Below are 56509 nucleotides of genomic sequence, written 5' to 3' on the forward strand. Positions count from 1 at the left end.
TCAACTAATGTGATATTATATTTTTCACTCAATGACACAAATTTATCTTTGGCATAATCCGAAATCGTATCATCTATTACTTTTCTTCGATACTTCACAACTAACACAAGATGGTAATGCATCAAAAATACTGAATGATTGTTACTGTCTAATTTCATTGTTATCTCAATCCTTATACTTAATAAGACTGATTACACCATAATAAGAAAAAAGACAAAATAAAAAACCTTTGGGCTGTCGCCCAACCGACATTCATCTCCCCCTTATCGTTGGGCTACGCCCTTCACACGCTTGAAGAGGGAGACTTCTTTCGGAAGTGCGTTAAATAACCGTACTATCTATATTTTACTATATTTTTCATTTTATCTATACAACTTTTTTTCATATTTCATTCAACATTGCATCAGATACATGCCATTATCCGTTACAGCAATTCACCCAAGGTTTATTTTAGAACAAGACGGGAAAAGTTAATAAGACAAAATTTAGTAAGCATTGTTGTAAAAACTCACATGAGAGGGAAGAATAAAATGAAAAAGCTATCGATTGTTCTATGTTTTCATGAAGATGCTGGTCAAGTAAATAAAGAGACAATAAGAGAACTAACTCATCTAATACAAAAAAAGGCGCATATGCTCACGTTATTAAACTTAAAAGATAAAACAAAAGAAACTATTATGAATGAACTTAGTCGCGTCGATTTAGTGATTGCTTACGGTGGTGATGGGACGGTCCATCACGTTTTACAATATGTGTTACAATGTGACAAACAACCGATGTATGCGATTATTCCAGGTGGGACGGCCAATGATTTTGCCCGTGCATTACATATGCCACTCCAACCGGTTAAAGCCATCGAATCGATACTTAAGCTTAAGACAACAGTCGTTGATGTCGGGCAATATGATGACCGTTATTTTTTAAACTTTTTTGGTGTGGGACTTGTGACAGATACAAAACAAGCTGTTAGTGTAGCTGATACGAAAGCAACGCTTGGTAGATTCAGTTATTACTTAAGTAGTTTACAGTCACTTCAATCGCCAGAGACGTTTCAATTAACACTGACGTCAGACACAAAAAATTATCAAGGCAACGCAATAATGGTCATGGTCGGAAATGGTCAGTACACCGGCGGTGTGCGCGCCTTTTTTAATCAAGCAAATGTGAATGATGGCAAATTTGACGTCCTCATTATTAAAGAAATCTCTGCACAATCATTACTTGAGATGATCAAAACTAATATCACGCCTAACACCGAAAGCTTAGAAGGGATTGACTATTTTCATGCGACTGAGTTAACTATTGAGACGACACCAAACAAACCGATTGACTGTGATGGAGAAGACGGTGGCGAAACACCCGCAAAGCTCTTTATTCAAAAACACGCGTTAACTATGATTACAGGCGAAAAGTCAGAAGGATAACTTTTAACTCCGCGCATAATAACGAAAAGAGCTACGCATCACGCGTAGCTCCCTTTTTGTTTCTTTAGCTTTTTTTAGCATATAAAGCTAACAGATGTATGTGATCAAATGTATTCAATAAACTTACAGTTCAAAGTGTTTAATGATCTCTTTTAAGTTGTCAACCAACCCTGTCAATTCTTTTGCGCCATCTGAAATGTTTTGCATCGAACCGTTCATCTCTTCAACTGAGGCACTCGTTTCTTCAACACCCGCAGCTGATTCCTCAGAGATCGAGGCCACTTCTTCAACAGCAGATAAAAGGCGGGCTGTTTCAGTTGACACGTGGTTAAGTGATGAGACAATTTGGTTAATGCTCTTAGCTGTACTATCGACCGCTTGGTTGATTTGATTAAAGGTAGCATTGGTTTGATTAATCTGATCTGTCCCTGTTTTAACTACCTTATACCCCTCATTTAAATCCACATTTACTTGACTTGAAGCTGATTGAATGGTATCAACTGTTCCAGTAATCTCTTTAACCGATGACGCGACTTGTTCAGCGAGTTTTCTTACTTCATTGGCAACCACACTAAAGCCTTTACCATGTTCACCGGCACGCGCAGCTTCAATCGATGCATTGAGCGCTAGGAGATTCGTTTGTTCGGCAATGTCTTCGATGACACCGACCATTTTGGTAATGCTTGTCGCATGTGTATTAAGCTCTTCCACACGCGTAACTGAACCCTTGATGACACGATCAATGTCACGCATCGCATCGACAGATGCTTTCATCAGCGCTTGTCCTTCATTTGTTAAAGATAAGACATGACTTGTTTCGTCATTCGCTTTTTGTCCTTGATTTAATGCTTCAGTCATCTCGCTGTTTAAAACATGCATGCCTTCAGACAATTCTGAGGCATGGGTCGCTTGCGACTCAGACCCATCAGCGAGCTCACCCATTGTTAGCGCAATCTGATCAGCGCCGTTACTCACTTCGACTGCTGACTGTGATAATTCATCACTGTGGCGATCGACCGTTGTTGAAACTTCATTTAGCTGATGAATTAAGACCGTCATTTGGAGTGTCAATTCATTGGTTGCTTCCATTAACTGAGCTGATTCATCACGTAGGCGTACTTCAAACGGCTCATGATTGAGCTTTCCTTGACTTAACGCATGCATACGCTTTGTTACTTTTTGAAGTGGCTTGGTAATTGAGTTCGCCACTAGATAAGCAATCACAACAGCTACTGAAATAATCAGTATAATAGCTATACCCGAAGAGATAATCATCATGTCACCCATTGACAAGACATCTTCTCCTATTTGTTCAATGGCCTCTTCCCGTTCTCTTGCGAGTGCTTTAAAGCCATCTACGAGTTGACTTGCGATAGGGTTGACTTGGTTTTGTAAAAATAACTGTGCTTGGGGCACATTACCCGCATCTACCATCTCAAACACTTGATCTGTCCGCATCCCCCACTCAACTTTTAAATCGATGAGTTTCTTTAGCTCTTCTGAATCACTCAGTGCTAACGCGCGTTCTTCTAAAGCAATCGCCTCTTCAAGTCCTTGTTCGAATGCTTCACGATACGTATCGTTTTCGTAAAGTAAGTAAGACTCTAATAAACTCGTCCGCTCTAACATATTAAGTGCCAGTTGTTCATCAACGACTAAAATAGGCAATTCTTTTTCAATCATGTTTTCTACTTGCCGATCACTAAAAACCATCATCATAATCATAAAGCTACTTAAGATGACACTAAGACCTACTACTGTTAGAAAACCAATTAAAATCTTCGCTTTTAAACTTTTTAATCCGCGTTGTTTCAACGTTCACCACTCCTTCAGCTTGATGTATACCCCTTACATCGTCATAATTTAATCAAAAATCCCCCCCGAGTTTTTCAAAATCTACGAGGCGCTTTGTTAATTATATCGACCGCTTTCACATTTTTTCAACCAGTTGTCCAACAACTTATTAAAAACTTCGGTTACTTTTACGCACACACTTTAAACAATCCGTGCCATCGGGACTTATATTTTAAAAACACACCCTTAAAAAAACAAAAATAGAGCACACAACAAGACGTCATGTGCTACACATTATGCTTTTATATCAATCATTTGTCCTAAATCAGGATGAGGGACAACAGCTGTTTCAAGCATGTCTGTCATGGACTCAGAACTCATTTCAGCCATTTCCATTGTCTTTGACATTAATTGAATGGCCATGTCGCTTTTTACTTGTTGTTGTGACATCAGAATAGACATTTTAGCGATATCGATAAAGCAGCGCTCCTTTCTTAAACAAACCTAATTAAATTTACGTGGCTTAAGCATTTGAAATATTTTCTAATATGAGTATATCATAGAATTTCTACTGCGTTAAGAGTTGTAAGATACTTTGAGGCTGTTGCATGCTTTGTGCTAACATCATTTGTGCCGCTTGATTTAAGATATTATGTTTTACAAACAGCATCATCTCTTTTGCCATATCAGCGTCACGAATCCGCGACTCCGCACTGGTTAAATTAAATGCCTGATTATCGAGGTTGCTGATTGTATGACCTAATCGATTTTCCATTGCGCCTAGCCGTGAGCGTTCACGCGAAACAGATTCAATGGCTTTGTCTAGCACCGTCAATGTATCATTTGCGTCATCATGACTTTTCACACTTAAATCATTTACACCTAGCCCTTCACTTGTCATGTCATTGATGGACAAACTTATCGTTTGACCACTATTGGCACCAACTTGTAGCTTTTTATCTTTAAATGTACCGTCAAGTAATGACTGTGTATTAAATCCAGTCCGCTTACCAATGTCATTCAATCCTTTACTGAGTTCGTCGAACTCAGTTTGGATTTTCTCACGATCTGACGTTGTCAACGTATCGTTAGCTGCTTGAACAGTGAGTTCCCGCATGCGCTGCAAAATAGCATGTGTTTCATTTAAGCCACCTTCAGCCGTTTGGATCAGAGAAATACCATCTTGTGCATTACGTGAAGCTTGATTAAGCCCACGGATTTGCGCACGCATACGTTCAGAAATAGCTAAGCCAGCCGCATCATCTTTCGCGCTGTTAATTCGCTTACCTGAAGATAAGCGCATCATCGCATTCATCATCTGGTTCTGATGTAAACCCATTTGTCGATATGAAAATAATGCCATCGTATTTGTGCCTATGCGCATGGTTCCTCTGCCCCTTCCATAGAATATCATCCCGTAATAATTATATCGACTTATTCTTATAGAAAATAAAGAAGAATGTTTGAAATCATACCATGCTAATTAAGAAAATGCCATATTCTTTTACAAATCTGTATTTAACTTAATATTTTGTGTGCGAATTTTTAATAATAGTTCGGCAAAATCAAAGTCCATTTGATCATCTATATCTATTGAGTTCTCTTTGTTTATGACCAATGCAAAACTTTTATTATTATAAATATCATTCGATTTCAAAAGATGATCGATTCTCACTATATATATAGCGCCGTTGATACGATAGTAAGTAGAAATATTTTGCCTTGGTATTCCTACAATATCTGGTCTTATGAAATTTTCCATGGAAAGATCCTCTGGTAAAGTGTTCGCCCATAGCGGAGAATGATCCATTTCACATACACCCACAACAAAATTCGCGCTCTTTTCCTTCATCACTTTATATCCTTCAAAAATATTATTCGAAGTTCTAAGCGGTGACGTTGGTTGTAACAAAGCAACTGTATCAAACTCACTTCCTAAATTCTTATATCCTTCAATGACTTCTTTGACTACATCCCACGAAGAAGCAGTGTCAGTTGATAGTTCATTACTTCTCAAGAAAGGTACACTAGCTCCACATGTTCTCGCAATATTTGCATAATCCCTAGAATCGGTTGAAACCATTATTTCATCGAACATACTTGACTTTACTGCGGCTTCAATGGTATAAGCCAACAAAGGTTTGCCATTTAATAATTTAATATTCTTATCTTTAAGCCCTTTAGATCCTGATCGCGCTGGTATGATTGCAAGATTTCTCATTGCTCTACCACACAATCATAAAACTTTTTTTTAAGGTCTATTTTATTATTAATCACACAATCTTTTATTACTTCAACTACTTTATTGGACGTATCCCCATTTCCATAGGGATTAACCGTTTTCTTGGTTTCGTGTGCAAACTTATCACTTAATGCCAAACCCAAGGCTTGATGTATGCTTAACTGGGTAGGTTCACAGTTAATGACACTACTTGCCTGCATTCTTCCCTTTTGTCGGTCTCCTATGTTTACTGTAGGAATACTAAAGCTTGGGGCTTCTACTAATCCACTTGAGGAATTCCCTATAACCATCCTACAATACTTGAGTGCGCTTAGATAGCGTTTCATGCCAAGTGATGCATATGCGAAAATGTTATCATTATCTTTAGCATATCTATCAATAAATTGGTTTATAATCCGGCCTTCAGCATCTGCATTTGCTTTAGTGAAGATAAAATCTAAATTATTATATTTTTTACAGACTTCGAGAAGCGATTCAATTTGCTTCTCAGAGCTGTTCTCTTCAAGTGTTACTGGATGGAATGTAACCACCGCATATGGCTTTGATAAACTGATATTAAGTTCATTTTCTAATTCTTCTTTTTGTAGCAATTTTTCATTTAAGATATTTTCAATACCAATGGCTCCGACGTTGTATACACGCTCTGGATTCTCACCTAATTGAATAACCCTATTTCGGTATTCATTTGTACTTGTAAAATGAAGGTAACTCAGTTTTGTTATCGCATGACGAATAGACTCATCAATGGCACCTTCTGTGGTTTCTCCACCATAGAGATGAGCTATAGGAATTCTCTGATTCATAGCTGTAGTTGCTACAGCTAGCGTTTCATATCGGTCACCAAGAACTATCAACAAATCGGGATTTAACTTCTCAAAATAATCAGCAAAGCTAATCATCGCAAGACCCATTGATTTAGAAATAGAAGATGGTGTATCTGAGCTTAAAAGAATATCAATTTTCTTATCAATAGCAAAACCATCCCTTTCAATTTCTTGATACGTCAAACCGAATTCAGGTGATAAATGTGCGCCAGTAGCTACAACTCTGACATCGAATTCCTTAACTTTATTTAGTTTTAAGATAATCGGTTTTAACAATCCATATTCAGCCCTTGTAGCTGTCAATATACTGATTAATTTTTTCATAGCTCTATCAACTCGTCTTCTTCAAAATCTCTTAAAGCACACTTCCCTATGACATCAAACCATCTCATAGGACTTATACCAGTACCTGGCCTTTTCACTGTAAGGTTATTTTCTGTAAAAATTTCACTCGCTTTAATGTCTTTACTTGCAATAATACTCTTACGAGCAACTGCCATGTTCTTCTTCTCTGATTCCGCTGGCTGTTTGATTCTATTACCTAATGCAGATTCAATATTCCTAATTGAATCAACCATAGCCTTAAGCTCGTCCGGTTCTAAACTTGCTTTATGATCAGGTCCCTCCATATTTCTATCCAAGGTAAAATGTTTCTCTATAACCCTAGCACCTAATGCAACAGCCGCAATAGGTACTTCAATTCCTTCAGTATGGTCTGAGTAACCCACCTGTAAATCAAATTCATTTTTAATAGTAAGCATCGCATTCAAGTTCACATCATTAAAAGGAGTAGGATATTCAGTTGTGCAATGAAGCACTGTAATTTTATTGGTTCCGTTGTCCTTTAGTGCATTGATTGCATTTCTTATGTCTTCCATTGTGCTCATACCGGTGGAAAGTATCACTGGTTTATTTAGTTTAGCAATCTTGATTAGATAAGGTAAGTTGGTAATATCTCCTGATGGAATTTTCCACGTGCCCATTTCTAAACTATCCAAAAAATCTATGCTATCAAAGTCAAAAGCAGTGGACATAAATTCAATATCTTTGCTTTTACAGTATTCATTCAGTTCTATAAACTCATCAAAGGAGAGTTCCAGCTTCTTAAGCATATCCTGTTGGGATTCTTTAGGCTCAGTTTGCTGCTTTTGATACTCAGCTTTTACTGCATTTTTTGAAACTATATTCTTCGAAACAAAAGTTTGAAACTTTACGCAATCAGCCCCTGCATCTTTAGCAACATTGACTAATTTCTTTGCCAGATCCAAACTTCCATTATGATTTACACCAGCTTCAGCAATAACGAATACACTCATTGTTTCTTCACCCCCCTGCATGGATTTCCGTAAGCTATCGTATTTGAATCAATATTTTGCAAGACGACACTTCCCATACCGATAATTGAATTTGACCCTATGTGAATTTGTTGTTTAACCGTAGCGTTTGATCCGATGTGAGAATGCTCTCCAACTACGACTTCTCCACCTAAAACAGCTCCTGGAGCAATGTGAGAAAAAGCACCTATCTGACAGTCGTGTTCCACAACAGATCCTGAATTTATGATGGCTCCTTTTTGAATTAGGGATCCAGCATTAATAGTACTCTGTTTCCCTATAAACACACCTTGTTTAATTTCTGCATGTGTACTCACTTTAGCTGAATTATCAATGATAACAGGGATCTCGTAACCAATTTCACTAAGAAGATTAAAGAGTTTTATACGGAGCATTGGGTTTCCGATACTTCCAAGTGTGACAAAAGCATACAGGTAACCATCTTTAAATAAAGCTGGTAAATCATCATCACATCCCACTACAGGAACACCCATCACTGAATTACCAACAGTTTCTTCTTTGTCGACAATTCCGATTTCTACATATTTATTTATTTCAAGAAGACTATCCAATACCGATTTGCAATGGCCACCGCCACCAATTAAAAGTATTTTTTTATCCATCCCTCTCTAACCTTCTTCGCATTTCTTCCATTTCATCAATTTGACCCATGTCCATCCAACTTTTCTCGCCTATTGGATAAATACCGATTTTCTCACCCTCAGCTTTATATTGTTCAATGATATCCGGAAAGCCAATAGATTTACCTTCCTCTAGCTCTTCAATAATCTTAGGCTCTACAATATACATTCCTGTATTTGTGAAAAAAGATAGTTCCGGTTTTTCCTTCATGCTTTCTATTTCACCTGTTTCACTAATTTCAATGACTCCATAAGGAATTTTAATATTTTTTAGTGAACAAACCATCGTGATTAGATTATTTTCTTGCTTATGGTAGTTATATATTTTTTCATAATCTTCTTCAATTAAAATATCGCAATTAGATAAAACAAATGTTGAATGCATTTTGCCTTTTAATAAGCTAAGTCCACCTCCTGTTCCTAGTGGTTCTTTTTCATCAGCATAATGAATTTCGTAGTTTCTCTCAATTTCGTTAAAGTAAGCTTTAATCATATTCTTTTTATGATTAACAACTAAATAGAATTCATCACTTCCTTGCCTATAGAAGCGATTAATTATATGTTCTACAATCGGGATTTCACCAATAGGAATAAGTGGCTTAGGAAGTATTTTAGTGTATGGATATAGACGAGTACCGAGTCCACCGGCCATTATGATAACAGGCACCTTTAAATGTTTTTTCATTTCAATATCTTCATCATTCCGAAGGACTATTGAGAGAATTTGTTTTTCTTTAGAAACAATAGGTACGGCTTCAATAGAATGCTTTTTCAAAAACTCTTTTGCTCTAGTTTTATTTTTCTCTGTTAAATATTTCGGGTTATAATTTGCAATTTCTTTTACTTTCACATCTAGATGACCTTTTTTTAATATCCACCGACGAATATCTCCGTCAGTAATTGCTGCAACAAAAAGATTTTCCTTCACAACAAAAAGAACTTTTTTCGCTACTTCATCTAATTGTTGCATCGCTTCTATCATCGTTTTCTCTTCATCGATTAAAAAATCATTAACATCCATACCTCTACACCTCCACTAATACTTCTTTCTATTTTCGGTGTTGTAGACATTCAACAACATATTGTACGTCTTCTTTAGATAGATTTGAACTACAAGGTATATTGATCATGTTTTCTAAATATATTTGTGCTTTCTCAATTTTATATATTTGATTAGCTCTATATGGTGTTTGCTCACTAATTAATCCCCATATCGGTCGAGATTGAATACATTTAGAAGATAGATAAGAAATGAGCTGATCTCTTTTTAACTTATACTCTTTATCTATACTCAAAGCATAAAACCAATAATTTGGTCTGGTATGTTCATTAAAATCTAAGATTCTTAGACCATGAATACTTTCAATTTCTGATTTGTATCGCTCATAATTAGTTTTCTTTGTTTCTATAAATCCTTCTAATTGTTCAAGTTGTGCCAATCCTAGCGCGGCTTGGAGATTTGTCATACGATAATTATAGCCAATGTCGTCATGTATATAATATAAGTCATTACTTTTAGCTTGTGTTGTTAAATGCTTGGCTTTCTTTAGTAGTTCTTCATTGTTCGATACAATCATTCCACCACCGCCAGTGGTCATGATTTTGTTTCCATTAAAGGAATAGACACCAATATCACCAATAGTCCCTGCATGCTTGTCTTTGTATTTCCCTGCGGTATAATAAGTTCCCAAAGCTTCTGTCGCATCTTCAACTACTTTTAGGTTATATTCATCAGCAATCGACATGATTTTTTCCATGTCTGCCATGTTTCCGAAAACATGCACGACAATAATTGCCTTGATATGTTTTTTAGATGTTTTATTGATGAGCTTGCTATTAATATAGTCACATTCTGTTTCGCAAAAAGCTCTTACTTTATCTGCATCTATATTAAGTGTATCATCACAGTCCATGAAAATTGGTTCTGCGCCTATATATTTAACAGGATTAACCGCCGCAATAAAGGTAAGGGTAGGAACAATGATTTCATCTTCGCTAGTCACTTCCAAAACTCTTAAAGCAATGTGCAAGCCTGAAGTTCCATTTTGACAAGAAACAGCACCACGGGCTCCTGTATATTTCGCAACGTTATCTTCAAACTCACTAATATATGGACCGGCTGTTGATACCCACTCCGTTTCAATTGCACGCGTGACATATTCTAGTTCTTTACCTTTGAGATTAGGAACAGATAGAGGTATATATTTTTCAGACATTAACTTTCACCTCTATTTCTTATCCAAATATCTTCTATTAACTCCCTTATTTCACCTTCACTTTTTTGCTTAACAACTAATTTAGGACTCTCTCCAAATACCATACTGTTATTTGGAATATTTTGATCTTTGATAGTTGTTCCAGTTGATATTATCACGTTATCACCAATGTTACAGTTTCCTAATATCGTTGAATTCGAATACATAATTACGTTTCGTCCTAGAGTTGGATATTTCTTTTTATTACCACCAACTGTACAATTTCGGTAAATAAATAGACCATCATTATATTTAGCTCTTCCAAGAATACTCCAAACAGGATGCTCGACTCCCAAATAGTTAGGTAATTCAATTTCATAAAAGCAGTCCACAGAATGCAAAATCTTGTTTAGATAATATATTTTTGAAGCAAGTTCAGTATCATTACTTTTTTTGAAGATGGTATTTGCTAAATAATAAAGATATATTGAATATTGTCCTGAATGAAAAACAGATAGATTTAAGTCTTCTTTGTAATATTTATTGTTATTCTTCTCAAAGCACTTTAATGTTCTATCTAAGGAGTCTTTTACATACGGTGTTACGTCATGATTGCTTATTAGTATGTTTTTTAATTGTTGGTTAGTAAAATATGAAATATCTCTCTCAATCATGCTTTTCACCCTCCTCACGACTATATATTGTAAATACCTGTCTTGTAATGTTCTAAATTATATTTCAAAAAATCGATTGTCTCTGCCAGCCCTTGATCAAATGAATAGCTTGGTTCCCAATTCGTCAGTCTTTTTATTTTCTCGTTTGACCCCAGAAGTCTATTAACTTCACTTTTTTCAGGTCTAAGCCTCCGATCATCACATATAATACTTGCATTTGGATTAATCTTCCTTATCAATTCTTCAGCAAGTTGACCGATGGATATTTCTTGCTGAGTTGCGATATTAATTTCTTCACCAATTGTATTCTGGGCTCTGGCAATTTCAATAAATCCTCTAACGGTATCTTTCACGTAATTAAAGTCTCTTGTTGGTGTTAATGATCCAAGTTTTATTTCTTCTATACCGGCAAGTAGTTGTGTAATAATTGTAGGAATAACCGCCCTCGAAGATTGTCGAGGGCCATAAGTGTTAAATGGACGAACAATTGAAATTGGCATATTATAGCTCCGATAGAATGATTCAGCTAATCGGTCAGCCCCGATTTTTGTTGCTGAATAAGGTGACTGTCCTTGAAACGGATGTTTTTCATCAATAGGAACATACTGTGCTGTGCCATACACTTCTGATGTGGAAGTAATTAATACTCTAGAAGTTTCTAAATCTTTAGCTGCTTGCAGCACATTAAGTGTTCCTTTGATATTGGTATCGACATATGTATCGGGGGAATGATAACTAAACGGTATAGCGATGAGCGCTGCAAGATGAAAAACCTCATCTATACCTTTCATAGATTCCCTCACACCATTAGGATCTCTCACATCTCCAGTAAAAACTTCTACCTCATTCATGATATCTTTAGATATGCTATCTAACCATCCCCATGAATTAAAAGAATTATAATAAGCGAAAGCTTTTACTTTATGGCCTTGATTTACTAATTCTTCAGTTAGATGACTACCAATAAAACCATCTGCTCCTGTAACTAATACCGTGCTCATTTAATCACGCTCCATTCATATTAAATTTAACCTTCAGTTTTTCTAGCATGAAGACATAATTTTACTACCAAAAACTTAACTATTCCATTTTATAAAATCCTCTCCTTGATTTTAAATGAATGGGTTTTTATTCTAAAATTACCAGTATTTGAATATCGGTGGATCAAATATAAATAACTCAACTTTCGCAGTCCAAAAACGACTACAAAACTTAGTGATTCTAAGTGCATTGGCTAGTTAAATACTCATGTTGCTTTTTTAAAAAATATAAAAAACACCACTCCTGTTTGGTATAATTGAGTTAACCAAAACACAATAACATACAGAAGAGGTGTCTCCTATATGATAACTAATAACGACCTAAATAAGCAACTACCAAATGAATTAAATGTAATTTTTAAAGAACTCAAAGTTTTACATCACCTGAGAAATGCCGGCATTACGAAAGCACTTGGTTTTTCTAGCGGGTATTTATTTCAGCTTATTTTTAGTCTCATATTCAGAAATAAGAACTGGTTTAGAACACTTTAAAGCAAGAAATCTCACGATTTCCCCGCAAAGGATGCCGTTTATCGCTTTATGAATCACTCAACATTCAATTGGCGTAAGTTCCTACTTAACCTAAGTAGTTATACCATTGGTAAAGTAACCAAGTTAACCAACGACCAAAGGTTCTCATTCTGGATGACTCATCTTATCATAGAAATCGAAGTAAATCTGTTGAATTACTGGCGCGTTGCTTTGATCATGCTTCTCAGAAGATGAGATACTACAAAGGTTTTCGTTTACTTACGCTTGGTTGGTCCGACGGAGCAACCTTTATCCCTGTAGATTTCTCTCTACTAAGTTCAAAAAAAGCCAAATTAATGGTATCTCATCTAACATTGATAAGAGAAGTTTAGGGTATAAAAGACGCGTGAACGCTTTACAAACAGCACCTGAACAAATTCCTGACATGATTCATCGCGCCTTATCTTCTGGTATTGACGCATCCTATGTTTTGATGGATTCTTGGTTTACAACACCACCGCTAGTTAAGAATATTCAGGAACAAGGGCTTGATGTGATTGGCATGGTCAAAAATCTAAAACAACGCTATCTTCATGGTGACCAGCGCGTGAGTTTAAAAGAACTTTATACTCTAGCTACACCAACTGAAGGTAAAAAGAATATCATCCCTTCCATTCATACAACCCAGTCTAATGGTGTTGATATTAAGGTTGTCTTTGTGCGGAATCGAAATAAGAGAAGCGAATGGCTCGCTATTCTAAGCACAGACTGTTCGCTTAGCGATGAAGAAATCATTCGCATTTACGGTATGCGTTGGGATATAGAAGTCTTCTTTAAAACAACGAAATCTTTACTGAAACTCCAGAAGGAGTTTCAAAGTCGTTCATATGATGCGTTAATCAGTCATACAACCATTGTATTTACTCGATATATCACCCTTTCATGGCAAAATCGCTGCCATAATGATGATCGAACACTAGGTGGTATCTTTTATGAATTAAGTGACGAAATTAATGAACTTGATTGGGCTCATGCATTATATCAGCTCTTCGAGCTTCTTGAAGATACTCTTAAACAAACAAATAATAAAATACAAAATATTATCAAAAGTCAACTCCAACAATGGTTTGATGCCTTACCTAGTTATATCAAGGCCTATCTGCCGATTTTGGGGTGCGAAAGTTGAGTAAATAAAAAAAGAAAAAACTTGAATTATAAAGGCAAATGAGTAAACTTATTTAATATAAAAGTAATTCTCTATATGTGAAAATACAAATATAGGTAAGCCTTTATTATATAATTTTATTTGTAAATTCTTTATTTTAATTTCACACTCGAATATACTTTTAATCATTAACTCTTTTTCTTTCTTGATCGCAAATTTAAACATTTGAATAAAATCCGCATTTAATCCGTGAGTACTAGAGTTAACGATAATATTATCTATATTTTCTTCCGTTATTTTAATTATCTCTGAATTGATAAAACTATTTATAAAGGTTTCTTTCTCACTAAAATCTACCAGAGTATCATTGGTACCTTGAAAACATAAAATTTGTGTGTGTATCTTCGTATCGTGCTTTATATTACGTAAATCTAATATTTCTGCGTCCATCAAAATATTCCTTAATAAATAATTAAATGATAGATTAAAAGTTATATTGTTACGTTGAAATATTAAATATCTAACCTGCTTAATATATTCAGGTTTAATCCAGGATGAATTATCTATAATATAACTGAATAAATTAGGCATCAGCATATTAGATAAATGAAGTAAATAAGCACCGTGAGAATGGCCGTACCCTATTAATCTATTTTGATTAAAAAGATAATTATTATCTCTTAATATTATCTTAACTGATTCAACCGCAGTAATTAAATCTATCGCTTGCAAAAATCCCATATCGTTAAAGTTATCTATGTGTTCATTTAAAACAGCGACCCCAGGTACAGTACCTTTATAATATTGGATGAAAGATTCGAGACTACTTTCACCTCTTAACACTTCATTCTTCTGAGTATCTGTTAGACTCCTTAAAATAACATCTTGATTAATTGTTATCTTATCAGCGTCTTGCATGAATTCACTACCAAAATAATCGCATTGTATAACAACAAGATTATACTCATTAGCAAAGCTATCTCTCATCTTTTTATAGATATTGGAATTAATTGAAGCTCCAAACCCTGGAACTAACAAAAGTAGTCCTGTCTCATCATTCATGTTATTTTCATCTAGAGAAAATGTAATCTTTAATTTTCTACCTAAAGAATTATTATATATGTTTTGATGTGCCGGAACGTCAAATGAATGTGAAGTTATCATAAGTTTCTCCTAAATATATTTTACGTGTTAGAGTATAGAAACGAATATTTACGTTACATACGTTCATCTCTATAATCAATTCATAATCCATAAAAACTAAATTATCGCTTCTTTTTTTGCTACTTCAACTAATTTATTGGAAGCTTTTTGAAGAATGTCGAGGTAGTGCTTAAACATCTGAACAATATCTTTTTTCTTATCCAAGGTATCTTCTTTTTTTGCTGTTTTATTTATTTTCTGTATTAATAAATCATGTTCTACACGTATCACTTGGACAATAAATTGTTTAAAGAAATCGTTCTTTTCAAACCTAGTCAATTCATCGTCAATCTTTGTGAATAACTTCTCTAACTTCTTTTTTCCAGTTTCATTTTTAATTTTATCAAAGGTGTATTCTAATCTACTTTTTCCCTCTATATAACTTTCATACGATAATAAAAGTTCTTTCTTTTTCTCTTCTTGTTTTGATAAATCATATGAAGCTAAATTAGATGGCCAAGTTTTTTTATCAATTGACTTTCGTAAGTGCTCTTTAATAATTTTTTCAATTGTTTTAAACGGAATACCTTTTATATCTGCGCCACCCTTGGTTGTATTATAATACTCGCCCTTAAAGTGTTCCGCAAAAAGCTCCAATGATTTCCTCATCATATTAAAACTCATTGTAGTCTTGATATTATTACCATAAACATCTTTAACGTCTTCTGCCCGACTTACTTCTTGTTCTGTCAATTCCGAATCAATAAAATTATATTCAACACCTTTTGCGTAACGACGATTATATAAATACCCTAGGTTTTGGCCCGCGAAAATCACAGGTGACATACCTAATTTATTGACAATTTGAAAAGTCATAACAGCAATCGATGGAGAATCCAATATTAACTCATCTACATTGACTTGATCACCTAGTAATAAGCGCGACGTATAATCTTGCGAAGTAATAAAATGATATTTGGGTCCCCGATAATTATCTAGCAATTGATAACCCACACTTGATCCAAACACTAAAGGAATGCTATCCATATTGTTGTTAATCATTTTCTCGAAAACTAAGTGGTTCTTTTCTCCTGGGTCAAAGCTAAATACCGCATCAGGTAAAATATTATATTCTACTAACGTATTAATCGCAGAACCAACAGAAAAGATATAACCTAAGCAGTTCTCTTTAATATAGCGCAGTGATTCAATATCATCAGATAGAGATGGGCCGGCAGAAACTATCATAACTGGCTTATCCTTGAAAATTCGCTTAAAATCATCATCTAATATATTAGGTGTGTTTATAACACGCTTGTGGTTCTTTATACTATTTTCTATCCAATTGAATTGAAAACGGTAATTTGTCGCAAGCATAGATCTATGTTGTCTAATTTTGTTTTTTGATTCCGAAAGAAATTCACTCAATAATTTGCTAAATAACTGTTTATATGTAGGTAAAATAACGATTTCTATTTTTGTTGTCGACTCTTTATAAATCTGATTTACCATTTGTGTAATTGAGTACATTTCTCCTACAAAAAGATGTACAACATTTTTATTAAACACATCTTCCAATTGTATCAAATCTGACGTGACATTAAATATCTCTAGAGATGGTTCAATAATAGAATAACTATTTTGTTGATACTGTTTAGTAAATTGGGATACGTGATAACCTAATCCTAAGCCAAAGAATACAACATGAGAATCGGAATTAAAATCTTCTGTTAATTCCTTTTTCAGAATTTGTTGTGCTTCTCTTTCAGGATTATAACTACTATGAATAAATAATTCTCTATCATCTAACTTAACCTTTAATGTATCTTGGTTATTTCTAGTTTCCAAAACTTCCACAATCATAGTCTCTTTATTACTGTTGGTAAGAAGCGTCCGAACTTCCGGGAAATAGCTTTGTAGATAGCGACTATTACTAGTTTTCAATTGAATCACCTTTCTTGCGAGTTACCACATCATTTACTTTTTTCTGAAGAGCTTCAAAAATCGGAACGATTTCAAAACTTAACAAATCAAAAATTAACGTCGCATCTTTTGATTCTAACGCATCTAATAGTTGTGGTAAGATATTTATTAGACATTTTTGTTCCTCTTTAACTGTATGAAAAGCCACACTATCTAAAGCATTAAGCGATTCTGAGAACTGCATGATGGCCTGTATTCCATCAGTTAAGTCCACCATATTAGTCCAGAATGATTCTGACATTTCTCCGTAATTCTCACTCACCATCAACTCAAGGGTCGGAACCGCTCTGTCTAAATATAATTTTAGAGAGTTAAGAATATCATTTGTTAACTCCTCAACTGATGCCATCTCTAATTCAATGAGTTTAATATCATGAAGATACTGATTAATATAGTTTTCATGATCATTATATACTTCATGTCCATCTATAATTAAATGACTGAAAACTAAATCCTCATTTTCACTTAACTGATTCATCTTTTCAACTATAAACTGAAAAACTTTAGTCTCTTCTACATTAATTATTTCTTCACTTACTTTAACAATAATCATTCCAACACCTCTTATAAATATATTATTAACTATTATTTTATCATAGATTACACTTATGTATTGTTCATTTAATTAAATAAAGGCCCTAGCCTATTGGCTAAGACCTTTATTATTTTCTCAATTATTTTATTAATAATTAACCTAATAATTGAAGAACTGATTGCGGTTGTTGATTCGCTTGAGCTAACATACTTTGCGATGCTTGTGATAGAATGTTTGCTTTTGTCATTTCCATCATCTCTTTCGCCATATCAACGTCACGAATACGTGATTCTGCAGCTGATAGGTTTTCAGAAGAGTTATCTAAGTTAGCAATCGTATGCTCTAAACGGTTTTGATTAGCACCTAATTTCGAACGCTCGGCTGATACAGTTTCTATAGCATCATTAATTGTTTTAATTGCTGCTGTTGCTAAATCGTGTGTCATTATACCAGAAGCAGAGGCAGCATCAGGATCAGTAACAACTAATCCACTAATTCCAATTCCTGAAGATGTCATCGATTTTATTTCTAATGCAATACTCTGACCTGAGTTAGCACCAATCTGAAGTTTCACACTACCAGTTCCAGAAAGTGAACCATTAAGTAGTTTTTTCTGGTTGAATTCTGTATTATTCGCAATACGATCAATTTCATCAATCAATTCATTCATTTCTTTTTGTAGCTCTGAACGGTCTACTCCTTCGTTCGTATCATTCGCAGATTGAACAGCTAGTTCACGCATACGTTGTAAAATAGAGTGTGTTTCGTTTAGTGCGCCTTCTGCTGTTTGAATTAATGAAACGCCATCTGCAGCGTTACGACTAGCTTGATCTAAACCACGGATTTGACCACGCATTTTCTCTGAAATTGCAAGACCTGCCGCATCGTCACCTGCACGGTTGATACGAAGACCTGAAGATAATTTCTCCATTGATTTCTGCATGTTACCTTGGTTAATGCCCATTTGACGGTGTGTGTTTAAAGCTGGAATATTATTGTTAATAATCATGTTTGTTTCCTCCTTGAATTTGTTTGTTCCACATCCATGTGGCTTATTATAGCGATAAGGACATTTTGCGGCCGCTTAATCAGACTTTATCACCTACAATATTATTATCGGAGTTACTATTAGATTGTTTAGTCAAAATTTAAAAAAAATGTTTCAATTTAAAAATCTTTTTATATTAATTTTCTTTGATGCAGCATTATTTTCTTTTTTAATCGCCTCATATACTTCATAACGATTCACATCAATATCTTTTGGTGCATTAATTCCTATCTTAACTTGATCACCTTCAATTGAAAGTATCTCTATTTCAATATTGTCACTAATGATTATCTTTTGTTTTGATTTACGTGAAAGGACTAACATTTATTTCTCCCCCTTAACATTAGAGGAGTTAAATATTTTTTCCTTTGTACTGTAATTTGATTGGTGCATAATATATTGTTTTCCTAAACGTGAATGACGATTGACAACGATCGGTGCTTGTAAATTTGCCGTACTATTAGTTAAATGGTCTTTTAATGTCACGATTGATAGAATTAAAACTTCTTCTTCAGACTTAATGCTTAATTGCTCTAAAATCTGATCGTTTAAATCCACTCTATATTCTTTCTTGAAGTCAAATGGAAAGACAACAATAAAGGCTAACGCCTCTGTGTTGATAGACTGCAGTACTTGAAAGGCTAACGGTTCATCAAAACTTAATAAAACAAATTCTTTTTCGTCTAAAAAACCAGGTAAACCTTGTTCAAAAGAAATCACTTCTTTACTATCAATCTCTACTTCTCCAAAATAACTCGTATTTATCTTCATTTTCTCACCTCTTATTTAGTAGATCTTTACATTTATTTTCACAAATATAATTAAACAAATATTTCTGTCCCACCATTTATAAATGGGGTATTGTAAAAATCAATCTCGATGTAGTTTTTTTGTTGAAGGTAGACATCAACGTTACCACGTTGATATGATTGCGAGACCGGTGTTTGTTTAGTATTAATGATGGGTTTATTCGCTTGATTGTTTACTTCTACTTCTGCTGGTTGATAGTCAATTTTAACAGATCCATATGATGGGATAAACCCTATATTAAACGACCTTACTTGCCTTGGTGCATTTTGTTTGGCAATTAGTTTTAGTGGATCGCCACCATTTTCTATTTTCATCATCATGTCACCTTGACGCCGTCGTCTCCTGGAACCTTCTTGCACTTTTTGTAAACCTTCATTCGCCTCTCTTCTTATCGCTTCGCCTATTGGATATTGCCCTAAGTCTGCGAAGGCTTGTGATTGGTCAATGGTTAATTTACCAGGTTTAGTATTAATATTAATGTTTGCGTTCGGTTGTTGAATCTCAATCTCTGCAGGTCCTTGTTTTATATCTACTGTCGCATCATTTGATTCAATACCAATGCGGGCAAACTGTTGATTTATTCGTAATTGTGGAATATTCATCATGTTTCTTCCTTCCGTCCACAAATGTGATAAAAAGCCTTACCATAGGTAAGGCTCTATTTATTATCTTAGAAAGTCAAGTAACGTTGGCTGAATCACGCGTGAACCTGCGCTAAGTGCCGCGCGGTGAATCGCTTCTTGTGACGTTAAATTCATAATCACTTCTGCAATATCGGCGTCTTCATTTTTTGACATCATGTCACGCGCTGAAATGCGTTGACCTTCTAAACGTGATTCTATCAACTCCACCCGGTTCATTCTTGCGCCTAAATCGGCTCGCTCACTGACGGTGTTATCAATATGCTTATCAACAATGGTAATAAACCGGTCAAAGTCACTATCAGGGACGTCTGACTTTAACGCATCTGATAGAGCTTTAATGTCATCAAACAGCTCTTGACTGTATACATTGGTCGGATTAACATTCGCTTGAAGTCTTGTCCCTGAGGTCACTTCAAGTTCAACCGCTTGATAGTCGCCTGGGGCTAAATTAACAACAGGGTTCCCGTCATCATCTAACGTAACTGGTTTGAGTAACTCACCGTCTTTATTGACACCTGTTGTTTGAGTCCCGTTAAAAATATACTTATTGTTGACTTTTGTGTTGGCGGCTTCAACGAGCTGGAGTTGAAGCTGATCAACTTCTTTCGCAATCGCCTCGCGTTGATTTTGTTCATACGTGCCATTCGCCGCTTGTACTGTCAAATCACGTAAACGATTAAGAATTTGCGTCGTTTCGTCTAACGTATCATCAGACGTCTCCATCCACGTATGCATCTCCGTAATATTACGCTGGAACTGTTCCACGTTACCTACTTCTGTACGGTAACGCATCCCCTTCATCGCAATGACCGGATCGTCCGACGGACGATTAATCTTTTTCCCAGTCGTTAATTGATCCATATATTTATTCATTGACGTATAGCTTTTTGATAAGTTACGCAACATGTTGTTTGACAACATACTTTGTGTGACTCGCATTTACCTCACTACCTTCCTACTAGTCCCATACCATTAATGATACGGTCTAATACTTCGTCTACCGCTGTCATCGTTCTCGCGGCAGCATTGTATGCATGTTGGAATTTAATTAAATTCGTCATTTCTTCATCTAAGGACACCGCACTAACTGAATCCCGATTATTAGAGACTTGTTGACGAAGTACGCCGGCGTTAGCTTCCATGCGGTAAGCTTCCTGGGCAATAACCCCGAGCTCTCCAATCATACCTTCAAAGTAACTTTTTACTGATGTTTTATTTCCTAAAGAAGCAATATGTTCTGTGTAACTTCCCGCAAGTTTAACGGCATTTAAACCGTCACCACTCGCATTAGCCGCAGAACTTGCGGCGATTAAGTCTTTATTATTTAAGATTTGTTGATTGACAGATAAACCAAGCGACGGTCTACTTGCGTCAGGATCAATCACAAAGAAATCCTCAATACCCACATTCCCATCAATATCAAATCCTTCAGCATGCGTCGCATTAAATTTCTCCACAAAAGCAATCATCAGCTTATCTACATCCGCCAACATATCAATGTAGACCCCTTTTTCTACCGGATTACCATCTGCATCGACTGCGCCTGTTTCAAATCCCTGCATTTCCATTAAGCCTTTTAGCTGACCAGTTGAGAGGAAGTCCCCTGCGTTGATTGTTTCACTGGCGTTCGCTTCTACTTCTGCCAGGGTCACATCCCCTGTAATGCTTGTTGGGTTATAAAAATGAAAGGCTTTCACATTATTATTATCATTGAGTTCTGTGTACATATGGTTAACTTCGTAGTTATTCCCGTCAACTAACGTCACTGTCTCATCACCTGAGCGTAAAATAACGGTGGCTTTCCCCATCGCAATCGGACTCGGCATCCCCGAACTCTTTTCATACTTCACCTGAATATCAGCAATCGATGATAATTGATCAAGTAACCGGTCGCGTTCATCATATAAATCATTGGCGACGTGACCGTGTGGTTCTATTTCACCAATTTGACGATTCAGTTGATTAATTTGATCAACCAGAGAATTAAACTCTATTTGTTTGACGTTCATCTCATTACGTAAATCCTCCCGGACAGACTCAAGTGAACTTGATGTGTAATGAAACGTATCAGCTAGCGCTTCCGCACGTTGGGCAACGACAGACCGCGCGCCTGAGTCTTCTGGGTTAACCGATAAATCTTGAAGGGCGTTCCAAAATTGATCAAAAATATGCGACAGTCCAACTTCAGATGGTTCATTTAAAATCGCTTCCATTTGTTTTGCGGCTTCTGCTTTTTGACGGTAATACATCGTCTTCCCATTTTCTTTTCGGTACTGCACGTCTAAAAATTGTTCGCGAATCCGCTCGATTGATCCCGCCTGAACACCGCCACCGACGCGGTCATTTAACCCACCTGGTTCACGGCTTGACGTGATGCCACTTAACGCTTCAAAGTTGACCCGCTGACGCGTATAACCGACTGTATTGGCGTTTGATATATTATGAGAGGTAGTATACATAGCTGACTGCTGGGCACTAAGTGCTCGCTTGGCCATTTCTAACCCGTGAAAAGTTGATGACATCTCATTTCCTCCTAAGCTTTTGAATCAAACACTGACCGTTTGGCTTTCGGGTCCTCTGCGATTTTTTTTGTGCCGTAAGTCATCGACTCGACACTTGGCTCCATTAAATCCAATTGGAGCTGGACAAATTGCAAGGATTGTTTCAGTAATTGACGATTCAAATCTTCTTGTTGTTTAATATGAAGCACAGCTTCAAGTAAAGCCGTTGCTTTTTCTTCTAATCGCTGTTGATCTTTTTCTAGGGGTAATCGCGCGATGATGTCTGTCACCGAAGCGTCTTCTTGTAAGTTCAAAAAGACCGCCAGGTCTTTCGCCGCTTTTAACCGCACTTTTTCTAATTGTTCTAACGCTTGGATATGTTTTTGTTCCATCTTGATTAAGTCATTAAACGCTTCTAATTCATTTTGTTTAAGTTTCTCAGACTTTTGAACAGCCATCGACAACAGACTTTCATGTACTGTGATCAAGTCTGACATCGCTTTTAGTAACGGTTGTAATAACAATCTGACAGCCCTCCGCTTCATCTAGCATCTTTATGTATTGATTGTACCAAGTATGCCTAATCTTTGTCACCAAAAACAAGGTCACGACACAAAAAAGCTAAGGTACACGTGTACCTTACACTTTTTTATCATCTAAAGAACTGACGCATTTTTGATGCGACGTGGTCGGTATCGACGTGATACGTCCCTGTTTCTACTTGATGTTTAATCTGGTTCACTTTGTCAATCCGTTCTTTATGGACCGGCTTTGATGCTTGCATTTCTTTGGCGGCCGATGAAATTTCGACTTTATCTTGTCTTATCTGTTTCTCTTGTTTCATTGCCGCTTGTTTTTGTTGTTGGTTCTGATATGGATTATTGTTTATCATACGATTAAGATGAATCTTCACAACAACGTCCCCCTTTCCTTACGATGATTTATCTGTTTGTCTATTGATGTTATTTGTCAGTAGCCCATGTCTTCAGCTGTTTATGACAATTGACGCTCTAAATAAGACGATGCACTACTAGTTGTATCGGTCACATCGGTCACATGTTTAGAAACGACGTCTATTTTTTCCTTTATCTACCGCCACATACGTTTGATTCGCTTTTTCCTTCTCTTTTTCTTGATTTAATTTCTTTACTTGTTCAATGTCGTGTTGATACTTTAACTCACCCGTTAACTCATTCGAACAACTTTGACATAGTTTGCCTTCGACAATCTCACTACCACACCGGTCACACGGATACGCTAAGTTAGGAAATTGCGTAGTCCGTAATCGCTTTTCCTTCACAAATTTAATGATAAGATCCTCTTTAACACCGGTCGCTTCGACAATCTCAGGAATCGTCGCTTGGCGATTGGCTCGTTTTTTCATAAAGTTATACACGATCTCAAATTGTTTTTCTTCTTCCTTATAACACGCCTCACATATTTCACGTGTTGTTTGGACAAATAAGTTACCGCAACGAGAACAGTTTGCTAAGTCAGCCATGCTTTCACCTCATTCATTTCTTTACCTCTACATACTTTTAAACTTATTTCATTTAATTACTGTATATTTAACCTTATCTGTCACAGATTAAACGGATACTACTGTTATATGTTTGACTTAATCTTATTATCGGCAGGTCGCGATCAAAGTTAAATAAGACTATCGTGCCAATGTGAAACTATAAATCGCCTCAATTCCTGCTTCAGCTAGGACATTTGCGGCATGATGAAGGGTCGTGCCAGTCGTATAAACGTCATCAATGAGGACAACCGGACCTGTTGGTAAGGGCAGGTGCGGATCAAGATAAAACGGGTTGGGCGTCTGAAGCCGTTGTTTCCGGTTTTTCTTTGCTTGTTTTTCTTGATGGTGGCGCTTTAGCCCGAAAAACACAGGGCGCGGAATCATCGCAGAGATAATCGTGGCTTGATTAAACAACCGTTCTTCCATTCGCTCATCTGAGACAGGAATCGGGATAAGGGTCAGGTGTTTGACTGTTTTAAACTGGTTGAAAAAAGCTTGGCGGACAGGCTTCGTTAAGGATGACAAGGCATGGTAGTGGTGGCGATATTTACAGATGATAAGCATGTCTTTCATTGCCGCGTCATAACAGTAGACGCTCCGGTTATACAAAAGGGCGGGTTGGTTTCTTTTCGCGCAGTCAGAACACGTCTTAGTTTTGGCCTGTGGCCTGTGGCACCTCTTGCAGTATGCGCCTGTAATTTTTGTTAAGTGAGGCCGACAGGCCGCGCAGTACTGAGCTGTTACCGGTTGGAAAAGTGTGTGCCAACTCACGGCTTGTTCGATTGACTTAAAGCACAAAAGACAGCGCATCACTTCGCTCCTAACTGATTCATTCGTTTGATTGAGCGAATCGCTGATTTTATCGCTTTTGTATAGCCTTCATGAAAGAAGTAAACTGTCCCTGCCGGATCACTCTTACTTCGCCCTGCGCGTCCCGCAATTTGGACAAGCGCCGCTTCATCAAACACATCATGATCTGCCTTTAGCACATAGACATCGACAGAAGGAAAAGTAACACCGCGCTCTAATATCGTGGTAGTCACTAATATATCAATTGCTTTGTGTCTAAAATGCTTTACGCGAAGCGACCGATCGGATTCTGTCGCATGGACAGCTTCAACATTTAATGACTTAAACTTTTCTCTTAAAATAGGTAACAGTTGTTCTGCCTGTTTAATCGTTGCGACAAATAACAACAATTGCCGGCCACTCTGCCGTTGTTCGCTGATTGCCTTATAGACATTAGACGGTAAGGGGGATCTTTTAAATGAGGTAAACTGGGCTTGCGGAACTGGTAACGGCTGACCGTGATAACGCACCGGCACAAAGCACGTCGGTAGTTTTTGTTTTAAGAGTGACTTTCTCGGGGTAGCTGTTAAATAAATCACTGTTCCTGTATCTTTAAGCGCACGTTGGGACTGTTTAATCAAATTCGGATCATTATGATAAGGGAAGGCATCGACTTCGTCAATGATTAAGACATCAAACGCTTCTTTGTAGCGAATCAATTGGTGTGTTGTACAGAGCGTCAAGATAGAAGTCAGCCGGTTATCATCACTTCCGCCATACTGACAAATGAGTGGCACGCGGGTAAATACCGCTTTAAAACGTGGCAATAACTCTTTAATGACGTCCTGACGCGGGGTCGTTAAAGCGACACGCTTCCCTGTTTCTAATGCATGCTGTATGCCGTGAAACAACATTTCTGTCTTACCAGCCCCACAGACCGCATGTACGAGTAATTGACTCTTAGTCGTATCAATCGCTTTTATGATTGCTTGACTCGCCTTTAGTTGATGGGAGGTGAGTGTGGACGTAAAGGTAAACCCCGTAGCTACGGGCTTTGTTTCTCTGTCTGTTACACGTAGATGAAACAGTGACTGGCAACTTGCCAGGCGACCGTATTTCAAGCAGGCGAGGCAATAGATGCACGTTTTCTGACACTTTCCGCAAGGAAAGGATGAAAAAAGTGTTGGGTCTTGATTCAAACAACGCTGACACGTATAAAAACCCCAACGACCGGTGATGGCCGTCATCGTTGTTACTGAAACATGCTCATCTGTCATATCTAACTGTTTTAACCGTTTCGTTAATTGGTTGTGATCCAACAACAAACCGTCAACGTAGCGAAGGGGTTGAGCGAAGGGATGTTTTTGTTTTTTATCTTTACTTTCTGTATTGATTGATCGATGAACGGGTGACATGCTTTAGCCTCACTCCTTTTATAACTGATTTTAACGAAAAAAGCCTCTAGACAACATGAACATTGTCTAAAGACTTTATGTGTTAATGATATTTTTCTTGTTATTAATAGCTGTTTTTTCACTTTTTTAAGTTGGCACGCATAATCACACGTCAGTCGCGCTTCATATTTATTTATGACACACGGACTAAAAACCCTTCTCGTCGTTATAGTTTATACCAACCGAGTCCAATCGACCCTTCTCCTAAGTGTGTACCAATAACCGGTCCAAAGTAACTAAGCGTCAGTTCGACATTTGTGTAACGGTCTTTTAATTCACGCATCAGTTGTTCAGCGACAAGTGGACAATTCGCATGAATGACGGTGGCACGAAGGGGCACACCTGTTGATGCATCTTCATCAATCAATTCAATTAAGCGTTTAAACGCCTTTTTCTGCGTCCTGATTTTTTCAAACGGAACAATTTTCGTTTCCGCAAAATGCAGAATCGGTTTCACTTGTAAAACACTACCGACAAGTGCTTGTGCCCCGTTTAAACGCCCCCCGCGGTGTAAGTGATTTAAATCATCCACCACAAAGTAAGCACGAAGAGATTGTTTTACTGTGTTTAATTTCTCTAAGATTTCTGTAGCTTGTACGCCTTTTTGCGCAAGCTTCGCTGCTTCTAACACATAAAAACCTTGTGCCATACAGCTTACTTCAGAGTCAAAAGCATACGTCTTGATGCCCTCTACCATCGACCCTGCCGCTTGCATCGATTGATACGTTCCACTAATGCCACTTGATAAGTGAATGGAGACGACTTCGTCGTGGTCTTCCTTTAACTGTTCTAATAAGTCGACCATCAATCCAATCGCTGGCTGCGACGTTTTCGGTAACGATTTTTCTTCTCTTACTAAGTCATAAAATTCACTCGCTGTTAGATCCACTTCTTCTTGGTAAGACTGACCGTCAATCGTGACGGTCAGTGGCACCATATGTATGTGATACTCTTCTCTAATTTCTTTAGGGATATAAGCGGTACTATCGGTAATTATTGCTACTGTCATATTATCTAACCTCTCTAATCACTAGCTATGCTATTATTTTTGTTCTTCAATAAGTCATAAGTCAACGGCTGGCCTAACACGTCACATGTCTAAACAAAATGATAAAATCAACACGTCACAACAGACACTTTCTTTATTCTATCATGATACGTCACAGATCACACGTTTAATGACATCTCTCTCTCTATTTTAACGTTTTTTACTATAAATAGAAACCCTAAAACACAGCTTAGCGTTTGAAACCACCAAAAGAAAACCAAAATGAAAACCACAGGTCATCGCCCTAAAGGACATGGTCCTATGTTAGACAATTACCTGTGGTTCATATACGTTGTTTGACAATAAGGCAAGCGCCTCAAGATAAGCAGAAGAAACTACAATACTTTTATAACACTTCTACCCAACCATTTTTGATCGCTGTGACAACGGCTTGTGTTCGGTCATTAACATTCATTTTCTGCAAAATATTGCTGACGTGATTCTTCACTGTTTTTTCACTGATGAAGAGCGCTTCAGAGATCCCACGGTTACTCTTACCGTCCGCTAAGAGTTGTAACACTTCACACTCACGACGTGTGAGTAGGTGAAGTGGCTTACGGTATTCGACTTGTTGGAAGCCTTTATGTTCTTCTTCACTCATTCGTTTAAATTCTTTCACTAAGTTGTGCGTCACTTTCGGGTGTAAATAAGCCCCGCCATCAGAGACAATTTTAATCGCATTGACGAGTGACTCTGAATCCATATCTTTTAATAAGTACCCTTGGGCACCTGATTTTAAGGCATGTGTCACATAGTTTTCATCATCGTGAATGGATAAGATAATCACTTTTAACTCAGGGTATTTTTCTACAAGCTCTTTTGTCGCCTCGACACCGTTCATACGTTCCATATTAATATCCATTAAGACAACATCTGGTTTATACACTGCGACTAAGCTCATCGCATTCTCACCATCGCCACCTTCAGCTACAACTTCAAAATCATCTTCAAAATCTAAAATACGGCGAATGCCTTCTCTAAATAATACGTGATCATCAATTAATACGATTTTTGTACTCATGTTTTTGTCCTCCTAATATTTAACGTACTTCTATACATAGATTGTTCGTTTTTAGTCTTTTATGTGCTATTTCTGTTTAACACAACTTCCGACTTACTTACTGATTTTATTGACAAAGACGTGATGTAAAGGACACATCAACTTATATGTCGAATAAACAGTTGGAAAAGTTTCATCCAATTATACTAACAACACACTTATTATACTAAAAAACTTGGAAAATACCTATACCTAAAGTACGTTTTAATTAAATTTTAATGAAAATGACTTACGATGTTAAAGGAATATTAATAAAAACATGCGTCCCTTTTCCTGGTTTGGACGTTAATTCAAGTTTTCCATCCAACATATCTACCCGTTCTCGCATACCAATCAGTCCGAAGGACTGACTTTTTCGTTCAGTTAATGTAAAGCCCTTTCCGTCATCTCTAACGGAGACATTGACTCGGTTGTTCGAGACAATAAGTTTTACATCAATCTCACTTGCCTGTGCGTGTTTGATCGCATTTTGAACAGCTTCTTGTGTTAGGCGGAAAATCGCGACTTCATACTTTTCCTTTAATCGTTCCTGACTGGACTGTTCCTGAAAATGAATCGCTATGTTATGGTAGTCACTTAACGTTTGTAAATATTTTCTTATTGTTGGCACAAGACCTAAGTCGTCAAGGGCCATTGGACGCAGATCATAAATAATCCGCCTCACTTCATACAACGATTGACGAACCATCTTGCGCATCGACTGAATTTCTACAAGCGCTTCTTCTGGGCTGCGCTCCCGATACGTCCGGTCGACAAGGTCGGCTCGAATTAAGACATTCGCAAGCATTTGTGCCGGTCCGTCATGAATTTCTCTTGAAATACGACGTCGTTCTTCTTCTTGCGCTTCAATAATTTTCAGTCCAAACATTTGCTTTTCTTTCGCATCTTCAAGAATGGAGGAGATTTCTTTGAAATCATCAGTTAAATAATTAAGTACAACAGACACTTTTCCAACGAGTGATTCTGCGCGTTCAATCGTCTCTTCAAGCACCCGAAGTCGGCGCTCTATTTCATCGCGCTCCTTCCTTAATGATTGTTCCCTTTCTTGCTTCATTCGATACTCAACCTGTAAATTATGCGCTTCTTCATAGACGTGTTGAATTTCTTTCTCTGAATACATACTAAAGTTCTCACTCACCGTCGCAAGGCGCTGTCTGGCGACACGCTCTTTTCTTTCAAGTAAGTCACTATCAGTAATAATCCCATCAATTTCCTCGCGTAACTGCGCAATCTTTTCAGTGAGTGTCTCGTATTCATCACGCGCATGTTCTGTTATGTTATAGATTTCGTCTTTACTATGATGAACAGCATCAACCATCTCATCTATAATATCGTCCAATCCTTTTAAATCTGTTGCGTTTTTTTCTTTTATTTGGTTTTTTTTATGTGTATGTTGAATTTCTCTCATGATTAAGCTCCTTGTACTACCTTATATACATTAAATGTTTTTTAATATTATGCGTTGTTCTTTTTCTTGTTCGGACATTAATCCGCTATTGTCATATTGTATCACGTTACCACAACACCAGCTATTGATATCCATTGACACGACAAAAATACTCGTCGTCTATCTAGAATTATCAGACTTTCTACTAACAATGATTGCCTTATAATGTTGCTATTAAACCTATATACTTGAAGTAATTAAATAATAAGGGGGCCCCATATGCACGAGCGTTTAATGCAGAGCGTCGATTGGGTCAGCAAACTTGCCCTGCTCAATCTATTGTGGTTGTTATTTACGACACTCGGACTGTTCGTCTTTGGTTTTTTTCCAGCGACAGTCGCGATGTTTGCGACCATACGCTCGTTTTTTAGAGAAGACATTTCACTGCCACTCATGCCAACATTTTGGCAGCACTTCAAAGAAAACTTCGTTAGAAGTATTGGTTATGGTCTATTAACCTCACTCATTACCTTGTTAGGCATTATTGACATCATTTATATTCAGGAAATAGCGGCACTCCAATCACTCATCCTCCACATGCCGATTTACTTATTTTTAATATTTTCCTGTTTAACATTGCTTTATCTTTTTCCTGTCTTCGTTCATTACGATTGGCCTTTTTTTCAAACGATTAAACAAGCCTTTCTGATTATGTTGATTCACCCGATTCAAACATTAATTATGGTTGTCTCAGTGGGTTTAAGTCTTTATTTAATGACCTATATGCCAGGCATTTTCTTTTTCTTTGGCGGTTCTTTTACTGCTTTACTCATTTCTTCTATCACCTTGCACATCTTTGAAACAATAGAAGAACGGATAAAAATGAGGCACGCATCACGTAACAGTTGATGTGTGCTTTGTTTTGTTCGTATCACTTTTTCGTTAAGTAATTATAAACTGACATCAGGAAGTTAAAATATCGAGAGAGAGAGAAAGAGAGAGAGAAAGAAACAGAAAAAACCCCAGTCGAAAGACTGAGGTGAGGTGAAATGAAAAAAACAATCCGTGATTAGCCTTTCACAGAGCCCGCGGCAATCCCTTCAACGATTCGGTTACTTAAGAAGATGAAGGCGATTAAAATAGGGATAATACTGATGATCAATGTCGCCCCAATCGCTCCCCAGTCTGTTAAGTACTGACCGATAAAGTTCTGAATACCAACGGTTAATGTTTTATACTTATCTGATGAAATGAATGTATTCACAAAGACAAATTCATTCCAATTGTAAATCATGTTGATAATGATTGTCGTCGATAACACCGGTTTGGTCATCGGTAAAATAATTTGGAAGAAAATACGATGAATAGAACAGCCGTCCATCACCGCCGCTTCTTCAATTTCACGTGGCAACGTGCGGTAAAAGCCCATTAAAATCATAATGGTTAGAGGCATATTGTACGCCACATATGCTAAGATAATCGACAGTGGATTATCAATTAAATTGAGTTCACGGTAAAACTGAAATAGTGGGACAAGTGTTGAATGAATGGGAATCATATAACCAATCATAAATAACAATAATACAGTCCCACTCAGTTTCCACTTCATGCGTGTAATCGCAAACGTCACAAAGCTTGCTAAAATCACGGTGAGGATCACACTTGTTGCGGTAATTAAAACACTGTTAAAGAAATACTGACTAATATTTCCGTCAACCCATACCCGGGCGTAGTTTTCAAACAACCAATTTTCAGGTAAGGCAAATGGTGAGCGTCCGAAAATCTCCGAATTCCCTTTCAACGAGAAGAAGAAGAGCCAGACGAGCGGGTATATTTGAAAGACAGCGATTAGGCCTAGTACAAGGTATAGCAAGGCCATACCAATCTTCTTTGATGGTTTCTTTTCGTGTGTTGCCATTGTCTAAAAGCCCCCTTCTTAATATTGTAAGTTATCGTTTTTCGATGCTGTAATTTTTTGAATAATGAATGTTGTCGTTAACGCAAGCAACAACAACATAAAACCAATTGCACTTCCGTAACCGAAGTTATTAATGCCAAAAGCTTGTTTATACATGTAGGAGGCAATGACCTCACTCGAACCATTTGGTCCGCCGCCTGTCATGACATATATAAGGTCAAAGTACTTCAATGAACCAACAATGGCTAAGACAATGGTCGTTTTAATAACCCCTGAAATAAGCGGTAGTTTTATTTTATACGCAATTTGTAGCGGGGTTGCACCATCAATTTCTGCCGCTTCTATTAATGAGCTTGGAATACCTTTTAAAGCGGCACTGTAGATAATGATGTAAAAACCAGCATATTGCCAAACAATCGCAATAAAGATCGCTATCAAGACCGTTTCGCGTTGCGCAAGCCACGCTGGAGGTGATTCCACCCCAAGTGTTTTAAGTAAACTGTTTAACATCCCGTTATTAGGATCATAAATCTTAATCCATAACTGTGCAATCGCCACAGATGAGAGTAACATCGGAATAAGGTATATTTTTCTTAGCGTTTCTCTCCCTTTAATTTTAGCCGCAAGGACTAAAGAGACCGCAAGGTAAACAATTAAAGCGGCTGATGAGAAAAAGGCTAAGAAAAATGAATTCCGAGCACTGTACCAAAACGTCGCATCTGATAGTAATTTAATATAGTTTTCTAAACCGATAAAGGTCATCGGACCAATACCGTTCCAATCCATCAAGCCGTAATAACCTGTTAAAATAATTGGAATGTAAACAAGCCCTGCGAGTAGAATGAGTGATGGTAAGACGTATAAGGCAATTACTTTTTTATTTGACATCACTTTATCCATTGTAACAACTCCCTTCGCTTAAACATAATGTGTGAATAAACTTCTTGTTGTATTACCTCTTGGTGGTCGTTTTCTAACGTTTCTAAAAAAACGCATCAGACATATCTTTTAAGTCGGATATAGATCTACTTCGTATTGGTGAAAGACTAAGAGGTCCCGTATCGTATCCCTTAGCCTTTCATAGCCATGACTTTTTTAGACCACGCTGTGAGTATTATTCTTGACGTAAAGCTTTTTCATGGTTTTCAGCAAACTGAAGTGGCGTGACTTCGCCCATGAACAGAGCTTGAATCATATTTAAGTGGACATCAGCCGCCGCTGCAGACATTTGTACATCAGCATAAAGCGTTAAGTTAGATGCTTCACCTAAATCGTTTAAGATATCAATGTACATTTGTGGTAAGTCAAGTGTTGATGTATCAACAGCTGTTGCTGGAATAACGCCCGCGTTTTGAACAGACATTTCTCCCCAACGCTCCACAAAATAGGACACAAATGCTTTCGCTTCATCTTTAACGTCAGAGTTTTCGGCAACGAAAAGTCCAACACCTGGGCCACCAACGTAACTATTGATATCACCAGCACCACCTTCAACCGTCGGGAACTTAAAGTAACCGATAGAATCTCTGAATTCTTGCGGGTTATCTTCGTTTGTTGTCCATTCTGGTAAGTCCCACGTTGCCATTAAATACATCGCTGCTTGTTCATTGATAAAGTAACCTTTCGCTTCATCATTTCCTAAGCCATTGGTACCATTAATAAAACCATCCATCTCAACTAAGTTTTGAATTTCTTCCGCTGCTTGAACTAAGGCATCATCTGTAAAACTAATCTCGCCACTAATCGCATCGGTAATAATTGTCGGTCCACCAATACGGTCAGCTAAGTACATGTACCACATGGACCCCGTCCACGCATCACGATTACCTAAAGTAATTGGAGTAATCCCTGCGTCTTTTAATGTGCCAATCGCTGTTTTTAATTCATCTAGTGTTGTTGGTACTTCTACACCGTGCGCATCAAAAATAGCTTTATTGTAGTACACCGGTGTGATATTCAGCTCCAGTGGTAAACCATATGTTGCACCATCTACCGCATAAGCTTCTGTCGTACCCGGTACGAAGCTATCTGAGATAATATCTGTTAAATCGGCAAACATGTTGCCGCTTACATACGGATCTAAGAAACCGCCACCCCACGTCATCCCAACATCAGGTAGGTCATTACTTGAACCAAGGACACTTAATTTTTCTTTGTACTGTTCGTTTCCTAAGATCTCCATCTGAACAGTGACACCAGGATTTTCTGTCTCAAACTCATCAACAATCGTTTGAACAATCATGTTGTGTTGTTTAGAGCTACCTTCTGGCCATAGGTGCATAAAGTCAATGACAACCTCTTCACCCGTTGAATCCCCTTCACTAGACTGACTCGTATCGTCACCACACGCAACAAGCGCCAATAGCGTCAATAAAAGTGCTGCTAACATAAGTATTCTTTTCTTCAACATTTTCTTACCCCCTAAGGAATTTGGTTTGTCTTACAGTTATTAATTTATCATGATGCTTTCCTTTGTGTAAGGGCGTAGGTTTTAGTGAAAAGTCCACTATTTATAGAAAGCGTTTACATACTTTTCCGGTAGGCCCCTGGGGTCGTTTGTTCATATTCTCTAAACACTTTATTAAAATATTTTGGTGTCTGATACCCTACAGCTTCAGCAATCTCGGTCACATTTAAATCGGTTGTTAAAAGCAACCGTTTAGCTTGTTGAATTCTCACACGCGTTAAGTATTCAACAAATGATATGTTAAGCTCTTCTTTAAATAGCGTACTTAAATAACTCGGATTAAGATGAACGACCTGCGCTACAATTTTCAACGTAAAGGCGTCACTGTAATGCTGATCAATGTAGTCTAGCGCCTCTTTAATTGAGCGACTATAGCGATACTTCTCTTCATTTAACCTAACAAGTGACACGTCCACATACTGTTCCATCAACTGTTGCTTCACCTGCTTTTCTTGTGCCCCGAGTGCTTTTTCAACCGTGTTGATTAACTCCTCTTTACTGACCGGTTTCACAATGTAGTCAACCACGCTTAACCTGAGCGCTTCTTTTGCATAATTAAAGTCTGAGTAGGCACTTACAATGATCACCGCAGGTTCAGTCGCTTGTTTTTTTAGCGCATCAACAAGTTCTAACCCCGTCATTTCTCGCATTTCAATGTCGGTAATGACTAAATGGACAGGATGCGATAAGATATATGCCTGTGCGTCCATCGCATTTTCAAAACAAACCAGTGTATACGCCCCTTCAAAGTGTCGCGTTAATGTCCGTTTAATCCCCTCTCTAGCATGTGGTTCATCATCTACAATCACAATTGTTTTTTCTTGCATCATCTTTCTCTCCTTTGCTCTTTGTCTATTGGCTTAATTGGGCACCTAAAGCGAATCGTTGTTCCTTCATTCACACGTGAATCAATCGTGAAGCTCTCACTGTACTTCGGACCATAATAAAGCTCTAGGCGATGCCGAATATTTGATAACGCCATACCGGTCCCATTTGTTTTCAGTTCGAAGCCTTTTAAAATAGACGCTCTTACGTCACTTAGACGACTAGGTGTCATGCCTTGACCATTGTCTTTAATCGTGATGACGATCTCCTCTGCTTTTTGCTTCACAAATAAACAGACCTCTCCTTGTTCACTTTTGTTCGCAAGACCATGCATGACTGCGTTTTCGATAAATGGTTGAATCATCAATTTAGGTAGAGCTACCGACAACACAGATGGATCAATCCGTGTATGTAAACGAAAGCGTTCACCAAAGCGCATCTGCATGACGCGCATATAGTCATGTAGGTGGCGGACTTCTTCTTCTACCGTGACCCAGTCATCTCCTGCTGTTTTTTGAATGGTGTAACGAAACAGGTTTGACATGCTCATCACCATTTGGGCAAGTGGCTCTTCGCCTTTTTCATCTAGCGACCAATAAAGCGCATTTAATGTGTTAAATAAGAAATGCGGGTGTATTTGTGCTTGTAAGGCTTTTAATTCGGTTTGACTTTTTACGAGCTCTTTTTCATAGACCATTTTAATTAAATAGTTCGTTTCCTCTACCAATTGATTATACGTACTATTAAGCTGATTTATTTCGATCGATGACACACTTTGTGGCGATTGACTTAAGAGACCGACATGGGTCTTTTTCATCGCTTGGGTTAACGTCATAATCGGTTTAGTGATATAAGTAGACAATCCAAAAGAAAAAACAAAGAAGACCATCACACCTATCGCACCACTGATTAAAATAATCGATAATAAAAATGAACGATCTTCCGTCATGCGTTCAATCGGCGTGAGTAACGTCACACTAAAACCAGTATGAAAAGACGTCTCTGTTGTAATGACATAATCATGTGCCCAATCGGGTGACGTTTTTGTCCCTGATAAATAGTCAATAACTTCTGCATGTGATGTTTGAATAACGTCATCATTAGGATCTCTCACAATCGTATAATGATTCAAAGGACCAACAAGCGGTCTAAAGTATGTGCGCATTATCCGAATCAACATATAGCCCCCATTATCAAACTGACCATCTAGCAAACTGATGCGGCGCATAAATAAAAAATAATTGTCATCGCTAGGGTCTTCACCTATATAGACGAGGGCGCCTTTTTGTTCATTCACCGCGTTAATAATGGTGCGGCCGACTTGTTCATCAAGGTGTGGGCCATCAAGCGGAATCAAATTCGTATAATCAGGGGTATATATATCCACCCGGTAAAACCCATCCGCATTTGCTTGAATCCGGTTGACCACACTCGATAACCGTTGCCGCTCAGTAAACGCAGGCGGGCGACCATAGGCATTGTCAAAAAGTGTTGCCTGGACAACATCATTCGTTAAAATTTGTTTACTTACAAGGTTGATTTGTTCAATGAGTCCGTCATACCGGGCCATTGTTTCTTTTGCTGTTTGGTCAATTTGCCGCTTTGCATGTGCGGTTAACGTCTCACTGACTTGTTTAAAAATAATGCTGCCCACCAACAACAACACGATCATCATCGCTAATAAAAATACAGCTAAAATTTGATTACGTAATGTATTCCACTTATTAAAACGTGACATCAACTCACCTCCTCCCCGGCAAAGCATCATCTGATTATGCCGATTTATCTTGATAGTCGTATACTTCTAAATGAAACGCTTACAAATATCCCTTTTATCTTATCAGCGTCGGTTGGGTTTGTCTATCGGTTAAACGAACTTTACCAACCGTACCAGTCTTTGTATAATGAATATACGAGGTGAAAACATGTTAAAAAAATATTATACAATTAATCCATATGGAGAAGAAGAAATAGAGATTCAAAAATCGCGCTTTATCGGTCATGCCAAGCGTTGCGAAACGGAAGAAGAGGCCAAAGCGTTTATCCAAGACATAAAAAAAACGCACGCTCAAGCGACACATAACTGTTCGGCTTATCTGATTGGTGAACACGATCAGATTCAAAAAGCACTTGATGATGGCGAACCGTCAGGTACGGCAGGGGTCCCGATATTAGAAGTGATAAAAAAACGCGGACTAAAAGACACATGTATCGTCGTTACCCGCTATTTCGGCGGAGTTAAATTAGGCGCTGGTGGATTGATTAGAGCTTATTCCAGTAGCGCAAAAAGTGCCATTGACCAGGCAGGTATCGTTGAAAGAAGACTCATCCAAAAGTTAGCGGTTACAGCAAGCTATCCGTTACTCGGTAAATTAGAAAATGAGCTAAGACAAACCGATTACATCGTAGAATCGATTGATTATTTAGATCAGGTAACGATTCATTTAGCTGTTATAGTAGACGACGTCGAGACATGTAAAAACTGGTTAATTAATTTATCAAGTGACCAAGTAACGATCACTGAAAAAGAAACTGCCTATATCGAAGTACCCGTCGCTTAATGCGTCACATATAGGCTGGTGTTTCTTTTAAACTTAACTTTGCTTTCTAAAGAGACGAACTACGTAGAGGCCAATGATTGCCAACAAGCTACCTACACTATCTAAAACCACATCCCCAATATAAGGGGTTCGGTTGGGTGTAAAACTTTGATTAATTTCATCTATACAAGCATAACCAACGCTCATCAAAAAGCTGTAGAGGAAAACCTTGCCTAACGGGAGGTCAGTTGTCTTTTTAAACGCATAAACAAACAGGAGGGTCAGCACAAAAAACACAGCAACATGTGCTCCCTTTCTCACTAAGAATTCAACAAAACGCTCGATTCCAAGCGCCTCAACACTAATAGTAGATTGATGATACGTAAACGACACAGGACGAAAGAACGGTTCTAGCACCGTTAAATCAAAACGGGACGCAAGTGCCGGTTTAATATCTTGTTGGTCATAGGGCATCCGTGAAGAAAGAAAAATCAGTCCCATCCATGTGGCAGGCATCGCCCAAAACAGGCCATTTTTTAAATGTTTATTCATTCATACTCCCCCTCTTTCTTTTAATGAGTATAAGTCAAGTTAGTACGCGCGTAAACGTCTGTTTGTTATAATGGACGTAAGCTCGTCGTAAACGCGCGACGCGCGTGATTATATTTTCACCTATTACTCACGACTGACGTGACACATAAAGGAGACATATTGCATGCAAAAATTTGCTTGGTTTATACTACTGATTGGTCTAGTACTTTTTGGGGCAGGTGCGTATCAATACATATCGGGCGTGATCGGAGAAAGACAAGCGACACAAGAAGCCCATGAATTGCTCGCTACCTCTCGCGAAGAAAATAAAGACGTTGACCGTGACACGTTACGTCAAGCGTTTAATCCACAGACAGGGGATACTGTAGGTTTATTATCTATTGCTAAAATTGACGCCTCCATCCCGATTATCGAAGGGACTGATCCTGATGAGCTTGCTAAAGGGGTCGGGCACTATGATACGACAAAGTTCCCTGGTGATAATGATCAAATCTTATTATCAGGGCACCGTGACACGGTATTTACACGCTTAGGCGAAATTGAGATTGGGGATATTATTACAGTCGAGTTACCTTACGGAAGTTTTGATTATGAGATGGTTTCAAGTAAAATCGTCGATGCGAATGACACGACAATTATTCGCTCAACCGCACCGGATGAAGAACTTGTTATTTCAACGTGTTACCCGTTTGGCTATATTGGGAATGCGCCGGATCGTTACATTATCTATGCTAAACCAGTTGAAAATGTAAAGGAATGATGAAAATGAAAAAAATGTTCGGACTCGTATTTCTCAGTTTTCTTCTGTTATTCGGCTGTCAATCAGAGGAAAAGGACGTACAAAAACACCCGTTAGACGACTTAGAGTCATTTATTAGTGCTTGGGAAGCGTTCGGTTTTTCTGAAATGGGACCTATCACACAAATAAATGAGTCGAAAACAGACGTGACAGACATTGCCGCTCGCTATCAAGAAGTGTATGAACAATTAGGAACCGACGAGGTCACTGTTGAGATTATTTATGCACCTGAGGTCATTCGTGACGAAGAGGATAAAGACGAGGCAATCGATACAGCAGATTATACTTACACGTTAGCCGTAACACAAACGACCATGATCGGTGATTATAGCTTTGAAACAGATATCACATTAACACCTGTTATTGAAACAACTGAAGAGGAAGAACGTGTGACTGGCTACGCCGTCCTTTGGGACGAGGGCCTGATTATCCCACCACTTGTTGGTGGTGGTGAGATTAAACAGATCACCACAGAAGCGATTCGCGGGAATATATTTGACCGTAACGGCGATGCTCTTGCTATAAACGGTGAAATGCGTGAAATCGGGATTGACACAGGGCGCTTTGTTAGCCGCGCAACTGAACTTGAATTTATTAGTAAAGCGCTTAGCATACCTGTTGCCCAAATTGAAGCCGTGTTAGCTCAATCATGGGTCCAAGACGGACTCTTCATTCCGATTAAACGCGTATCAGTTACAGAAGAAGAGACGTTGAATCAATTAAACGAGATCCCGAGCGTGCTATCGATGGCCACCTATGGACGTGTCTATCCAGAGGGTGAGAAAATGAGCCACCTTATCGGCCATGTCGGCACCGTCACAGAAGAAGACCTTGAAAAAGATGAGGAAGGCCTCTATAAGCCAGATGACGTCATTGGTAAGCGTGGATTAGAAGCTGCCTTTGAAGAAAGACTAAGAGGGACTGACGGTATACGTTTGGTCGTTGATTCAAACGGTAACCGAACAGGCATTATTGAACAAGAACCGACAGATGGTGAAAATCTCCATCTCACCATCGATAAACAGGTACAAGCCACCATTTTTGATCAATTTACAGACGGTGATTCTGGACACGCTGCTGCGATTGATCCGCATACTGGCGAAACATTGGCACTCGTCTCTTACCCATCATTTGACCCAACTTTATTTACAGAAGGGATGTCACAAGACACTTACCAAGCGCTGATTGATGACCCACTTACACCGTTATTAAATCGGTTCCAAAGTACGTACAGTCCTGGGTCGAGTTTTAAGCCAATCACTGCAATGGTTGGACTAAATACACAGACCTTTACACCAAGCGACACGTTAGAGATTGAAGGCTATACGTATAATCAGCCGTCTTTTGGTAACTACAATGTGCGCCGGGTGTCATTAAGCGATGGTCCGGTTGATTTACATGATGCCCTTGTGCGCTCAGATAATATCTTTTTTGCTAGACAGGCATTGGCAATTGGTGCTGAGCGATTCTTAGAAACAAGTCAGTTGCTTGGGTTTAATAACACAGATTATACGTTTAGTTATCCTATTAGACGCAGTCAAATTGTGACAGATGACGCGATTCCTAATGATGTGTTACTTGCTGACACGGGATATGGACAAGGGGAAGTATTAATGAGCTCTCACCATTTAGCACTTAGTTATACCCCGCTATTTAATGAGGGGGCCATGTTACAACCACGCCTCCTTCAAAGTGAATCAAAACAAACCCTTTCAGAAAACATCCTAACACAAGAGGACATTGCGGCAATTAAAGAGGCGTTGTTTGACGTTGTTCACGGGGAGCGCGGGACAGCAAAGATTGCTCAAAACGATACCGTTAGTCTCAGTGGAAAAACAGGGACAGCAGAACTTAAATCATCACCCACATCCGAGTCCCAACAAGAAAATGGTTGGTTTGTTGGCTATGATAAAGACGAAACGTATGTGATCGCCTTAATGGTAGAAAGCGTGGAGTCAAAAGGGGGCAGTCGCTACCCAACAGAAAAAGTCACCAACGCTTTTATCAACCTTTTTTCAAATTAATGAGCAATAAGCTTCTCTATCTGACAAAAACGGATAGAGAAGTTTTTTTTATGCCGAAAAACTAAAAAAAACTATGTTAAAATAAACAATGTACGCTTCACCATTTATTTTGAAAGGCGTGAACCTTAGTGACCTTAATCGAAACATTGATTGGCAGGCGCGTCATTAAAACTGCCTTGTCTGTCTTTTTTACCGCTCTCATTTGTCAAGCGCTTAACATACCCGCAGTTTTTGCCGTCATGACGGCTATTGTAACCGTTGAACCGACAGCACAAGACTCGTTTAAGAAAGGTCTCGTGCGTCTTCCCGCATCAGCAATCGGGTCATTTTATGCGGCGACATTTTTTCATTTTTTTCACATTTCACCGCTCTCTTATGCGCTCGCTGCGCTCTTTACCATCGTCACGTGCTATCGGTTAAAATTATTCGACGGGTTACTCGTTGCTACCTTGACATCTGTTGCGATGGTATATGTCATTGATGGTCGTCCCATTGATGCCTTTTTCGTTCGACTTCTAACAACAACCATTGGTCTGAGTGTATCAACTATTGTTAATTTTATTATTTTACCACCCAATTACTTGAAGCAAATTACATCAGAAATGGATGATGTCCTTTACTTAGCAGGCATTGATTTAGGGTATTTTGCGGTGAGCTTACAAAAACGCGAACTGGATCTAATCCAAGCCCAAACACGGAAGGTGTTTGATACGTTTCAAGCACGCCTTCTAAAAGTAGAACAGCTGATCTTAAATCAACAAAAAGAGTCCGTCTACCATAACGCGCTTTATAAACAAAAAACAAATATTGACCTCGAGCTAAAGCAACTTCAACTGGTGAAACTCATGCATTATCATATCGGTAATTTAACAATGCCACTTCACACCGATATTGAGTGGTCAGACGATACCCTCCTAGACGTGGTCACCATTGTCAATGATTTAAGTGGCTATTTAAAAAAACCTATGAACTGTGACAGTGACACCTTAAAACAACACTTATATACGTTAAATCACACATTTAGTCAAAGCGCTAAACGCGAAGCCACATTAACAGACTACCTCCATGCGGAAACGGTCATATTATATGAATTAATTCAACTGACAGAATTAATGACATGTTATCATGAATTAGAGTCAGCCAATTAACTACTAAGAATTCTCATCAAAAAAAGTACACGTGTTAGGTGTACTTTTTTTGGTCTTTAAACCGGCTTATTTTTTAGATGCGTTCCTCAATTTCAGCACCTGCCATTAATGATTCAACCCGAGTTTGAAATGCTTGTTGGATGTTTGATTGTTCCAACTGCATCGAAATTTGCTCCTTTACTTGTTCTAAGGCAGGCAAGTCTTCAGACTGTTGTTGAAGTAAAGCATAATACTCATCAATTTCTGCTTCTGTCACTGCCTCTACTTCCACAGCTTCATCTACATACTTTTGTTTTAATAACTGAAGCTTTAATGATTGGAAAAAGCTTTCTTCGGTATAAGCTAGTTGCGCTAGTGCCTCTTGATAAGCTTCATCTGTTTCAAATTGACTTTTTGTCTCACTAAGCGCCTCGTTAACCTCATCATTTGTCACATAAATCCCTCGCTTGGCGGCATCTTGTTCAATTAATGTGTTCGTTTTTAGTGTTTGTAGCGTTTGTTGTTTTAACATGGCGTCATCTTCTGTTTCTTGGTTATTCTGCAGTAAGAAACGCAGCGTGTCAACATACACTGTATTATAAACATCCCCTAGCACTTCTTCTCCATTAATTACTAATACCACTTCATCTTCAGCATACGTTTGATCTTCTGATATCTCGACATTTAAGCCCGGTTCGCCTTCTGTATCATTAGCTGCATCCTCACTCATTGACTCCTGATTGGCTGCTTCTTGAGGTCCGTCCTCATTGCCACAGGCCATGAGGAAAACACTCAAAAGTAAGAGACCCAGCGTTAGTTTGACATAGTTAAACATAATTTTTTACCACCTTTATTTAAAAATTTGTACCCTTATTTCGTTAATCTTGGGTCCCATTACAACATGCCTTATCTATTCATGCAAGGGAATTATGACGTGTTACATACTTTTTACATACAACCTACATTACTTTGTAATATTGACATTATGCTATATAATAAGAAAATAACTTTTTGCTTCTTTATCTGAGGAATGACACGCGTATTAGGACGATATACTTAACTTACTGATAAACTAGCTTTGATTAATAGAAGGACGTGTTGAACTATGTTTGAAAATATTACTGAACCTGTTATCATTGTTGCGGTTGCTATGATCATTTTTTTAGCCACCCCACTACTCATGAAGAAAATCAATTTACCCGGCATTGTCGGGCCGATTCTTGCAGGCGTTGTGTTAGGACCGAACGGTCTTAATTTACTAGCTAGGGATTCAACCATTGAGTTGCTTGGGACCGTTGGGTTGTTATTTATTATCTTTATTGCGGGTCTTGAACTAGACATTGATGGCTTTTTAAAATATCGCCACCGCAGCCTTGTTTTTGGTCTCTTGTCCTTTTTTGGACCGCTCATTTTAGGTTTTACTGTCGGGATCTTGTTTCAGTTCTCGGTCGCCGGAAGCTTACTGATTGGATCCATCGTTGGGTCCCACACGTTATTATCTTACCCAATTGCAAGTAAGCTCGGTTTAACAAAACAAAAAGCTGTCATTACGACCGTCGGAGGCACACTCGTGACAGATGTCTTGGCTATGCTTTTTCTAGCCATCATTTCTGGTATGTCAGCAGGTGACGTCGGGGTGCAATTTTGGGTAAGGTTACTCGTTTCCACAACGATTTATGTTGGCTTAGTGTTTATCATTATTCCTTCTCTGACAAAACATGTGTTTCGCTTGAACGGTCTTGATGGTGCAAGTGAATTTAATTACGTCATGGTCGTCTTATTTGTGAGTGGTTGGATGGCGATGTATGCCGGCCTAGAGCCGATTATCGGAGCGTTCTTAGCTGGTTTAAGTTTAAACCGTTATATTTTTTCTCAAGGTGCATTAATGAACCGGATTAACTTTACTGCCAACGCCTTATTTATTCCGTTCTTTCTATTAAGTGTTGGTATGCTAATGAATGTGGCCGCCCTCTTTTCTAGTGTGCGGGCATTGCTGTTAACGCTCTTTATTACCTTTAGTTTACTCGTTGGTAAGTCAATTGCTGCTTATTTAACGACCCGTTTATTCCATTATTCAAAAGATGAGGCGTGGCTCGTGTTAGGTTTGACGATTCCTCAAGCAGCTGCAACACTGGCGGCTACCTTGGTCGGATTTGATTTAGAATTGATCAACCAAAATACTGTGAACGCGATTATCATTATGATTCTGATTTCAACCATTATTGGACCGTTTTTAACTGAGAAACACGGACGACGCTTATTAAACGACACACCTGTAGAAACCACAGCGAGTAAACGCGCAGAAAGAATCTTAATTCCCATGTCCAACCCTACCTCAGTTGAGCCGTTAATGGACTTAGGTTTTCTTGTTAGAGCGTCACTTAAATCAACAGAACCGCTCTATCCACTGAAAGTCGTTAAAAAACATGCCAAACAAGCCGAACATGACGTGATCGATGCTGAAAAAATGTTAGGCCATGCGATTTTTTATGCCGCTGGCGCTGAAGTACCCGTTCGCCCGCTAACACGCGTAGGGCTTAATGTCGGCAAAACGATTGAACGCACCATAACTGAGGAAAGCATTACGACCGTTATCTCAGGTTGGAGTGGTACCCCCACACAGTCAGAGAAAATGTTTGGTACGATCATTGATAATGTGATTGACCATACGTATATTCGTCACTTGATCGTAAAAGAAGACGAACCGATTCAAATGACTAAACGACTCGTCGTCATCCTGCCTAAACAAGTAGTCTATAAGCCAGGATTTTCAGATGCTATTCATATTACGAAAAACATCGTCAAACAGTTAAGTTGTAAAGTTCTTTACGTCGTGATGGATGATGATTTCGAAAAAACAAAACAAGCTATTGAAGCAATCAAACCGGTAAACAATCCTAGCTTCACCCATTTGCCGGACTGGTTTTTAGTAGAACGCTATTGCCTTAAATTACCGTCACACGACTTGATTTTAGCCATCAGTGCCCGAAAGGGAACGATTGGCTGGCACCCAAGTCTTGATGAATTACCACGTAAATTATCGCTACATTCAACACATAACTTTATCGTTTTTTATCCTTATGAAAACTATGAGTTAGATGTGAGAGGTCAAAGACAAACGCCGGTTTCAGTTATTGGCGCACATTACGATGAATCATAAAAAATACCTCCACCCAAAAAAGCGCGCTGTGACAAGTCACAGCGCGCTTTTAACTATTAAATTTTCTTTTCAATTTCTGCTGAGTCACTAAGTGCCTCGATTTGAACAAGAAACGCTTGTTGAATTTTACTTTGTTGAATTTGCACCTCAATCTGGTCGCGAACTTCTTCTAGAGCCGGTGCTTCTTCTAGTTGTTCTTTAAGTAAATCATAAAATTCATTAACTTCGGCATCCGTGACAGGCTCAGTGTCAATCACTTCATCAATATACACTTGCTGCAACAATTGTTCTTTTAAAGTCAATCTAAAACTTTCTTCTGTAAAAGCAAGTTGCGTTAATGCTTCCTTATACGCGTCTTCAGATTCAAACTGTGCTTTTGTTTCTTCAATTGCTTCATCAATGTCGGCATCCGAGATAGCAATGCCTTTGGACTCTGCATCTTGTTGTAATAACGTATAACTCGTTAACGTTGTCATCGTTTGTTCTTTTAAGAAATCTGTGTCCGTCACATCTTGACCATTTTGCATCATGTAACGTTTTGTATTAAAGTATGAGTCATTATACGCTTTACCGTACACTTGTTCACCATTAACAACTAATACAACAGCGTCTTCAGCTGCTTTTTCTTCATCCGTTATCTCTACAACTAACGGTTCATTTGGTGTTTGTTCTTCATCTAACGCATCTTCTATAGGCGCGTCTGATGGATCTGGCGTATGGGTGTCTTCTGTTTCATCATCGCCACAGGCAATTAAAAAGAGACTTGTCACCACGAACATAAGGGTTATCTTGAACATCTTCTTTAACATCTATTAATCATTCCTTAAAATATATTCATGATCGCGTTTAAAATAACACATCACTTTTACCATTAGAACACGTTTACAACCGCTTTGGCAAGTGATTCATTTTAAAAGTCGCTATAGAAAAAATGAAAAAAGAAAAACAGATCACGAGGTGATCTGTAAAGCAAGGTATTAAAACAATTATGATAGCTTCGGTAATACTCTCGTATCTTCTTTCATGTCGGATCCACATAATGGACACGTTGGTTTTTCATCAAAACTATAGTCAAGACGCATAAAGCCTTGACAGTCATCATTCGTACACGACCAGACTTTTGTTTCTACCTCTTCTACTGGTTCACGACGGTTATTATAATAAGCCATTTACACTTCCCCTTTCTTGGGTTTAACTTCTATTATACGCTTCTTTTCAGATTATTTCAAAAGAAGTTTTAATCCGTCCAATTTTAACTAAAAAATAGTCCTTTTTACCGATGAAAAATCCTTGGTGATATCATATAATGAAAACGGTTACAATTTTGGAATAGATACTTCCTTTACGACTTAACTGCGGTTACACGTCAAGCGAAGTAGCGTATTTTTCAAATTAGATTGTCCCCCTTATTGGCACCCAATCACGTCATTGGGTGTATTTTTTTTGCATCTAGAACGATTTTTTACTACACTTAACGGATAAGAGCAATTTACGAGAGGAGTAACTAAATATGAAATACCGGACATTAGGTCAGACTAGTTTGGACGTATCTGTCATTGGCGTCGGCACATGGCAATTTGGTGGTGAATGGGGAAAAGATTTCACCCAAAAAGAAGTGGATGATATTCTTTTTACCGCAAAAGAAACCGGGATTAACTTCCTTGATACTGCGGAATGTTATGGTGATCATTTATCTGAAACGTTTATTGGTGACTTTCTTTTGCGAGATCAACGCGAAGATTGGGTTGTTGCGACAAAATTCGGGCACCATTTCCATCATAACTTTGAGCGTACACGTCACGTGAGTGCTGACGCTGTGTTAAAACAACTCGATGAGTCTCTAAAGGCACTAAAGACAGACTACATCGATTTGTACCAAGCGCATTCATTAACCGATCGCGAGTTCGACAATGATGATTTATGGACCATGTTAGATAAACAAAAACAACGGGGTAAGATCAAACATATTGGTCTCTCACTCCAAAATGATCCGAGTATTAATCAAGCAGAAAAAGCATCCTCAGTTGGCGTCGAAGCTTTTCAATTGATCTACAATCGCCTCACACGTAATGTAGAAAAAACCATTTTCCCTATCGCCGAAAAAGACCATCATGGGATCCTTGCGCGCGTCCCGCTTGCGAGCGGTTATTTAACGGGTAAATATAAAGCAGGCGATACATTTGACTCAAACGATGTTCGTTCTCGTCATGATAAAGAAGAACAACTAAAAAAACTCCACGACGTATCACGTATATTAAAAGAAGAAGTGCCCGTTGGCATTGATATGGCGACGTGGGCACTCAGTTGGTGCTTAAAAAATGCGGCCATCACAACAGTGATTCCAGGTTGTAAATCACCTGAACAAGTGAGAAAAAATGCCGAAGCAGCGGCGTTGTTATAGACATTTTTAAGTAAAGACCACTTACATCAGGAAGCGTAAGTGGCCTTTAGTGTCTCTTTTATCGTTTTAGAGCGAGAAAACACCTTCCTCAAATATTCGTTAGAATGTTAAGTGGGAGGAGTTTAATCATCTTCATCTGTCACTTTAAATACCCGCGTTGCTTCAACGGCTTTTTGCCAGCCACGATATAATTTCCGACGCTTTATTGGGTCCATAGCCGGTTCAAAGGCGCAGTCTTTTTGCCAGCGCGCTTTAATCGTGTCTTTATCTTTAAAGAAACCCGTGTATAAACCTGCTAAGTATGCTGCACCTAGAGCGGTTGTTTCGTTATTGACTGGGCGCTCAACGGGCGCATGCATTAAATCACTCTGAAACTGCATAAGAAAATTATTTTTTACAGCCCCTCCATCAACGCGAAGCGTATTAAGCGTCACCCCAGCATCTTTCATCATCGTATCAAGTACATCTTTTGTTTGATAACAGATTGCTTCAAGCGTCGCTCTAATGATGTGTTCTTTAGTCGTTCCTCTTGTTAATCCAAACATGGCACCTCTAGCATCACTGTCCCAATAAGGCGTGCCAAGGCCAACAAAAGCAGGTACAACATAAACACCATCAGTCGAAGCCACACGCAAAGCATAACGTTCACTATCGCTCGTCTGTTCAATCATACGTAAACCGTCGCGTAACCAACCAACAGCACTGCCACCGACGAATATACTGCCCTCTAATGCATAGGTCACCTGATTATCTAAGCTCCAAGCAATCGTTGTGAGTAACCCCGATGGTGAGTGAATCGCTTCACTACCGGTAGGCATCAACATAAAACAACCAGTACCGTATGTGTTTTTTACCATCCCCTTCTCAAAACATGCTTGACCAAAAAGTGCTGCTTGTTGGTCACCTGCTGAGGCGGTAATTGGCACCTCATATCCAAAGAAATGGTGACTCACCGTATTTCCCAGATGACTGGACGTATCAACAACATCTGGTAACATCGCTTTTGGCACATCAAATAGTCTAAGTAACTCCTCATCCCACGTCAGTGTATGAATATTATAAAGCATCGTTCTAGAGGCATTACTTCGGTCTGTTTTGTGTACTTTTCCACCGGTTAGTTTATAAATGAGCCACGTATCAATTGTCCCAAAATAAAGCTCTCCTCGTTTAGCTCGTGCTCGATTAGGATCAACCCGGTCTAGCACCCACTTAACTTTACTCGCAGAAAAATACGGATCAATCAACAAACCTGTTTTTTCTTTGATCATGGCCGCATGACCATGTTCACGTAGCTGTTGACAAATATCTTCCGTTTGTCTTGATTGCCAAACAACCGCTTTATGAACAGGGCGCCCCGTATCCTTCTCCCAGACGACGCTTGTCTCCCTTTGATTCGTAATACCAATCGCCTCTACTTGACTCGCGTGAACATCCCCTAACCTAAAAACCTCTGCCATTGCGGCCAAAACGGATGTCCAAATTTCATTTGCATCGTGTTCAACCCACCCAGGCTGAGGATAGAATTGTTCGAATTCACGTTGACTTTTCGCGATAATCTCACCCGCTCTGTTGATTAAAAATGCGCGTGTACTCGTTGTTCCTTGGTCAATGGATAAAATATAGTCTTTCACTTACTTATCACCCCTATCTTATAATTCATGCTTGTTTCATTTTCACTTGACATGTCCTTTTATACACGCATCAGGCAGGTTATGCCAGATTGCGCGATTTCCTTATGACAAAGAAAAAAATACCTGTACATCTAAAGACGTCTTAATGACGTCTTATGTACAGGCCAATACTTGCGAAGGGATGCAGCTCGCTTGCTACAAGATTATCATACCCAATTTTGTAAGCGTTATCAATAGTTTTTTTACTTTTTTTAAAAGTGTTTTTACTTTTTTAAAACTTCGTTAACTAAAGGTTGATAAAACAGGCTTTTCTCACTTCCTTTAAAGGAAGAATTGTTCATTTTAGTCGCTTTCCTCCTATATCAATGCTGAAATTCATCATCCATCTATCTCATTTCGATATTAATTCGTGGTTTTCATTAAAATTTTCATGGCAATATAGCATGATAACGGTTTAATTCCTTAAAATTTACATACTTTTCAGTTATTTTTGCAAATTTCTCGTGTTATGATAAAATATAGTCACCATATTAAAGAGTGAGGTTAACAATCCACGCGAATGATACATATGGTCTTCGTTGATCACTGATGTGACATCAATATAAAATCTTGAAAGGAAGTGATTCAATGCATCAACAACAAACCAAAGGAAACATTACGCTGAATCAAGACGTCGCTTATTTAAACGACATCCTTGATAGTGTCTTGTTTAATGAAGGTGGAGAAGAATTACTAGAGACAGTGAAATATTTCCGTAAGCTATCAAAAGCTTTGAGGGATGAGGCGTCTCCTAGTAACTTTGATCAACTTAATCAAGAAATTATGCAACTGGCACCCGAGCTTAGAAACAAAGTCATTCGTGCTTTTAGTGTTAACCTTCAACTTTATAACATTGCTGAACAAAACTACCGCATCCGTCGTCGGAGAGAATACCAAATGGAAGATGACACCATCATCCAACCACGTTCTCTAGAAGCAGGTGTCAATAAGTTATTCGATCATGATATCTCTATTGACCAAGTCGAAAAAGCGCTAGAAGATTTATCACTTGAACTTGTGATTACCGCACACCCAACCGAAGCGACACGCCGGACGATGTTACGGATTCACCAACGCATTGCTGATCTCTTAAAACAATGGGAGTTTTCTTATACACGTTATGATAAGAAAGTGATTCAAGAAGAAATTGAAACAGAGATGACAATTCTTTGGCAAACAGCAGAGATTCGCGAGAAGAAACCTTCAGTTATGAAGGAAGTCTCTAATGGGCTATATTTCTTTGATAAAGTGCTATTTAATGTCTTACCTGTTTTACACCAAGACTTAGAAGATTTACTGTATGATAAATACAGTCATCGTTTCCACGTGCCTGCCTTTTTACGGTTTGGTTCATGGATAGGTGGAGATCGTGACGGTAACCCTAACGTGACCGCTAAGATAACCTATAAAACATTAAAAGAACAACGTAGTCTTGTCTTAACGAAATACATGGAATCTATTGATAAGCTTAAAGAAAAACTGAGCCAATCAGTAAAGAAAGTCGCAGTAAGTGATGCGTTGATTGCATCTATTAAAAATGATCGCGATGAATTAAACTATCGCGGCTGGCATAAAGAAGATGAGGTTTACCGTGTCAAGTTAGGCATGGTCATGCGCCGTTTAAAATTGACAGCTGAAGATAAGCCTGGTGCTTATGTTGATGCGCATGCACTTTCTGAGGACTTATTGCTTATTCAAGATTCCCTTGAAAATCATCAACCAAAAAATAACCCTATTAAACTATTACGCCACATTATTCGCCAAGTACAAATCTTCGGCTTCCACTTAGCGACACTTGACGTGCGTAATCATAGTGGCGAACATGAGTCAACGATCACTGAGATCTTGCATCAAGTTGGTATCAGTGATGACTATAAATCGCTTTCTGAGTCTCAAAAGCAGCAAGTCTTAATTAATGTCTTAAAAGACCCGCGTCCACTTATCTCAATTTATGATGAGTTTAGTGTGAGTTCACAGGAAATGATTGAAACATTTAGAACAATTAAAGAAGCAAAAGACACGTTCGGTGAGCGAGCAATTGAAGTCTATCTCATTAGTATGGCAGAAGCTGTGAGTGATGTGTTAGAAGTATTAGTTCTCGCAAAAGAAGTAGGCCTTTACCGCGTCTATCCTGACGGTCGGGTGAAGAGTCGCTTGCACGTAGCCCCACTACTTGAGACAATTGACGACTTAAAAGCTGGCCCTGAAATTATTAAACAACTGTTTAATATCCCTCTTTACCGTAAGCATATTGAAGCGCGCGGTGACTCGCAAGAGATCATGCTTGGTTACTCTGACGGTTCTAAAGACGGTGGTAACTTAACAGCCAATTGGGAACTTTACAAAGCGCAAGAAGATATTCACTCTGTGGCCTCTTCTTATGGCGTTAAACTGAAGTTCTTCCATGGTCGCGGTGGTTCACTCGGTCGTGGTGGCGGGCCACTTTACTCAAGTCTATTATCACAACCACCAATCACACTCGGTGACGGTGTTAAAATCACAGAACAAGGTGAGGTTTTGTCTTCACGTTACTTGATTCCTGATATTGCTTACCGTTCACTTGAACAAGCAACCAGTGTCTTACTTACATCTATCGCAGGGATTAAGCAGACAGAAAAACATCGTGACATGCCTTCTAATGAAGCCAAAGATGCGATGGCATTTATTTCTGAAGTGTCATTAAAGAAATATCAAGATCTCGTCTTTAACGATAAAGACTTTTTGAAATACTTCAACCAAGGGACACCACTTAATGAGCTTGGCGCATTAAACATCGGTTCACGTCCAATGAAGCGTAAAGGTAGTGATCGCTTTGAAGATTTACGTGCCATTCCATGGGTATTTGCGTGGACACAATCACGTCAACTTATCCCAGCATGGTATGCTGCAGGTACTGGACTCAAGGCTTATCTTGATGAAACAGGTAACATTCAATTGTTACGAGAGATGTACAAGCAATGGCCATTCTTCCAAGCAACAATCAACAACCTTCAAATGGCTTTAACAAAAGCCGATTTAGAGATTGCCGATGCTTACACAGATATGATTGAAGACCAAGAAATGGCTAAGCGTATCTTTCAGTCAATTCGCGATGAACATCAGGTGACTAAAGAGATGGTTTTACAAATCGCCCAACAAGATGATTTAATGGATCACCAACCAAACATTAAAGAATCGGTGCGCTTACGTAACCCGCTTGTCGATCCACTGAACTTAATTCAAGTGCAATTAGTGAATCGCTTGCGTCAAGTGGAGGAAGGTTCTGAAGAGTTTAACCAACTACTTGCAGAAGTTCTCCTTACGATCAATGGTATTGCTGCTGGTTTACGTAACACCGGTTGATGCCTATTACAATTCAATTAATTATTTTCGCCCCTAAAAGCAAGCATGCTTTTAGGGGCTTTTCATTTTCGGTCACGTTCAATCAATCACTTCTATATTTACCGTAATACATATCTCCATTTCAAAAAAATCTTGCCAAATGAACCGGCCTTTCGTTTTTCATCACCGCACTCAGCTCGTTTTTAAGCACCATTTAAATCCGTTGAAATAAGCAGATGAACCTCAGGACGCCCCTTAACTTTTTTGTTATTCTACTTGTTATACCGTCTTAATAATCGCACTTTTGAATTATTTTGATTTATTTTGAAATAAAATGATGGAAAATGATTGATTTTTGTAAGCGTTTCAGTTATGATAAAAACGTAGTAACAAATGCAGCACTTTTACTTTCATTCTTTTATTATTCAACACTACTTTTTTAGGAGGTTAAGACAGATGAGAATCACTGAATTATTAACAAAAGACACAATGTCGCTAAATTTATCTGCCTCATCAAAGGATGGTGTCATTGACGAACTCGTTAGTGTTTTAGAATCGGCGAGGAAAATCAATGACCCAGCGCAATTTAAAGCCGATATTCTAACGCGTGAAAGCCATACCTCAACAGGGATTGGTGACGGGATTGCGATTCCTCACGCAAAATCAACCGCCGTCGTTACACCAGCCATTGCTTTTGGACGTTCAAAAAATGGGATTGACTATGATGCCTTAGATGGCAAAGACAGTCACTTATTCTTTATGATCGCCGCACCTGTTGGTGCCAATAACGAGCACTTAGATACATTAGCTCGCTTATCAAGCATGCTGATGGATGACAGCTTTAGAAAAGGATTATTAGAAGCAACATCAACAGATGACGTTGTCCAATTAATTGATCGAAAAGAAGCCGAACGCGAGGAAGGTGAAACGACGATGACACAATCAAGTAAAAAAGTCTTAGCCGTGACAGGTTGCCCTACTGGTATCGCTCATACGTATATGGCAGCGGATGCTCTAAAAGCCAAAGCCAGAGAACTTGGTGTCGATATTAAAGTTGAAACGCGTGGTTCAGGTGGTGCAAAGGACGTCTTAACAGAAGCTGAAATTAGAGAAGCTGATGCGATCATTATCGCTGCCGATACTAATGTTGATAAAGAACGCTTTAGTGGCAAAGTCTTAATTGAAGCTGGTGTCACAGACGGGATTCGTCGACCAGAACAATTGATCAATAGCGCTTTAGCGTCTGATGCACCGATTTATCGTGGCAGTGGTGAGCGTTCAACACAAAAAGTAGGCAAACAGAAAAATGCGTTCTATCGTCATTTAATGAACGGTGTTAGTCATATGTTACCGTTTGTTGTTGGGGGTGGGATTTTAATTGCTCTAGGATTTATGTTCGGGATTGAAGCGCACGTGGAAGGGCATGAAACGTATAACCAATTCGCTCAAGCATTAAATACGATTGGTGGCGGGAATGCCTTTGGATTGATGATTCCTGTTCTTGCTGGCTTTATTGCGATGAGTATTGCAGACCGGCCCGGACTCGCACCTGGTATGGTTGGTGGTTTTATGGCAGCACAAGGAACAAGTGGTTTCCTTGGCGGTTTAATTGCTGGTTTTATGGCCGGTTATATCGTGGTCCTTTTAAAGAAACTTTTTGCGAATATTCCGCAGTCACTTGACGGAATTAAAACGATTCTTATTTATCCTTTACTCGGGATCTTCACAACCGGAATCATCATGTTCTATGTTGTTGAAAAACCGGTTGGGGCCTTTAATACAGCGCTTGGTGATTGGTTACAATCACTAGGGACAGGGAATGCCATTCTCTTAGGCTTAATTTTAGGTGGTATGATGGCCGTTGATATGGGTGGTCCGATTAATAAAGCCGCTTATACATTTGGTATTGCGATGATTGCTGAAGGTTTCTTAACACCACATGCCGCTATTATGGCTGGTGGTATGGTACCACCACTTGGTATTGCTTTAGCCACGTTCGTCTTTAAAAATCGTTTCACAAAAGAAGAACGCGATGCCGGTGTATCAAATATTATCATGGGCGCAAGCTTTATCACAGAAGGCGCCATTCCTTTTGCCGCCGCTGACCCAGGACGCGTCATCCCTTCACTCATCGTTGGTTCAAGTGTTGCTGGTGCTTTATCTATGTTCTTCAAAATTGGTCTTCCTGCACCACACGGTGGTATCTTTGTTATTCCACTCGTGGAAGGTAGTGCATTGATGTACATTGTCTCTATCTTAATTGGTTCGGTTATCACCGCTATTATGTTAGGTATGCTTAAAAAACCGATTAGAAGTTAATTAATAAGTGATCTTAATTGTAAATAACGATTGCTTTCACCTCGCTTCTAAGCGTATAAACAGCACGTAGCCACTTGATGGTTACGTGCTATTTTTATGCAACTCATTATACGAATGGGTGAATATTATGGTACAATAGAGCCAGTAAATACTATTTTAAAAATAAGGAGGACACTTTCATGCCTTGTCCCCACTGCACAATTGTTGGCCATAAAATTACCTTTTGTTTAAATAAAACGATTATCACCTTGATTAAAAAGCACTTTGATCACCAAGGCTTTCCTATGGAAGTGAACGAACATTACCTCACAACACACGAACAAGCGGCACGTGAACTCGTTGATTTTTTAGAAGCAACCAAACTAACAACTGATGTCACGTTTAAAATTAATAATTATGATTGGTTACCAATCATAGATTTCCATAAATACGTGGAAGCTTCTTGGGTGGATGACTTATTATTTGAACCATACATACGGATGCATTTTCAACCGATTATTAAATCAGATGGCAACATATTTGCCTATGAGATGTTATCACGATTTGTCGATAAAAAGGGCCAAACCATTTATCCTAATGTCATGTTTCCAGCCGCAAAAGTACGTGGGCGTACCTTTGCATTAGACCGCATTTGTCGGATTCATGCCGTAAAACAAGTGAAGAAATTGTTGCCAAATCAAAAAGCGTTTATTAATTTCATTCCAACGTCAATCTACACACCTGAATATTGCTTGAAAACAACGACCGATTTAGCCAATGCTCTAGATATCGACAGTAGCCGATTTGTCTTTGAAGTTGTTGAAACCGAACAAGTAAAAGACACAGGGCATTTAAAAAACATTTTAAGTTATTATCAGTCAAATGGTTTTTTATATGCGCTAGACGATGTTGGGAGCGGCTATAATACATTGACATTTTTAGAAGAACTTAAACCACCGTTCATTAAACTTGATTTAACGTTTGTACGCAACGTTCATCAAGACCCCGAAAAGCAACACATCGCAAAAGAAATCCTTAAGTTACGTGACACCTTCGGTGCCATGGCGCTTGCTGAAGGAGTAGAGACAGTCGCTGAATTTGATTGGTTAAAATCCGCCGGATTCGATCTATTTCAAGGTTATTTATTTGGTAGACCTGAAAAAGAGCCTCTCAAAGAAGCAACTATTGATTTAAAAAAGTTATAAACAAACGAGTTTGAGACAAAACGCGAAAATATGACATAAAAACCGGATGTGATCTTCTTAATCAAAAATCACATCCGGTTTATTTTTGGTATTTTCACTATCGAAAAAGTTTGTCGAGATAATGGCAACGAACGAACCTGGATTGAACACTTCTCGTGAACTACTCCCACCACTTACCACCCTTACGGGTTGCTTGAAGTGGGGGCTTCTTGGGTAATCGCCACTTTTGATAGCTGACGAAATTGACCAAGCTAACCCTCTTGTTCCAAGAGTTTATATTTTCATTAGGCACTTGCTAATAAGTGAATACCTTCTTTTTTGATATTGAGTGCTGAATTATAATCTCTATCAAGGTTTAATCCACAATCACATCGATAAGTGCGCTCTGATAATTTGATTTCTTTTACAAAACCACAGTTAGAGCAAGTTTTTGTAGAGGGGAACCATTTGTCTATTTTGACAAGCTGTTTTCCT

The 56509-nt window shown here is 38.4% G+C and carries 51 protein-coding genes and 1 pseudogene; 12 read left to right on the forward strand and 40 right to left on the reverse strand.

Annotated features, from left to right (window positions below; genetic code table 11):
* Positions 1–158: transposase (locus tag BM163_RS08340; protein WP_177200259.1), on the reverse strand; the 158-nt coding region annotated here is incomplete at its 3' end.
* Between the two features lie 372 nt (positions 159–530).
* Between BM163_RS08340 and BM163_RS08345 the strand changes: the two genes are divergently transcribed.
* The gene (locus tag BM163_RS08345; RefSeq protein ID WP_170243697.1) at positions 531–1424 is read left to right on the forward strand and encodes a diacylglycerol/lipid kinase family protein; all 894 of its coding nucleotides are present in this window, start codon (positions 531–533) and stop codon (positions 1422–1424) included.
* A gap of 123 nt (positions 1425–1547) precedes the next feature.
* Here BM163_RS08345 and BM163_RS08350 read toward each other — a convergent pair whose 3' ends face one another.
* The 11 genes from BM163_RS08350 to BM163_RS08400 form a co-directional block, all read right to left on the reverse strand.
* A complete protein-coding gene (locus BM163_RS08350) occupies positions 1548–3239 on the reverse strand; it encodes a methyl-accepting chemotaxis protein (protein ID WP_089802092.1) in 1692 nt (563 codons plus the stop codon).
* Between the two features lie 273 nt (positions 3240–3512).
* Positions 3513–3680 (reverse strand): YjfB family protein, encoded by a 168-nt coding sequence (locus tag BM163_RS08355; protein WP_089802094.1) that lies wholly within the window; start codon positions 3678–3680, stop codon positions 3513–3515.
* A gap of 106 nt (positions 3681–3786) precedes the next feature.
* Positions 3787–4602: a flagellin N-terminal helical domain-containing protein gene (locus BM163_RS08360; RefSeq protein WP_089802096.1), complete on the reverse strand. Its 816-nt coding sequence runs from the start codon at positions 4600–4602 to the stop codon at positions 3787–3789.
* A gap of 120 nt (positions 4603–4722) precedes the next feature.
* Positions 4723–5439 carry an acylneuraminate cytidylyltransferase family protein gene (locus tag BM163_RS08365; RefSeq protein ID WP_089802098.1) on the reverse strand — a complete coding sequence of 239 codons (717 nt, stop codon included), beginning with the start codon at positions 5437–5439 and terminating at the stop codon, positions 4723–4725.
* Complete coding sequence (gene neuC, locus BM163_RS08370; protein ID WP_089802101.1) at positions 5436–6608, reverse strand: UDP-N-acetylglucosamine 2-epimerase; 1173 nt, start codon at positions 6606–6608, stop codon at positions 5436–5438. The genes BM163_RS08365 and neuC overlap by 4 nt, the downstream gene beginning before the upstream one ends.
* Positions 6605–7600, reverse strand: a complete 996-nt coding sequence (gene neuB / locus BM163_RS08375) for an N-acetylneuraminate synthase (protein WP_089802102.1) — start codon at positions 7598–7600, stop codon at positions 6605–6607. Before neuB ends, neuC begins: the two co-directional genes overlap by 4 nt.
* On the reverse strand, positions 7597–8241 hold the full coding sequence (locus BM163_RS08380) for an acetyltransferase (RefSeq protein ID WP_089802104.1): 645 nt from the start codon (positions 8239–8241) through the stop codon (positions 7597–7599). The genes neuB and BM163_RS08380 overlap by 4 nt, the downstream gene beginning before the upstream one ends.
* Positions 8234–9280, reverse strand: a complete 1047-nt coding sequence (locus BM163_RS08385; protein WP_089802106.1) for a sugar phosphate nucleotidyltransferase — start codon at positions 9278–9280, stop codon at positions 8234–8236. The genes BM163_RS08380 and BM163_RS08385 overlap by 8 nt, the downstream gene beginning before the upstream one ends.
* 28 nt (positions 9281–9308) lie before the next feature.
* Positions 9309–10475, reverse strand: a complete 1167-nt coding sequence (locus tag BM163_RS08390; RefSeq protein ID WP_089802108.1) for a LegC family aminotransferase — start codon at positions 10473–10475, stop codon at positions 9309–9311.
* Positions 10475–11128, reverse strand: a complete 654-nt coding sequence (locus BM163_RS08395) for an LbetaH domain-containing protein (RefSeq protein WP_089802109.1) — start codon at positions 11126–11128, stop codon at positions 10475–10477. Before BM163_RS08395 ends, BM163_RS08390 begins: the two co-directional genes overlap by 1 nt.
* 20 nt (positions 11129–11148) lie before the next feature.
* A complete protein-coding gene (locus BM163_RS08400; RefSeq protein ID WP_089802111.1) occupies positions 11149–12129 on the reverse strand; it encodes an NAD-dependent 4,6-dehydratase LegB in 981 nt (326 codons plus the stop codon).
* Positions 12130–12471: 342 nt separating this feature from the next.
* Here BM163_RS08400 and BM163_RS08405 point away from each other — a divergent pair.
* Positions 12472–13825: pseudogene (locus BM163_RS08405) on the forward strand (IS4 family transposase).
* Between the two features lie 48 nt (positions 13826–13873).
* Here BM163_RS08405 and BM163_RS08410 read toward each other — a convergent pair.
* From BM163_RS08410 to BM163_RS08490, 17 genes are all read right to left on the reverse strand, one after another.
* On the reverse strand, positions 13874–14968 hold the full coding sequence (locus BM163_RS08410) for a DUF2920 family protein (protein WP_089802113.1): 1095 nt from the start codon (positions 14966–14968) through the stop codon (positions 13874–13876).
* 96 nt (positions 14969–15064) lie between these two features.
* Positions 15065–16804, reverse strand: coding sequence for a motility associated factor glycosyltransferase family protein (locus BM163_RS08415; RefSeq protein ID WP_170243695.1), 1740 nt, complete (start codon positions 16802–16804; stop codon positions 15065–15067).
* 76 nt (positions 16805–16880) lie between these two features.
* Positions 16881–17483, reverse strand: a complete 603-nt coding sequence (locus BM163_RS08420; protein ID WP_089802117.1) for a DUF8042 domain-containing protein — start codon at positions 17481–17483, stop codon at positions 16881–16883.
* A gap of 136 nt (positions 17484–17619) precedes the next feature.
* The gene (gene hag / locus BM163_RS08425; RefSeq protein ID WP_089802119.1) at positions 17620–18474 is read right to left on the reverse strand and encodes a flagellin Hag; all 855 of its coding nucleotides are present in this window, start codon (positions 18472–18474) and stop codon (positions 17620–17622) included.
* Positions 18475–18627: 153 nt separating this feature from the next.
* Positions 18628–18837 carry a carbon storage regulator CsrA gene (csrA, locus tag BM163_RS08430; RefSeq protein WP_089802121.1) on the reverse strand — a complete coding sequence of 70 codons (210 nt, stop codon included), beginning with the start codon at positions 18835–18837 and terminating at the stop codon, positions 18628–18630.
* A complete protein-coding gene (gene fliW, locus BM163_RS08435; RefSeq protein WP_089802123.1) occupies positions 18838–19284 on the reverse strand; it encodes a flagellar assembly protein FliW in 447 nt (148 codons plus the stop codon).
* A 50-nt stretch (positions 19285–19334) separates the two neighbouring features.
* Entirely contained in the window at positions 19335–19928 is a 594-nt protein-coding gene (locus BM163_RS08440; RefSeq protein ID WP_229675536.1) for a DUF6470 family protein, read from the reverse strand.
* 60 nt (positions 19929–19988) lie between these two features.
* Positions 19989–20906: a flagellar hook-associated protein FlgL gene (gene flgL / locus BM163_RS08445; RefSeq protein WP_089802127.1), complete on the reverse strand. Its 918-nt coding sequence runs from the start codon at positions 20904–20906 to the stop codon at positions 19989–19991.
* 8 nt (positions 20907–20914) lie between these two features.
* Positions 20915–22489 carry a flagellar hook-associated protein FlgK gene (flgK, locus tag BM163_RS08450; protein ID WP_089802129.1) on the reverse strand — a complete coding sequence of 525 codons (1575 nt, stop codon included), beginning with the start codon at positions 22487–22489 and terminating at the stop codon, positions 20915–20917.
* A gap of 11 nt (positions 22490–22500) precedes the next feature.
* Entirely contained in the window at positions 22501–22992 is a 492-nt protein-coding gene (locus BM163_RS08455; RefSeq protein WP_170243694.1) for a flagellar protein FlgN, read from the reverse strand.
* A 128-nt stretch (positions 22993–23120) separates the two neighbouring features.
* Positions 23121–23381, reverse strand: coding sequence for a flagellar biosynthesis anti-sigma factor FlgM (gene flgM, locus BM163_RS08460; protein ID WP_089802133.1), 261 nt, complete (start codon positions 23379–23381; stop codon positions 23121–23123).
* 147 nt (positions 23382–23528) lie between these two features.
* Positions 23529–23969, reverse strand: coding sequence for a TIGR03826 family flagellar region protein (locus BM163_RS08465; protein ID WP_089802135.1), 441 nt, complete (start codon positions 23967–23969; stop codon positions 23529–23531).
* Positions 23970–24128: 159 nt separating this feature from the next.
* Positions 24129–24563 (reverse strand): ComF family protein, encoded by a 435-nt coding sequence (locus BM163_RS08470; protein WP_089802137.1) that lies wholly within the window; start codon positions 24561–24563, stop codon positions 24129–24131.
* A gap of 236 nt (positions 24564–24799) precedes the next feature.
* Positions 24800–26194, reverse strand: coding sequence for an ATP-dependent helicase ComFA (locus BM163_RS08475; RefSeq protein WP_089802139.1), 1395 nt, complete (start codon positions 26192–26194; stop codon positions 24800–24802).
* Between the two features lie 205 nt (positions 26195–26399).
* Positions 26400–27242: a DegV family protein gene (fakB, locus tag BM163_RS08480; RefSeq protein WP_089802141.1), complete on the reverse strand. Its 843-nt coding sequence runs from the start codon at positions 27240–27242 to the stop codon at positions 26400–26402.
* A gap of 385 nt (positions 27243–27627) precedes the next feature.
* On the reverse strand, positions 27628–28302 hold the full coding sequence (locus BM163_RS08485) for a response regulator (protein WP_089802143.1): 675 nt from the start codon (positions 28300–28302) through the stop codon (positions 27628–27630).
* Positions 28303–28570: 268 nt separating this feature from the next.
* The gene (locus BM163_RS08490; protein ID WP_089802145.1) at positions 28571–29749 is read right to left on the reverse strand and encodes a sensor histidine kinase; all 1179 of its coding nucleotides are present in this window, start codon (positions 29747–29749) and stop codon (positions 28571–28573) included.
* 258 nt (positions 29750–30007) lie between these two features.
* On the opposite strand from BM163_RS08490, the gene BM163_RS08495 reads away from it, so the two are divergent.
* Positions 30008–30637 carry a YesL family protein gene (locus tag BM163_RS08495; protein ID WP_089802147.1) on the forward strand — a complete coding sequence of 210 codons (630 nt, stop codon included), beginning with the start codon at positions 30008–30010 and terminating at the stop codon, positions 30635–30637.
* Between the two features lie 160 nt (positions 30638–30797).
* Here the strand turns inward: BM163_RS08495 and BM163_RS08500 are convergent, their stop codons facing one another.
* From BM163_RS08500 to BM163_RS08520, 5 genes are all read right to left on the reverse strand, one after another.
* Positions 30798–31646: a carbohydrate ABC transporter permease gene (locus tag BM163_RS08500; RefSeq protein WP_089802150.1), complete on the reverse strand. Its 849-nt coding sequence runs from the start codon at positions 31644–31646 to the stop codon at positions 30798–30800.
* An 18-nt stretch (positions 31647–31664) separates the two neighbouring features.
* Positions 31665–32546 carry a carbohydrate ABC transporter permease gene (locus tag BM163_RS08505; protein ID WP_089802152.1) on the reverse strand — a complete coding sequence of 294 codons (882 nt, stop codon included), beginning with the start codon at positions 32544–32546 and terminating at the stop codon, positions 31665–31667.
* A 214-nt stretch (positions 32547–32760) separates the two neighbouring features.
* A complete protein-coding gene (locus tag BM163_RS08510; RefSeq protein ID WP_089802154.1) occupies positions 32761–34056 on the reverse strand; it encodes an extracellular solute-binding protein in 1296 nt (431 codons plus the stop codon).
* Positions 34057–34169: 113 nt separating this feature from the next.
* Entirely contained in the window at positions 34170–34940 is a 771-nt protein-coding gene (locus tag BM163_RS08515; protein WP_089802156.1) for a response regulator transcription factor, read from the reverse strand.
* Entirely contained in the window at positions 34940–36676 is a 1737-nt protein-coding gene (locus BM163_RS08520; RefSeq protein ID WP_170243693.1) for a sensor histidine kinase, read from the reverse strand. The genes BM163_RS08515 and BM163_RS08520 overlap by 1 nt, the downstream gene beginning before the upstream one ends.
* Before the next feature lie 187 nt (positions 36677–36863).
* Between BM163_RS08520 and BM163_RS08525 the strand changes: the two genes are divergently transcribed.
* The gene (locus BM163_RS08525) at positions 36864–37499 is read left to right on the forward strand and encodes a YigZ family protein (RefSeq protein ID WP_089802160.1); all 636 of its coding nucleotides are present in this window, start codon (positions 36864–36866) and stop codon (positions 37497–37499) included.
* Between the two features lie 33 nt (positions 37500–37532).
* On the opposite strand, the gene BM163_RS08530 is transcribed toward BM163_RS08525, so the two are convergent.
* A complete protein-coding gene (locus tag BM163_RS08530) occupies positions 37533–38030 on the reverse strand; it encodes a VanZ family protein (protein ID WP_089802162.1) in 498 nt (165 codons plus the stop codon).
* Between the two features lie 163 nt (positions 38031–38193).
* On the opposite strand from BM163_RS08530, the gene srtD reads away from it, so the two are divergent.
* From srtD to BM163_RS08545, 3 genes are all read left to right on the forward strand, one after another.
* Positions 38194–38790 (forward strand): class D sortase, LPxTATN-specific, encoded by a 597-nt coding sequence (srtD, locus tag BM163_RS08535; protein ID WP_089802164.1) that lies wholly within the window; start codon positions 38194–38196, stop codon positions 38788–38790.
* A 5-nt stretch (positions 38791–38795) separates the two neighbouring features.
* Entirely contained in the window at positions 38796–40853 is a 2058-nt protein-coding gene (locus BM163_RS08540; RefSeq protein ID WP_170243692.1) for a penicillin-binding transpeptidase domain-containing protein, read from the forward strand.
* Positions 40854–40981: 128 nt separating this feature from the next.
* Entirely contained in the window at positions 40982–42001 is a 1020-nt protein-coding gene (locus BM163_RS08545; protein WP_089802169.1) for an FUSC family protein, read from the forward strand.
* Between the two features lie 73 nt (positions 42002–42074).
* Here the strand turns inward: BM163_RS08545 and BM163_RS08550 are convergent, their stop codons facing one another.
* Entirely contained in the window at positions 42075–42815 is a 741-nt protein-coding gene (locus BM163_RS08550; protein ID WP_089802171.1) for a SurA N-terminal domain-containing protein, read from the reverse strand.
* A gap of 270 nt (positions 42816–43085) precedes the next feature.
* On the opposite strand from BM163_RS08550, the gene BM163_RS08555 reads away from it, so the two are divergent.
* Positions 43086–45140, forward strand: coding sequence for a cation:proton antiporter (locus BM163_RS08555; RefSeq protein ID WP_089802173.1), 2055 nt, complete (start codon positions 43086–43088; stop codon positions 45138–45140).
* A 56-nt stretch (positions 45141–45196) separates the two neighbouring features.
* Here the strand turns inward: BM163_RS08555 and BM163_RS08560 are convergent, their stop codons facing one another.
* Both BM163_RS08560 and BM163_RS08565 read right to left on the reverse strand, forming a co-directional pair.
* The gene (locus tag BM163_RS08560) at positions 45197–45949 is read right to left on the reverse strand and encodes a SurA N-terminal domain-containing protein (RefSeq protein WP_089802175.1); all 753 of its coding nucleotides are present in this window, start codon (positions 45947–45949) and stop codon (positions 45197–45199) included.
* 177 nt (positions 45950–46126) lie between these two features.
* On the reverse strand, positions 46127–46309 hold the full coding sequence (locus BM163_RS08565) for a cold-shock protein (protein ID WP_089802177.1): 183 nt from the start codon (positions 46307–46309) through the stop codon (positions 46127–46129).
* A 341-nt stretch (positions 46310–46650) separates the two neighbouring features.
* On the opposite strand from BM163_RS08565, the gene BM163_RS08570 reads away from it, so the two are divergent.
* Positions 46651–47541, forward strand: a complete 891-nt coding sequence (locus tag BM163_RS08570; protein ID WP_089802179.1) for an aldo/keto reductase — start codon at positions 46651–46653, stop codon at positions 47539–47541.
* Positions 47542–47663: 122 nt separating this feature from the next.
* Here BM163_RS08570 and glpK read toward each other — a convergent pair whose 3' ends face one another.
* On the reverse strand, positions 47664–49172 hold the full coding sequence (gene glpK, locus BM163_RS08575; RefSeq protein ID WP_089802181.1) for a glycerol kinase GlpK: 1509 nt from the start codon (positions 49170–49172) through the stop codon (positions 47664–47666).
* A 627-nt stretch (positions 49173–49799) separates the two neighbouring features.
* On the opposite strand from glpK, the gene ppc reads away from it, so the two are divergent.
* From ppc to BM163_RS08590, 3 genes are all read left to right on the forward strand, one after another.
* The gene (ppc, locus tag BM163_RS08580) at positions 49800–52553 is read left to right on the forward strand and encodes a phosphoenolpyruvate carboxylase (RefSeq protein WP_089802183.1); all 2754 of its coding nucleotides are present in this window, start codon (positions 49800–49802) and stop codon (positions 52551–52553) included.
* A 435-nt stretch (positions 52554–52988) separates the two neighbouring features.
* Positions 52989–54851 (forward strand): PTS fructose transporter subunit IIABC, encoded by a 1863-nt coding sequence (locus BM163_RS08585; protein ID WP_089802185.1) that lies wholly within the window; start codon positions 52989–52991, stop codon positions 54849–54851.
* Positions 54852–55030: 179 nt separating this feature from the next.
* A complete protein-coding gene (locus BM163_RS08590; protein WP_089802187.1) occupies positions 55031–56035 on the forward strand; it encodes an EAL domain-containing protein in 1005 nt (334 codons plus the stop codon).
* 284 nt (positions 56036–56319) lie between these two features.
* Here the strand turns inward: BM163_RS08590 and BM163_RS08595 are convergent.
* Positions 56320–56509: zinc ribbon domain-containing protein (locus BM163_RS08595; RefSeq protein WP_143088205.1), on the reverse strand; the 190-nt coding region annotated here is incomplete at its 5' end.

This window comes from Halolactibacillus alkaliphilus, from assembly GCF_900115465.1.
GTDB classification, from domain to species: Bacteria; Bacillota; Bacilli; order Bacillales; family Amphibacillaceae; genus Halolactibacillus; species Halolactibacillus alkaliphilus.

Coding starts and splice junctions, on each gene's coding strand:
- BM163_RS08345 (WP_170243697.1), top strand. CDS start 531: ATGAAAAAGCTATCGATTGTTCTATGTTTTCATGAAGATGCTGGTCAA.
- BM163_RS08355 (WP_089802094.1), bottom strand. CDS start 3,680: ATGTCTATTCTGATGTCACAACAACAAGTAAAAAGCGACATGGCCATT.
- BM163_RS08360 (WP_089802096.1), bottom strand. CDS start 4,602: ATGCGCATAGGCACAAATACGATGGCATTATTTTCATATCGACAAATG.
- BM163_RS08365 (WP_089802098.1), bottom strand. CDS start 5,439: ATGAGAAATCTTGCAATCATACCAGCGCGATCAGGATCTAAAGGGCTT.
- neuC (WP_089802101.1), bottom strand. CDS start 6,608: ATGAAAAAATTAATCAGTATATTGACAGCTACAAGGGCTGAATATGGA.
- neuB (WP_089802102.1), bottom strand. CDS start 7,600: ATGAGTGTATTCGTTATTGCTGAAGCTGGTGTAAATCATAATGGAAGT.
- BM163_RS08380 (WP_089802104.1), bottom strand. CDS start 8,241: ATGGATAAAAAAATACTTTTAATTGGTGGCGGTGGCCATTGCAAATCG.
- BM163_RS08385 (WP_089802106.1), bottom strand. CDS start 9,280: ATGGATGTTAATGATTTTTTAATCGATGAAGAGAAAACGATGATAGAA.
- BM163_RS08390 (WP_089802108.1), bottom strand. CDS start 10,475: ATGTCTGAAAAATATATACCTCTATCTGTTCCTAATCTCAAAGGTAAA.
- BM163_RS08395 (WP_089802109.1), bottom strand. CDS start 11,128: ATGATTGAGAGAGATATTTCATATTTTACTAACCAACAATTAAAAAAC.
- BM163_RS08400 (WP_089802111.1), bottom strand. CDS start 12,129: ATGAGCACGGTATTAGTTACAGGAGCAGATGGTTTTATTGGTAGTCAT.
- BM163_RS08410 (WP_089802113.1), bottom strand. CDS start 14,968: ATGATAACTTCACATTCATTTGACGTTCCGGCACATCAAAACATATAT.
- BM163_RS08420 (WP_089802117.1), bottom strand. CDS start 17,483: ATGATTATTGTTAAAGTAAGTGAAGAAATAATTAATGTAGAAGAGACT.
- hag (WP_089802119.1), bottom strand. CDS start 18,474: ATGATTATTAACAATAATATTCCAGCTTTAAACACACACCGTCAAATG.
- csrA (WP_089802121.1), bottom strand. CDS start 18,837: ATGTTAGTCCTTTCACGTAAATCAAAACAAAAGATAATCATTAGTGAC.
- fliW (WP_089802123.1), bottom strand. CDS start 19,284: ATGAAGATAAATACGAGTTATTTTGGAGAAGTAGAGATTGATAGTAAA.
- BM163_RS08440 (WP_229675536.1), bottom strand. CDS start 19,928: ATGATGAATATTCCACAATTACGAATAAATCAACAGTTTGCCCGCATT.
- flgL (WP_089802127.1), bottom strand. CDS start 20,906: ATGCGAGTCACACAAAGTATGTTGTCAAACAACATGTTGCGTAACTTA.
- flgK (WP_089802129.1), bottom strand. CDS start 22,489: ATGTCATCAACTTTTCACGGGTTAGAAATGGCCAAGCGAGCACTTAGT.
- BM163_RS08465 (WP_089802135.1), bottom strand. CDS start 23,969: ATGGCTGACTTAGCAAACTGTTCTCGTTGCGGTAACTTATTTGTCCAA.
- BM163_RS08470 (WP_089802137.1), bottom strand. CDS start 24,563: ATGAAAGACATGCTTATCATCTGTAAATATCGCCACCACTACCATGCC.
- BM163_RS08475 (WP_089802139.1), bottom strand. CDS start 26,194: ATGTCACCCGTTCATCGATCAATCAATACAGAAAGTAAAGATAAAAAA.
- fakB (WP_089802141.1), bottom strand. CDS start 27,242: ATGACAGTAGCAATAATTACCGATAGTACCGCTTATATCCCTAAAGAA.
- BM163_RS08485 (WP_089802143.1), bottom strand. CDS start 28,302: ATGAGTACAAAAATCGTATTAATTGATGATCACGTATTATTTAGAGAA.
- BM163_RS08490 (WP_089802145.1), bottom strand. CDS start 29,749: ATGAGAGAAATTCAACATACACATAAAAAAAACCAAATAAAAGAAAAA.
- BM163_RS08495 (WP_089802147.1), top strand. CDS start 30,008: ATGCACGAGCGTTTAATGCAGAGCGTCGATTGGGTCAGCAAACTTGCC.
- BM163_RS08500 (WP_089802150.1), bottom strand. CDS start 31,646: ATGGCAACACACGAAAAGAAACCATCAAAGAAGATTGGTATGGCCTTG.
- BM163_RS08505 (WP_089802152.1), bottom strand. CDS start 32,546: ATGGATAAAGTGATGTCAAATAAAAAAGTAATTGCCTTATACGTCTTA.
- BM163_RS08510 (WP_089802154.1), bottom strand. CDS start 34,056: ATGTTGAAGAAAAGAATACTTATGTTAGCAGCACTTTTATTGACGCTA.
- BM163_RS08515 (WP_089802156.1), bottom strand. CDS start 34,940: ATGCAAGAAAAAACAATTGTGATTGTAGATGATGAACCACATGCTAGA.
- BM163_RS08520 (WP_170243693.1), bottom strand. CDS start 36,676: ATGTCACGTTTTAATAAGTGGAATACATTACGTAATCAAATTTTAGCT.
- BM163_RS08525 (WP_089802160.1), top strand. CDS start 36,864: ATGTTAAAAAAATATTATACAATTAATCCATATGGAGAAGAAGAAATA.
- BM163_RS08530 (WP_089802162.1), bottom strand. CDS start 38,030: ATGAATAAACATTTAAAAAATGGCCTGTTTTGGGCGATGCCTGCCACA.
- srtD (WP_089802164.1), top strand. CDS start 38,194: ATGCAAAAATTTGCTTGGTTTATACTACTGATTGGTCTAGTACTTTTT.
- BM163_RS08540 (WP_170243692.1), top strand. CDS start 38,796: ATGAAAAAAATGTTCGGACTCGTATTTCTCAGTTTTCTTCTGTTATTC.
- BM163_RS08550 (WP_089802171.1), bottom strand. CDS start 42,815: ATGTTTAACTATGTCAAACTAACGCTGGGTCTCTTACTTTTGAGTGTT.
- BM163_RS08555 (WP_089802173.1), top strand. CDS start 43,086: ATGTTTGAAAATATTACTGAACCTGTTATCATTGTTGCGGTTGCTATG.
- BM163_RS08560 (WP_089802175.1), bottom strand. CDS start 45,949: ATGTTAAAGAAGATGTTCAAGATAACCCTTATGTTCGTGGTGACAAGT.
- BM163_RS08565 (WP_089802177.1), bottom strand. CDS start 46,309: ATGGCTTATTATAATAACCGTCGTGAACCAGTAGAAGAGGTAGAAACA.
- BM163_RS08570 (WP_089802179.1), top strand. CDS start 46,651: ATGAAATACCGGACATTAGGTCAGACTAGTTTGGACGTATCTGTCATT.
- ppc (WP_089802183.1), top strand. CDS start 49,800: ATGCATCAACAACAAACCAAAGGAAACATTACGCTGAATCAAGACGTC.
- BM163_RS08585 (WP_089802185.1), top strand. CDS start 52,989: ATGAGAATCACTGAATTATTAACAAAAGACACAATGTCGCTAAATTTA.
- BM163_RS08590 (WP_089802187.1), top strand. CDS start 55,031: ATGCCTTGTCCCCACTGCACAATTGTTGGCCATAAAATTACCTTTTGT.